Origin of the sequence: Xanthomonas sp. NCPPB 1638, assembly GCF_041475635.2 — a bacterium.
Taxonomy (GTDB): domain Bacteria; phylum Pseudomonadota; class Gammaproteobacteria; order Xanthomonadales; family Xanthomonadaceae; genus Xanthomonas; species Xanthomonas cucurbitae.
Map to the genome: position 1 here is coordinate 2,404,498 of NZ_CM192984.1, position 55,601 is coordinate 2,460,098.

The 55,601-nt window shown below is 66.7% G+C and carries 50 protein-coding genes, 2 tRNA genes and 1 pseudogene (2 of these 53 only partly in view); 27 read left to right on the plus strand and 26 right to left on the minus strand.

The features are described 5' to 3' along the window. From ACCQ13_RS10365 to amaB, 7 genes are all read right to left on the minus strand, one after another. On the minus strand, positions 1–606 hold the 5' end (the start) of the coding sequence (locus ACCQ13_RS10365; protein ID WP_274391934.1) for an MFS transporter. Its footprint begins 693 nt before the window's first position; the window shows 606 of its 1,299 coding nt (coding positions 1–606); its start codon is at positions 604–606; its stop codon lies off the left edge, out of view. Between the two features lie 358 nt (positions 607–964). After that, positions 965–1,876 (minus strand): DMT family transporter, encoded by a 912-nt coding sequence (locus ACCQ13_RS10370; protein ID WP_104603187.1) that lies wholly within the window; start codon positions 1,874–1,876, stop codon positions 965–967. Next, the gene (gene murB, locus ACCQ13_RS10375; RefSeq protein WP_104603188.1) at positions 1,870–2,922 is read right to left on the minus strand and encodes a UDP-N-acetylmuramate dehydrogenase; all 1,053 of its coding nucleotides are present in this window, start codon (positions 2,920–2,922) and stop codon (positions 1,870–1,872) included. Before murB ends, ACCQ13_RS10370 begins: the two co-directional genes overlap by 7 nt. Next, positions 2,919–3,974: a quinone-dependent dihydroorotate dehydrogenase gene (locus ACCQ13_RS10380; protein WP_104603189.1), complete on the minus strand. Its 1,056-nt coding sequence runs from the start codon at positions 3,972–3,974 to the stop codon at positions 2,919–2,921. The genes murB and ACCQ13_RS10380 overlap by 4 nt, the downstream gene beginning before the upstream one ends. A gap of 5 nt (positions 3,975–3,979) precedes the next feature. Further along, complete coding sequence (locus ACCQ13_RS10385; protein WP_104603271.1) at positions 3,980–4,753, minus strand: class I SAM-dependent methyltransferase; 774 nt, start codon at positions 4,751–4,753, stop codon at positions 3,980–3,982. Next, positions 4,750–5,034 (minus strand): DUF4190 domain-containing protein, encoded by a 285-nt coding sequence (locus tag ACCQ13_RS10390; RefSeq protein ID WP_104603190.1) that lies wholly within the window; start codon positions 5,032–5,034, stop codon positions 4,750–4,752. The genes ACCQ13_RS10385 and ACCQ13_RS10390 overlap by 4 nt, the downstream gene beginning before the upstream one ends. 339 nt (positions 5,035–5,373) lie before the next feature. Then, positions 5,374–6,906: an L-piperidine-6-carboxylate dehydrogenase gene (gene amaB, locus ACCQ13_RS10395; protein ID WP_104603191.1), complete on the minus strand. Its 1,533-nt coding sequence runs from the start codon at positions 6,904–6,906 to the stop codon at positions 5,374–5,376. A 139-nt stretch (positions 6,907–7,045) separates the two neighbouring features. On the opposite strand from amaB, the gene ACCQ13_RS10400 reads away from it, so the two are divergent. Continuing rightward, positions 7,046–7,122 (plus strand) — tRNA-Arg (locus tag ACCQ13_RS10400). A 37-nt stretch (positions 7,123–7,159) separates the two neighbouring features. Here the strand turns inward: ACCQ13_RS10400 and ACCQ13_RS10405 are convergent. Beyond that, positions 7,160–7,429 (minus strand): helix-turn-helix domain-containing protein, encoded by a 270-nt coding sequence (locus ACCQ13_RS10405; protein ID WP_104603272.1) that lies wholly within the window; start codon positions 7,427–7,429, stop codon positions 7,160–7,162. Between the two features lie 177 nt (positions 7,430–7,606). Between ACCQ13_RS10405 and ACCQ13_RS10410 the strand changes: the two genes are divergently transcribed. Then, positions 7,607–7,777, plus strand: a complete 171-nt coding sequence (locus ACCQ13_RS10410) for a hypothetical protein (protein ID WP_372372020.1) — start codon at positions 7,607–7,609, stop codon at positions 7,775–7,777. Here ACCQ13_RS10410 and ACCQ13_RS10415 read toward each other — a convergent pair. Beyond that, a pseudogene (locus ACCQ13_RS10415) lies at positions 7,774–8,133 on the minus strand (transposase); the annotation flags it as partial. The gene ACCQ13_RS10410 and the pseudogene ACCQ13_RS10415 sit on opposite strands and share 4 nt — an antisense overlap. Positions 8,134–8,442: 309 nt before the next feature. Between ACCQ13_RS10415 and ACCQ13_RS10420 the strand changes: the two are divergent. Further along, positions 8,443–10,209: a S53 family peptidase gene (locus ACCQ13_RS10420; protein ID WP_274392107.1), complete on the plus strand. Its 1,767-nt coding sequence runs from the start codon at positions 8,443–8,445 to the stop codon at positions 10,207–10,209. Positions 10,210–10,457: 248 nt separating this feature from the next. On the opposite strand, the gene ACCQ13_RS10425 is transcribed toward ACCQ13_RS10420, so the two are convergent. The 3 genes from ACCQ13_RS10425 to rnd form a co-directional block, all read right to left on the minus strand. Next, positions 10,458–10,533 (minus strand) — tRNA-Ala (locus tag ACCQ13_RS10425). An 84-nt stretch (positions 10,534–10,617) separates the two neighbouring features. Continuing rightward, positions 10,618–11,019: an H-NS histone family protein gene (locus tag ACCQ13_RS10430; protein WP_104603195.1), complete on the minus strand. Its 402-nt coding sequence runs from the start codon at positions 11,017–11,019 to the stop codon at positions 10,618–10,620. Positions 11,020–11,331: 312 nt separating this feature from the next. Then, positions 11,332–12,426, minus strand: a complete 1,095-nt coding sequence (gene rnd / locus ACCQ13_RS10435; protein ID WP_274391935.1) for a ribonuclease D — start codon at positions 12,424–12,426, stop codon at positions 11,332–11,334. A 125-nt stretch (positions 12,427–12,551) separates the two neighbouring features. On the opposite strand from rnd, the gene ACCQ13_RS10440 reads away from it, so the two are divergent. Beyond that, positions 12,552–14,393 carry a formylglycine-generating enzyme family protein gene (locus ACCQ13_RS10440; protein WP_104603273.1) on the plus strand — a complete coding sequence of 614 codons (1,842 nt, stop codon included), beginning with the start codon at positions 12,552–12,554 and terminating at the stop codon, positions 14,391–14,393. A gap of 186 nt (positions 14,394–14,579) precedes the next feature. After that, complete coding sequence (locus ACCQ13_RS10445) at positions 14,580–15,827, plus strand: AcvB/VirJ family lysyl-phosphatidylglycerol hydrolase (protein ID WP_104603197.1); 1,248 nt, start codon at positions 14,580–14,582, stop codon at positions 15,825–15,827. 39 nt (positions 15,828–15,866) lie between these two features. Here the strand turns inward: ACCQ13_RS10445 and xseA are convergent, their stop codons facing one another. Both xseA and queG read right to left on the minus strand, forming a co-directional pair. Then, positions 15,867–17,204, minus strand: a complete 1,338-nt coding sequence (xseA, locus tag ACCQ13_RS10450; protein WP_104603198.1) for an exodeoxyribonuclease VII large subunit — start codon at positions 17,202–17,204, stop codon at positions 15,867–15,869. A 135-nt stretch (positions 17,205–17,339) separates the two neighbouring features. Continuing rightward, positions 17,340–18,407, minus strand: a complete 1,068-nt coding sequence (queG, locus tag ACCQ13_RS10455) for a tRNA epoxyqueuosine(34) reductase QueG (RefSeq protein WP_104603199.1) — start codon at positions 18,405–18,407, stop codon at positions 17,340–17,342. Positions 18,408–18,431: 24 nt separating this feature from the next. Between queG and ACCQ13_RS10460 the strand changes: the two genes are divergently transcribed. The 6 genes from ACCQ13_RS10460 to ACCQ13_RS10485 all read left to right on the plus strand — a co-directional run bounded on the left by ACCQ13_RS10460 (position 18,432) and on the right by ACCQ13_RS10485 (position 26,077). After that, complete coding sequence (locus ACCQ13_RS10460) at positions 18,432–19,919, plus strand: NAD(P)H-hydrate dehydratase (protein WP_104603200.1); 1,488 nt, start codon at positions 18,432–18,434, stop codon at positions 19,917–19,919. Beyond that, on the plus strand, positions 19,916–20,416 hold the full coding sequence (tsaE, locus tag ACCQ13_RS10465; protein WP_104603201.1) for a tRNA (adenosine(37)-N6)-threonylcarbamoyltransferase complex ATPase subunit type 1 TsaE: 501 nt from the start codon (positions 19,916–19,918) through the stop codon (positions 20,414–20,416). Before ACCQ13_RS10460 ends, tsaE begins: the two co-directional genes overlap by 4 nt. Before the next feature lie 70 nt (positions 20,417–20,486). Continuing rightward, positions 20,487–22,130 carry an N-acetylmuramoyl-L-alanine amidase gene (locus tag ACCQ13_RS10470; protein WP_211292988.1) on the plus strand — a complete coding sequence of 548 codons (1,644 nt, stop codon included), beginning with the start codon at positions 20,487–20,489 and terminating at the stop codon, positions 22,128–22,130. A 138-nt stretch (positions 22,131–22,268) separates the two neighbouring features. Beyond that, a complete protein-coding gene (mutL, locus tag ACCQ13_RS10475; protein ID WP_104603274.1) occupies positions 22,269–24,146 on the plus strand; it encodes a DNA mismatch repair endonuclease MutL in 1,878 nt (625 codons plus the stop codon). Further along, positions 24,146–25,081 carry a DUF1684 domain-containing protein gene (locus ACCQ13_RS10480; RefSeq protein ID WP_104603203.1) on the plus strand — a complete coding sequence of 312 codons (936 nt, stop codon included), beginning with the start codon at positions 24,146–24,148 and terminating at the stop codon, positions 25,079–25,081. The genes mutL and ACCQ13_RS10480 overlap by 1 nt, the downstream gene beginning before the upstream one ends. A gap of 33 nt (positions 25,082–25,114) precedes the next feature. After that, complete coding sequence (locus tag ACCQ13_RS10485; RefSeq protein ID WP_104603204.1) at positions 25,115–26,077, plus strand: TraB/GumN family protein; 963 nt, start codon at positions 25,115–25,117, stop codon at positions 26,075–26,077. A gap of 43 nt (positions 26,078–26,120) precedes the next feature. Here ACCQ13_RS10485 and phaR read toward each other — a convergent pair whose 3' ends face one another. The 3 genes from phaR to gluQRS all read right to left on the minus strand — a co-directional run bounded on the left by phaR (position 26,121) and on the right by gluQRS (position 28,582). Next, positions 26,121–26,696, minus strand: a complete 576-nt coding sequence (gene phaR, locus ACCQ13_RS10490; protein ID WP_104603205.1) for a polyhydroxyalkanoate synthesis repressor PhaR — start codon at positions 26,694–26,696, stop codon at positions 26,121–26,123. 158 nt (positions 26,697–26,854) lie between these two features. Further along, on the minus strand, positions 26,855–27,595 hold the full coding sequence (locus ACCQ13_RS10495) for a beta-ketoacyl-ACP reductase (RefSeq protein ID WP_104603206.1): 741 nt from the start codon (positions 27,593–27,595) through the stop codon (positions 26,855–26,857). Between the two features lie 87 nt (positions 27,596–27,682). After that, positions 27,683–28,582, minus strand: coding sequence for a tRNA glutamyl-Q(34) synthetase GluQRS (gene gluQRS, locus ACCQ13_RS10500; RefSeq protein ID WP_104603207.1), 900 nt, complete (start codon positions 28,580–28,582; stop codon positions 27,683–27,685). A gap of 97 nt (positions 28,583–28,679) precedes the next feature. On the opposite strand from gluQRS, the gene htpX reads away from it, so the two are divergent. Beyond that, positions 28,680–29,558, plus strand: a complete 879-nt coding sequence (htpX, locus tag ACCQ13_RS10505) for a protease HtpX (protein ID WP_104603275.1) — start codon at positions 28,680–28,682, stop codon at positions 29,556–29,558. Positions 29,559–29,637: 79 nt separating this feature from the next. Here htpX and ACCQ13_RS10510 read toward each other — a convergent pair whose 3' ends face one another. The 3 genes from ACCQ13_RS10510 to ACCQ13_RS10520 all read right to left on the minus strand — a co-directional run bounded on the left by ACCQ13_RS10510 (position 29,638) and on the right by ACCQ13_RS10520 (position 33,651). Beyond that, entirely contained in the window at positions 29,638–31,707 is a 2,070-nt protein-coding gene (locus ACCQ13_RS10510) for a GGDEF/EAL domain-containing response regulator (RefSeq protein WP_274397182.1), read from the minus strand. 217 nt (positions 31,708–31,924) lie between these two features. Beyond that, positions 31,925–33,106, minus strand: a complete 1,182-nt coding sequence (locus ACCQ13_RS10515) for a BaiN/RdsA family NAD(P)/FAD-dependent oxidoreductase (RefSeq protein WP_372372022.1) — start codon at positions 33,104–33,106, stop codon at positions 31,925–31,927. Then, a complete protein-coding gene (locus tag ACCQ13_RS10520) occupies positions 33,103–33,651 on the minus strand; it encodes a YaeQ family protein (RefSeq protein ID WP_372372417.1) in 549 nt (182 codons plus the stop codon). The genes ACCQ13_RS10515 and ACCQ13_RS10520 overlap by 4 nt, the downstream gene beginning before the upstream one ends. 466 nt (positions 33,652–34,117) lie before the next feature. Between ACCQ13_RS10520 and ACCQ13_RS10525 the strand changes: the two genes are divergently transcribed. Together ACCQ13_RS10525 and ACCQ13_RS10530 are read left to right on the plus strand one after the other, a co-directional pair. Further along, positions 34,118–34,327, plus strand: a complete 210-nt coding sequence (locus tag ACCQ13_RS10525) for a cold-shock protein (protein ID WP_006451993.1) — start codon at positions 34,118–34,120, stop codon at positions 34,325–34,327. 184 nt (positions 34,328–34,511) lie between these two features. Then, positions 34,512–35,210, plus strand: coding sequence for a glutathione S-transferase (locus ACCQ13_RS10530; RefSeq protein WP_104603210.1), 699 nt, complete (start codon positions 34,512–34,514; stop codon positions 35,208–35,210). 130 nt (positions 35,211–35,340) lie between these two features. Here the strand turns inward: ACCQ13_RS10530 and ACCQ13_RS10535 are convergent, their stop codons facing one another. After that, positions 35,341–36,216, minus strand: a complete 876-nt coding sequence (locus ACCQ13_RS10535) for an alpha/beta hydrolase (protein ID WP_104603211.1) — start codon at positions 36,214–36,216, stop codon at positions 35,341–35,343. 283 nt (positions 36,217–36,499) lie between these two features. On the opposite strand from ACCQ13_RS10535, the gene ACCQ13_RS10540 reads away from it, so the two are divergent. Both ACCQ13_RS10540 and ACCQ13_RS10545 read left to right on the plus strand, forming a co-directional pair. Beyond that, on the plus strand, positions 36,500–38,056 hold the full coding sequence (locus ACCQ13_RS10540; protein WP_274397180.1) for a protein adenylyltransferase SelO: 1,557 nt from the start codon (positions 36,500–36,502) through the stop codon (positions 38,054–38,056). Positions 38,057–38,150: 94 nt separating this feature from the next. Continuing rightward, positions 38,151–38,705 carry an adenine phosphoribosyltransferase gene (locus ACCQ13_RS10545; protein ID WP_159407156.1) on the plus strand — a complete coding sequence of 185 codons (555 nt, stop codon included), beginning with the start codon at positions 38,151–38,153 and terminating at the stop codon, positions 38,703–38,705. Between the two features lie 89 nt (positions 38,706–38,794). On the opposite strand, the gene dbpA is transcribed toward ACCQ13_RS10545, so the two are convergent. After that, positions 38,795–40,171: an ATP-dependent RNA helicase DbpA gene (gene dbpA / locus ACCQ13_RS10550; RefSeq protein WP_104603214.1), complete on the minus strand. Its 1,377-nt coding sequence runs from the start codon at positions 40,169–40,171 to the stop codon at positions 38,795–38,797. 130 nt (positions 40,172–40,301) lie between these two features. Here dbpA and ACCQ13_RS10555 point away from each other — a divergent pair, with 130 nt between their 5' ends. Beyond that, positions 40,302–42,194, plus strand: coding sequence for an ATP-binding cassette domain-containing protein (locus tag ACCQ13_RS10555; protein WP_159407157.1), 1,893 nt, complete (start codon positions 40,302–40,304; stop codon positions 42,192–42,194). Between the two features lie 139 nt (positions 42,195–42,333). On the opposite strand, the gene ACCQ13_RS10560 is transcribed toward ACCQ13_RS10555, so the two are convergent. Further along, complete coding sequence (locus ACCQ13_RS10560) at positions 42,334–42,759, minus strand: barstar family protein (RefSeq protein WP_104603216.1); 426 nt, start codon at positions 42,757–42,759, stop codon at positions 42,334–42,336. Continuing rightward, positions 42,756–43,196, minus strand: coding sequence for a guanyl-specific ribonuclease (locus tag ACCQ13_RS10565; RefSeq protein ID WP_104603217.1), 441 nt, complete (start codon positions 43,194–43,196; stop codon positions 42,756–42,758). Before ACCQ13_RS10565 ends, ACCQ13_RS10560 begins: the two co-directional genes overlap by 4 nt. A 258-nt stretch (positions 43,197–43,454) precedes the next feature. On the opposite strand from ACCQ13_RS10565, the gene ACCQ13_RS10570 reads away from it, so the two are divergent. Both ACCQ13_RS10570 and ACCQ13_RS10575 read left to right on the plus strand, forming a co-directional pair. Beyond that, positions 43,455–44,066, plus strand: a complete 612-nt coding sequence (locus tag ACCQ13_RS10570) for a superoxide dismutase (protein ID WP_104603218.1) — start codon at positions 43,455–43,457, stop codon at positions 44,064–44,066. A gap of 58 nt (positions 44,067–44,124) precedes the next feature. Further along, positions 44,125–44,766 carry a hypothetical protein gene (locus tag ACCQ13_RS10575; protein WP_159407158.1) on the plus strand — a complete coding sequence of 214 codons (642 nt, stop codon included), beginning with the start codon at positions 44,125–44,127 and terminating at the stop codon, positions 44,764–44,766. On the opposite strand, the gene ACCQ13_RS10580 is transcribed toward ACCQ13_RS10575, so the two are convergent. Further along, positions 44,736–45,569, minus strand: coding sequence for an inositol monophosphatase family protein (locus tag ACCQ13_RS10580; protein ID WP_104603220.1), 834 nt, complete (start codon positions 45,567–45,569; stop codon positions 44,736–44,738). The genes ACCQ13_RS10575 and ACCQ13_RS10580 overlap by 31 nt on opposite strands. A 116-nt stretch (positions 45,570–45,685) precedes the next feature. Between ACCQ13_RS10580 and ACCQ13_RS10585 the strand changes: the two genes are divergently transcribed. Genes ACCQ13_RS10585 through ACCQ13_RS10595 form a run of 3 tightly spaced genes read left to right on the plus strand, consistent with a single transcriptional unit; the run spans position 45,686 to position 49,545 of the window. Continuing rightward, complete coding sequence (locus ACCQ13_RS10585) at positions 45,686–46,450, plus strand: RNA methyltransferase (RefSeq protein WP_159407159.1); 765 nt, start codon at positions 45,686–45,688, stop codon at positions 46,448–46,450. Positions 46,451–46,501: 51 nt separating this feature from the next. Next, positions 46,502–47,431, plus strand: coding sequence for a phosphate/phosphite/phosphonate ABC transporter substrate-binding protein (locus tag ACCQ13_RS10590; RefSeq protein ID WP_167526891.1), 930 nt, complete (start codon positions 46,502–46,504; stop codon positions 47,429–47,431). Continuing rightward, positions 47,428–49,545, plus strand: a complete 2,118-nt coding sequence (locus ACCQ13_RS10595; RefSeq protein WP_104603222.1) for a putative bifunctional diguanylate cyclase/phosphodiesterase — start codon at positions 47,428–47,430, stop codon at positions 49,543–49,545. The genes ACCQ13_RS10590 and ACCQ13_RS10595 overlap by 4 nt, the downstream gene beginning before the upstream one ends. Before the next feature lie 707 nt (positions 49,546–50,252). Here the strand turns inward: ACCQ13_RS10595 and epmB are convergent. Beyond that, a complete protein-coding gene (gene epmB, locus ACCQ13_RS10600; protein WP_104603223.1) occupies positions 50,253–51,281 on the minus strand; it encodes an EF-P beta-lysylation protein EpmB in 1,029 nt (342 codons plus the stop codon). A gap of 101 nt (positions 51,282–51,382) precedes the next feature. Between epmB and efp the strand changes: the two genes are divergently transcribed. The 5 genes from efp to ACCQ13_RS10625 all read left to right on the plus strand — a co-directional run. Next, complete coding sequence (gene efp / locus ACCQ13_RS10605) at positions 51,383–51,949, plus strand: elongation factor P (RefSeq protein WP_104603224.1); 567 nt, start codon at positions 51,383–51,385, stop codon at positions 51,947–51,949. 135 nt (positions 51,950–52,084) lie between these two features. Then, positions 52,085–53,422, plus strand: a complete 1,338-nt coding sequence (locus ACCQ13_RS10610; protein ID WP_167526892.1) for a TRZ/ATZ family hydrolase — start codon at positions 52,085–52,087, stop codon at positions 53,420–53,422. Between the two features lie 29 nt (positions 53,423–53,451). Further along, positions 53,452–54,171 carry a bifunctional 2-polyprenyl-6-hydroxyphenol methylase/3-demethylubiquinol 3-O-methyltransferase UbiG gene (gene ubiG / locus ACCQ13_RS10615; RefSeq protein WP_104603226.1) on the plus strand — a complete coding sequence of 240 codons (720 nt, stop codon included), beginning with the start codon at positions 53,452–53,454 and terminating at the stop codon, positions 54,169–54,171. 112 nt (positions 54,172–54,283) lie between these two features. Next, positions 54,284–54,949: a phosphoglycolate phosphatase gene (locus tag ACCQ13_RS10620; protein ID WP_104603227.1), complete on the plus strand. Its 666-nt coding sequence runs from the start codon at positions 54,284–54,286 to the stop codon at positions 54,947–54,949. Between the two features lie 28 nt (positions 54,950–54,977). After that, a protein-coding gene (locus tag ACCQ13_RS10625; protein WP_104603228.1) for an isoprenoid biosynthesis enzyme family protein crosses the window boundary here: on the plus strand, positions 54,978–55,601 show its 5' portion. 66 nt of this gene lie beyond the right edge of the window; only the first 624 of its 690 coding nucleotides appear in the window; its start codon is at positions 54,978–54,980; the stop codon falls past the right edge of the window.

A 55,601-nucleotide genomic window follows, 5' to 3' on the forward strand; every position in this document is an offset into this window, starting at 1 on the left:
AGCCAGGAACGGCAGGCGCCAGGCATGGTCGGCGATCTCGGCAGGGGTGAAGTGGCGGTTGAGCGCGCCGGCGGCCAGCGAGCCGAGCAGCACGCCACCGGCCAGGCCGGCGGTCAACGTGCCGCAGGCGAGCCCGGTACGGTGCGGCGGCACATGCTCGGTCACGAACACCCAGGCGCTGGGGACTTCGCCGCCGATCGCGGCACCCTGCAACAGGCGTGCGCTCAGCAGCAGCAACGGTGCCGCCATGCCGATCTGCGCGTAGGTCGGCAACAGGCCGATGCACAGCGTGGGCAGCGCCATCAGCAGCAGGCTCAGCGCAAACATGCGCTTGCGGCCGATCAGGTCGCCAAAATGGGCCATCACCATGCCGCCAAGCGGCCGCACCAGGTAGCCGGCGGCAAAGATGCCCAAGGTCTGCAACTGCCGCATCCATTCCGGGATGCCGGGTGGGAAGAACAGATCGCCCAGCACGGCCGCAAAGAAGATGAAGATGATGAAGTCGTAGAGTTCCAGCGCGCCGCCGAGTGCCGACAGTGCCAGGGTCTTGTAATCACCGGCATGCAGTGGCCTGGGGGTGGCGGGCGAGGGCGAGTCAATGGTCACTGGCAGGCATCCTTCTGGGCGTGGGAGGCGTGCAGCGCTTCGGAATGCGCGGCCTCTGCCAGACTAGCGTGCCCAAGCGGGTGGTTGGGCGCCGAACATCACTCGCATGTGCGCGAATGTGTATGCAAAAACGAACTGGCAGGCTTCGCGCCTTGCCGGGGCCGCGGCCAACGCCGCACGGCACCGGTTGCCGGCCATGCGCGTGCGACCACCGTCATGAGCGTGCCAAGCGCCGGCCTGTTGCCGCTCCTGTGAGTCCAGGCTGCACGGCGGCAGCCTGGCCGGATGCGGGGCGCCGCAGTCGCACCGCATCACCGGCCGGATGCGTCGTTTGCTCGCTATGTGTTGCTGACAGGGCTTATTCGCCGGGCTTGGCGCCTTCCACCGGCGCATGCGTGGCGGCGCGCCGGGACAGCACTGCTTCGCGATGGGCGATATAGACGTTGGCGCCGATGATGATGCCCGCGCCGATCAGGGTATGCCGCTCGATCGCCTCGCCGAACAACCACCAGCCCAGCAGTGCGACCAGCGGCAATTGCATGAAGCTGATCGGCTGCAGCGCCGAGACCTCGCCCAGCCGGAGTGCGCGGGTCCAGAACACCTGCCCGGCAGTGCCGAAGATGCCGGTCGCCACCAGCCACAGCCAGTCGATGCCCTGCGGCCAGCTCCACTGGAACAACGCCGGCAGCAGCGACATCGGCACCCAGAACACGTAGGTGTAGAACACCACCGTGTCGGCGTCGTCGCTGCGCGAGAGCTGCTTGATCTGGATTGCCACGATGGCGCTGATGACCGCGGCCAGCAGCGCCACCAGCAGGCCCGGGCTGAAGGTGGACGAGCCCGGCCGCAAAATCACCAGCACGCCGATGAAACCCGCCGCCACCGCCAGCCAGCGCCGCATTCGCACCTGTTCCTGCAGCCACACCACTGCCAGCACGGTGACGAACAAGGGCGTGGAGTAGGACAGCGAAATCGCCTGTGACAACGGCAGGTGCCCGATCGCCCAAAACCCGCACAGCATCGAGGCCAGGCCGATCAAGGTCCGGGCGAAGTACTGCGGCAGCTGGCGCGTGCGCGGCAGCGGCTTGCCCGGGCGCACGATCAATGGCAGCAGCGCCAGCAAGCCGAAGGCGTTGCGGAAGAACGCGATCTCGCTGGTCGGGGTGTGCGCGGACGCCAGCCGGATGCAGATGGCCATCAGGCCAAAGGCCAGCGTGCTGACGAGCATCCACACGGCGGCGCGCATCGGCGCCGGCGATGCCGTCACCAATGCGCTCCGATGATGCGCGGCTCCGGTTCCAGGATCACCGAATAGCGCTCGCGCACCGATTCGGCGATGCGCCGTGCGACGTCGAGCAACTGCGCGCCGCTGGCGCTGCCGTAGTTGACCAGCACCAGCGCATGATCGGGCGACACGCCGGCATCGCCTTCGCGCCGGCCCTTCCAGCCGCATTGCTCGATCAACCACGCTGCCGACAATTTGCCCTGGCCGGCGTGTTCGCCGGGGTAGACCGGCATGTCGGCGAAGGTGGCCTGCAAGGCCGCGATCTGCTCGCTCGGCAGCAACGGGTTCTTGAAGAAGCTGCCCGCATTGCCCAGCACGTCGGGGTCCGGCAGCTTGCGTCGACGAATATTGATGACTGCCTGCGCCACATCGGCTGCACCGGCCAGTTCGGCCCCCATGCTGGCCAGCTCCTCGCGGATGCCCGCGTAGTCCAGCCGCAGTTCGTGCAACAGCGGCAGATGGAACTCCACCGCCACGATCAGGTAACGCTCGGGCTGCTGCTTGAACACGCTGTCGCGGTAGCCGAACGCGCAGGCGTCTGCGCCCATTCGCACGAATTGCTGGCCGTGCTGATCGAAGGCCTCCACCACATGGATGAAGTCGCCCACCTGCGCGCCATACGCGCCGATGTTCTGGATCGGGCTGGCACCCACGGTGCCGGGAATCAGCGCCAGGTTCTCCAGTCCCGACAGGCCCTGCTGCAGCGAATACAGCACCAGCGCATGCCAGTTCGCTCCCGCACCGGCGCGCACGATGGCATGGTCGGCATGGTGGGCAATGATGGCGATGTCGCGGTTTTCGAAACACAGCACGCAGCCCGGCGGATCGCCGGCCAGCAGCACGTTGCTGCCGCTGCCCAGTACCAGCAGCGGTTCGCCGGCAATCTGCGGCGCTGCCAGCGCCTGTGGCAAGGCCTCGGGCGTGTCGATCTGCAGCAGCCAGCGCGCCTTGGCTTCTACATGGAAGGTGTTCAACCCACGCAGCGAGGCGTGTTCGCTCAGGCGCCAGCCCGGTCGCACCGCAGCGCTCATAACGGCGATACCATGCCGCCGCTGGGCGCCTCGCGGCGGCGGCGGATGGCATCGACGCATTCGCCGATCAACGGCGGCCCGCGATACACCAGCCCGCTATAGCACTGCACCAGGCTCGCACCGGCGGCCATCTTGGCGACCGCGTCGGCGCCGGAGCCGATGCCGCCCACGCCGATCAACGGAATCGATTCGGGCAGGCGCGCGCGCAGGCGGCGCAGCACCAGGGTGGATTGCGCCAGCAATGGCGCTCCCGACAGGCCACCGGCTTCGGCGGCCAGCGGATGCGTGGCCACCAGCGTGCGCGTGACCGTGGTGTTGGTGGCGATCACGCCATCCACTGCCAGATCGGCCAGCACGCGTGCGGCCGCATCGATGTCGCGGTCGTTGAGGTCTGGCGCCACCTTCACCAGCATCGGCACGCGCTTTGCGTGTTGCGCGGCCAGCGCTTCCTGGGTGTCGCGCAGGTCGGCGATCAGGCGCCGCAACGCCTGTTCTTCCTGCAGCTCGCGCAGCCCGGCGGTATTGGGCGAGGAAATGTTGACGGTGATGTAGTCGGCCAGCGGGTACACCCGCTCCATGCAATAGCGGTAATCGCTGGTGGCCTCTTCGTTGGGGGTGTCCTTGTTCTTGCCGATGTTGATGCCGAGCAGGCCGCCACGACGGCGCGCGCGCTGCACATTGGCCACCAGCGCATCCACGCCCAGGTTGTTGAAGCCCATGCGGTTGATGACCGCCTGGTAGTCGGGCAGGCGGAACATGCGTGGCTTGGGGTTGCCCGCCTGCGCACGCGGGGTCACCGTGCCGATCTCGACGAAGCCGAATCCCAACGCCAGCAGCGCATCGATGTGTTCGCCGTTCTTGTCCAACCCGGCGCCCAGCCCCACCGGGTTGGGAAACATCAGCCCGAATGCAGGCGTCGGCAGCGGCTGCGGACGCTTGGCCAGCAGCGCGGTGGTGCCGGTGCGGTAGGCGGCATCGATGGAGCGCAATGCCAGCGCGTGGGCGCGTTCGGCATCGAGGGAAAACAGCAAGGGGCGGACAAACGAATACATGCGGGTCAGTTCAAACTTCCGGCGAAAATGCGGGTCTGGTAGTGAAAGTCGATCACCCCGTCGTGCGCGTGCGCATCGAACAGGGTACGTAGCGCGGCCAGCATCGGCGCATGCTGCGCAGCGTGTGCCAGCGGCGCATACGAAGACGACAGCAGCCGGCCACGCAAGGCGTCGAAATCCAGCCGCTGCACATTGGGAAAGCGTGCCATCGCGCGGAAGCCGTCGCCGAACCAGGCCTGCATGGTCGCATCGTCCTGGTAGCGCTCAGCCACAGCCGAATAGTCGGTGCCGTAGTCCAGCAGCAGCTGTTCGTAGCCGCGCAGGAATGCGGTGGAGTCCAGTTCGCGCGAATTCCAGTACACCACCGCCAAGCCGCCGGTCTGCAGGATACGTGTCCATTCGCGGCGCACGGCCTGGGTATCGAACCAGTGGAAGGCCTGTGCTGCTGACACCAGGCTCACGCTGGCATCGGCCAGCCCGGTGGCTTCGGCGGTGCCGTCGATGGCCTGGAAGCTGCCGAATTCCGCCAGCCAGTGTTGCGCGGCTGCGCGCATCGCTGGGTTCGGTTCCACGGCGGTGACCGTGTAGCCGGCTTCCAGAAACAGGCGGCTGGAGATGCCGGTCCCTGCACCGATATCGGCCACCGGCGTGGCGGGGGTGATGCCCAGGGTGTCGTGCAGCCAGCGCAACAGCTGCGGCGGGTAGCCCGGCCGGTAGCGCACGTAGGCAGCCACCCGGTCGTCGAAGCGTTGCGCCGATGCAGGGACGGTGCGGTTCAACTGTTGGCGGCCGCCAGCCACGCCATGCCGCCGAAGAACAGAAGGAAGAACGCAATGCCCACCACCCACAACGCCACGGCCAGCCAGCCCAGGATCAGACCGCCGATCGCCAGCCCGTCGCCATCCAGCCCTTGCGGGTTGCGGCGGATTTCCGCGCGCGCCAGGTGGCCGGTGATGATGGCGCAGATGCTGCCGAGAAACGGAATCAGCGTCCAGCCAAGAATGCCGGCGACCAGGCTGACGATGGCCATGGCGCTGGTCTGTCGAACGACAACGTTCATCATGAACTCCTTTAAAGTGCGGCAGCCGACGGCTGGCGTCGCCTGATTATCCCAGAGCGGCCGGCCAAACGGCGTGTCCATCGAGCAGGGTGTTGGATTGCCTGGTTCAAACGGTGCGGATAGCCGTGGCGGGCCGGGGTGGCGCCTTGGAGGGCGCGTGTTCCCGGATGGCAGACGTGGTGGCCGTGCAGGGGCTGGGCAGCTGTCTGTCACGGCGCGTGTGCGGCTGCCCGGCCAGCCACTCCCGCACCAACTCGGTGCAGCACGGCGTGCGTCAGTGCGTACCCCGCGCAGCCAGACCCACGCGCCGGAACAACACCCGGCGCGTGGGCATCTCCATCACAGGTCGAACTTGATGCCCTGGGCCAGCGGCAACGAATCGGAGTAGTTGATGGTATTGGTCTGGCGGCGCATGTAGACCTTCCATGCATCCGAGCCGGATTCGCGGCCACCGCCGGTTTCCTTCTCCCCGCCGAACGCACCGCCAATCTCTGCACCGGAAGTGCCGATATTGACGTTGGCAATCCCGCAATCGCTGCCCGCAGCCGACAGGAACTTCTCGGCTGCTTTGAGGTTCTGGGTGAAGATCGACGACGACAGACCCTGCGGCACGCCGTTCTGCAGCTCGATCGCTTCGTCCAGCGTGGCGTACTTCATCACGTACAGGATCGGCGCGAAGGTCTCGTGTTGCACGACTTCATCGCTGTTCTGCAGCCCGGTCACGATGGCTGGCAGCACGAAATTGCCAGGGCCCTCGATGGCGGTACCACCGATCTCCAGCGTGCCGCCGGATGCCTTGGCCTTGGCGATCGAGGCCAGGAACTGTTCCACCGCGCCGCGGCTGTTGAGCGGGCCCATCAGGTTGGCCGGATCGGTGGGGTCGCCGATCTTGCCGTCGAGCTGCTTGTAGGCCTTGACCAATGTGGCCAGCACGGTGTCGTAGAGGGAGTCGTGCACGATCAGCCGGCGGGTGGTGGTGCAACGCTGGCCGGCGGTACCCACCGCGCCGAACACGATGCCGGGGATCGCCAGTTTCAGGTCGGCGGTCTCGTCCAGGATGATGGCATTGTTGCCGCCCAGTTCCAGCAGGCAACGGCCCAGGCGGTGAGCCACTTTCTCGGCCACCACGCGGCCGATCTGGGTGGAGCCGGTGAAGCTGATGAGCGGGATGCGCTTGTCTTGGACCAACTTCTCCGACAACGCGGTGCCGGCATCGTTGACCAGGAAGAAGATGTCCGGGAAGCCGGCATCCTTCAATGCCGCATTGCAGATCTTCATCGTCGCGATCGCGGTCAACGGTGTCTTGTTGGACGGCTTCCAGATACAGATATCGCCACAGATCGCCGCCAAAAATGCATTCCACGCCCACACCGCCACCGGGAAGTTGAACGCGCTGATGATGCCCACCAGCCCCAGCGGCTGGTATTGCTCGTACATGCGGTGGCCAGGGCGCTCCGAATGCATGGTGTAGCCATAGAGCATGCGGCTTTGGCCCACGGCGAAATCGGCGATGTCGATCATCTCCTGCACTTCGCCATCGCCTTCGGGCTTGCTCTTGCCCATTTCCAGCGCCACCAGCGAACCGAGCGCATCCTTGTGCGCACGCAGCGCCTCGCCACACAGGCGTACCGCCTCGCCGCGACGCGGCGCCGGCGTGGTGCGCCATACCTTGAAGGCCGCCTGCGCGCGCTGGATGATCAGCTCGTAATCGTCCGGCGTGGTCGCCTGCACATCGGCGATGACGGCGTTGGTGGTCGGATTGAGCGGCTGCAGCACGCCGACACCGGTGGCCTGCGACCAGGTCGCCTTGCCGAGGTAGGTGCCGGAATTGGACGCGGCGAGGTCGAGCGCCTTGAGCAGGTCAGCGGACATGAAATCTCCTGGAAGTCGGAACGGGACGGCCGCAGTGCAGGCAAGACCTGTCGGCAACGGCTAGCCGGCGATTTTAGCAGGCTCCACCCACCGCCCGCCCGCTTGGCAAGCTGGCTGAACATGCGACAATGCGCGCCTTGGCCCCGTAGCTCAGCTGGATAGAGCGTCCCCCTCCTAAGGGGAAGGTCGCCCGTTCGAATCGGGCCGGGGTCACCAGGGATCAACCACTTGCAGACTTCGGTGATTCTGGCGCCTAGGCCACCAGCTGTGATCTCTCAGTAGGTTGTTCATCCGGGGCTGATCTGGAAGATGGGGGTTCTAGCAACGAAGTTGGATGCACGCCCAGCGCCTCAGCAAGGCGGTAGATGTTCAACAGCGCAATGTTGCGCTGCCCGCGCTCGACGCCGCCCAGGTAGCTGCGCGCCAACCCGCTCTCCAAGGCAAGACGTTCCTGGGAGAGTCCCTTGGTCTTGCGGACCTCGGCAAGTCGCAGCCCAAACAGGACACGGGGATCGGTTGGCATCGCTTTCTCTGGCATGTGAGAACGATGCGGTGGCAACCTCTATCGGGCCACGCCCTATGAGGACACCCTCTATGAGTGACATTAATGTCTGGCTCTTCTATCATTCCTTGGTGGAGCGCTCGGACAGCTCTGCGACTGCCCTGTACAACTGAGGTCCGAATGCCAAGGGGGTTCACCATGAAATTGAAGTTTTGCGGTGCGGCGGCCGTCGTGCTGCTTGTCGGCGCATGTGCCACTCACGCCGACTGGCTGCCAACCAAAATGAGCCGCGCAGATGGTGTGATTGCGCTTTCGTATGAGCGCAATGAATTCCAGCGCACTGATCTAAGAGGGTGTTTACATAATTAACCAGTCAGCCGCGCCAGCAGCAATCGCGCTTGAGCCAGCCAAACCCACGCCTCGGCCACCTTGGGCAGCCGATCGTGGTGCATGACGAGTCGGCGTGCACGGTCGTTCCAGGCATGCGTGCGTTCGACCACCCAACGCTTGGCCAGCACCACAAATCCCTGAGCACTGGCTTTCACCGTGAATAGGTCCGGCTGCTCTGGACCCATCCAACGCCCCACGTTCTTGTTGGCCGGATGCCGCACGACCTGTACCCGGATGTTGTGACACTGCGACAGCAGCTGCGCACACTGCCCTGCGTAACCGCTGTCGGTGTACAGCGTCTGGATGCTCGGATATTTTTCCATCGCCCGTTCCACCACCGGATAAGCGCAAGGGCAAAAGGGGTCAGAGTGATTTACAGGCGGACAAATAAAAAGGTCACGTTCTGAGGTATCACCACGTTTTAGGGAGAGGGCTGTGCCAGGTTGGCTTTTCAGCGGTTTTCCCATGCGACGTCATGCTAGGTTGCTGGCACGGATGCTGGTTGACACGCTTGACGTCGGGGGTGTCGCATGTGCGTCGCGCTTTCTCGTTATGCGCTAAACAACTTCGCATTGAGCGGGATCAACGGTTATACCTGCTCGTAACAATTGGCGGACCTTCCACTACTGTGCGGCAGACATTCAATGATGCGAACCCCTTTGAGCATGGCGTTGCTGGCATCGGTTGTAACGGTGTGTAGCACCAGTAGCGTGTGCGCGGCGAACCTGGATCTGCATCCGCTGGATGTGTCTTCCAGAGTGTCTTCCAGTGCGCCAATGGCGCCAGAAAGCAGGTTGCAGGTCACGCTCGTGCTCAAGCCGCGCCTGGATGCAGCAGCGCAACATACGGCGATCGATCAATGGTTGACACATGATTCTGCCGACCCGATGTTGCGTGCCACCCTGGACAGGGGCACCCAGGGGGCTGCCAGCGACATCGCGCAGATCAAGCAATACTTCCTCAAGTATGGCATTACCGACGTGCAGGCCGTCTCCGATGGTCGCCTGTTGCAAGTGGGCAGTACGGTGGCGGCATTGCAGTCTGCATTTGGGGTGACATTGCGTTCGGGTAGCCTCGACGGACGTGCGGTCTACTTCAATCAGAACCCGATTCAGCTGCCTGCAGCATTGCGTGACACCGTCCAGGGCGTGTTGGGGCTGGATAATCTGAGCCTTGCCCGGCCACCACGGCGCGCGGTACCGAGTGCTGATGCGCAGAGTGCTGATGCGATGCTGCGGACCATGGTCGCAGCCGCACCTGCAGCGGCGGCTTCGGAGGTGGTGCGGCACAGTGTGGAAGAACTCAACAGTGCGTATGGCGCCAATGCGCTGGCACCGGCCAGCGACGTGGTGGGTGCGGTGATCGCTGTGGGGAATTTGCAAACAACACTGGTTCGTCTGCAGCATTTCCAGGCGTTGCATGGCCTGCATACACCGGTCACGGTGATTACGGTAGGTGATCCTGCAGCGCAAGGCTATGGCGTGGTCAACGACGAGGTGGAATGGAATATGGATACCCAGTTGCTACTGGGTAGCGCTGGCGGATTGAAGCGCCTGCTTATTTATAATGTGCCGGACTTCACCTTCAAGAGTTTGGTCGATGGCATGACGCGCGCCAGCGACGACAACCTCGCGCGTGTGGTCAGTATGTCCATCGGTGCTGCGGAGACTGATATCAACGAGGCGGTGTTCCAGGCGATGGATGCAAGCCTGTCAAAGGCAGTGCGGCAGGGACAGAATTTCCTGATTTCCAGCGGTGACGATGGCATCTATCAACCGCTGAGTGCACGCGCCAACGCGCCTTACTACGACAGCCTGAAGGGTCGCCCGCAGCAGCGGCAGGTTGCGTTCCCCGCATCGGATCCATATGCCATCGCCGTTGGTGCCACCGAGTTGCAGACCAAGGTCGGCAGCCCAGGAACTTACGTGGCCGAACACGTCTGGAATGCGGGTGTTGGCAGCCAGATCTCACAGGGCGGTGCGAGCAGGCTCGGCGCTGCGCCGCAATGGCAGAAGAGCATGATCGCCGGTCAGGTGAGTTCCGGGCGTCGTGCAGTGCCGGACGTCAGTTTCAACGGCGCGTTCTCGAGCAGCGCGCAGATCCTGAGCAGCGATGCCCAAGGTAACGAAGCACCTTGGTACGTGTGGGGTACAAGCGCATCTGCGCCGACCTTCGCCGGCTATGTCGCGCGTCTGCTGCAATCGCATCCGAACCTGGGTTTTATCGGCCCGCAGATCTATCGCTATGCCGATCAGCGCAGCCAGGCACAACGCGGACACGATGTGCTTGTCGGCACGAATGGCTTGTATGGCGATGGCTACACGGCCGTCAGCGGTTGGGATTTTGCATCGGGTTGGGGAAGCCTGGATATCGGCGATTTCGACCGTTTTCTGGCGCATGCATCGCCTTGATCGACAGCCGGCAGTGTTTGTTTGCTGCCGGTGCTGTAAACGGGGTCAGCTTGGCTTTCAAAGTGAATCTGACCTGGTTTTTTCGACGATGAGCAGGGGAGGGGATACCCCCAGCTACCGCCAAAATTACCGCCAGCTACCGCCGGATTTGCGCGGTCTCGGCTAGACTGCCCTGGAAACAAAAAAGGCCGGAAAGCCTTGTTTTGCATGGCTTTCCGGCCTCGTTTGCACCGTCTAGGACGGCAAGATGGTGGAGCGGAAGGGGATCGAACCCTCGACCTTCGCGATGCGAACGCGACGCTCTCTCAGCTGAGCTACCGCCCCACGTGTCGCGATTCTACCCGCATGCCAGGCGGTTCGCCAAGCCGGTCGCCACCGATCGCGCCGCAGGGCGCGATGGTGCCGGCCTTATTCGCTGACCAGCGGGAACTTGAGGTCCGGGTGCTTGGCCTTCCATTCCTTGTACGCCACCGAGCCTTCCCAGGCAGCGAAGGCCTTGGGGGTGCGGCCACGGCCCGACCAGGTCTCGCCGGTGTGCGGCAGCTGGTACTTCGGCTTCACTTCGCTACGGCCGCTCTTGACCACTTCCCGGCGCGCGGGGGCACTTCCCAGGTAGGCGGCGATATCGTTGCGCTGCTTGGTGTTGAAGTGGCCGGCGAACTGCTCCATCAGGGAAACGATGGTGGCATGCGCAGAGGATGCCTCGCTGGCGCGCTCGGTTTTCTCCTGTTCTTCCAGCTTCTGCAGCTCGTCCAGCAGCTTGGCTTTGGCTTGCGCGATGGAATCCAGTTTCGAAGAAGTATTGCTCACAGAGGTATGGCCTCGGAATAGGGAGTGGAGACGCCGCCGTCGGGCGTGCGTCATTATGACATGCGGTCCGGGCAGGCCAAGGTTCTGACCTGGCTGCGGTGCGTTACAGGCCGTGTTGGATGGCTTTCGTGGTGTCGTTGCGGACCTGTTCGGCCAATACGCAAGACAGGTGAGTCTGGCGCCAAGACGCCGTGTGAGCTGCAGTGCGTGTCTGCTGGCGTCGGAATGGATCGCATCCAGCACACTCTGGCGCGCCGGGCGGTGCAGCGGTGATGCCGCCACACCCGCCTAGGTCGTGGTACGTAGCACCGATCATGCTGCCGGGTTGTCGCCCAGCAATGGCAGCAGCTGGGCTTCCAGCAGCGCGCGACGCCACTGGCCCAGCGCAGTGGGCCAGCTGTGTTGCTCGATCAGGGTTTCCAGGTGGCGGCGCGAAGCCAGCAGGCCGTCTGGCAAGCCGAGCTCGCGGCTGCGTTGCGCCACCGCTGCCTGCAGCCGCTTGAGCACGGCCTTGTTGCCGTCGGTGGCGGCCTGCGCCAGTGGGGCGTGGTCTTCGTCGGACAGCGGCGTGTGGAGCGCGTCCCATACCGCGTTGATCAGCTTGCGCGGCGCCTTGGGGAACTTGTCGAACTGTTGCTGTAGCGCCTCCAGATCGGCCGGCGGAAAGCGGGCCAGCTGGCTGGCCAGCTCGTTGTCCAGTATCCAGCTACGCGGGCGGTCGCTCTGGCGTGCCTGCAGGTCGCGCCAGCGCAGCAACCGCAGCAGCCGGCGTTGCGCGGCAGGTTCCAGGAACTGCGCGGTGCGCAGGCTCACATGCGGCCAGCGCTCGCCGTCATCGTGCTCGACCGTGGCGAGCAGGCGTTCGGCATCTTCGTCCAGCCAGCCCAGGCGGTGCTGTTCGGTGAGACGGCGCGTGAGGTCGTCGTGGATGGCGAACAGATAACGTACATCGTCGGCGGCGTACTCCAGTTGAGAGGGCGATAGCGGCCGACGCATCCAGTCCGAGCGCGTCTCGCCCTTGGTCAGCAGCGTGCCGGTGATTTCCTGCACCAGCTTCTGGTAGCCCATGCCGCCGCCCACCCCGGCCATCGCCGCGGCGATCTGGGTGTCGAACAGCGGTCGCGGCAACACACCGCAGGCGCACTTGAAGGTGACCAGGTCCTCGCTGGCGCTGTGCATCACCTTGACGATGTCGGTGGCGGTCAACCAGGCAGCGAGCGCTTCGTTCATGCCGGGGATCAGTGGGTCGATTAGCAGGATCTCCTCGCCGACGGCCATCTGCACCAGCGCCAGTTGCGGCCAGTAGGTGCGTTCGCGAATGAATTCGGTATCCAGGCCGATACGCGAAGGGCGCGATGCCTGCAGGCGTTCGCTCAACTCGGAGGGGGGGGTGATCCAGTGGGGCACGTGATTTCCGTCGACAGCCAGGGTTTGCGCAGAGCGCGCAGAATAGCCTAACGTCGCGATCGCCTGTCGTGCGGCAGAGTACTGGAAGGGAGCAGGTGGTGGGCAAGTGTGGCAAGCGGATCGCGATGGGGGCACTGGTCGCCCTGGGCCTGTGCGGCTGTTCGCGCGCACCGGCCCCGGCCCCGGTACCAGCCGCAACGCCGCCACCGGCTGCTGCGGCGACCCCGAGCAGGCCGAATGTCTCCATCGGTGGCGAAGAGTCCGCCGAGACCATCGCGCAGTGGCAGCCGCCGGCGGTGGATCTGGGCGATGAGCCGTTGGCGCAAGCGCGCAAGCGCGCCGGACAGGCGCTGCAGGACGGCCGCCTGTATCGCGATGCGGATGACGCGATCCCCTTGTATCTGGCCATCGAACAGCGCGCCGGCGGCAAGGATGCGGCCAGCCGACGCGGTCTGGACCAGGCGCGCGCGCGGTTGATCGAGCGCGGCCAGGCGTTGATTGCGCAGAGCGATCGCCAGCACGATGCGCTGGAGCAGGCGCGCGAGCTGGCTGCGGTGGCGATGGCGCTGGCGCCGCAGGACCCGAAGGTGCGTAGCTTGCAGCGCGAGGTGGAAACCGCCGAGCGCGTGCTCGGTTTCAATCGCGCCGGCGAGGACGACCTGCGCGCGGGTCGGCTGGGCGAAGACGGCAATGGCGCGCTGGCGAATTTCCGTGATGCCGCGCAGCTGGACCCGGACGATCCGCGCACCCGCCAGGGCCTGGCGGCAGTGGAAAGCGCGCTGCTGGAGCGTGCCGAGCGCGCTGCCGCCCTCAGCGATTTCATCGGCGCGCGTTACTGGCTGCAGATGGCCGCGCAGGTGCGCGAGCGTGCGCCCACCATTGCCGATGCACGCGCGCGCATCGAACGCCTGCGGCGCGGGCAGATTGCCGGCCTGCACGATGCCGGCCTGCACGACCTGACCTCGCCGCGTGGGCTCAAGGCGGCCGGCGAAAAACTGGCCGAATTGCTGCGCATTGCCGACCCTGGCGATGCGCTGGCCGGCGACCTGCGCCGCCGGCTGGAACTGGCCACCCACTACGGCAGCTTTCGCCCCGGGCAGGTGTTCACCGACGGGCTCACGCTGGGCGGGCGTGGCCCGCAGATGATCGTGGTGCCGCATGGCGCGTTCCAGATGGGGGCGGGCGACGCCGAGCCCGGCGCGTCCGACAACGAGCGCCCGGCGCACTACGTGCGCTTCGCGCGTGGCTTTGCGCTGTCGATCACCGAGGTGACGGTGGCCGAGTTCGGCCAGTTCGTCGAAGCCACCGGTGCCCGCCCGCGCGCCACCCGGCGCGGGCACTCGGTGGTGTACGACGAGCGCAGCGGCAATTTCATCCGCCGCAGCGGCGTGGACTGGCAGTCCGACTACAACGGCGCGCAGGCCGCGCCCAACAGCCCGGTGATGCATGTCAGCGTCCGTGATGCCGAAGCGTATGCGGCGTGGTTGTCGGAACAGACCGGCCGCCACTACCACGTGCCCAGCGAGGCCGAATTCGAATACACGGTGCGGGCCGGCACCACCGGGCGTTACCCCTGGGGCAACGCCGGCTCGCCACCGCGCGATGCCGGTAACTTCACCGGCGGCAACGATGTCTCGCGCAGTGGCCGGCACTGGAACAACGGATTTATCGGCTACGGCGACGGCTTCTGGGGGCCGGCACCGGCAGGCAGCTTTCGCGCCAATGCCTGGGGCCTGCACGACATGGGGGGCAACCTGAGCGAATGGGTGGCCGATTGCTGGCACGCCAGCTATCGCCGCGCACCGGCCGATGGTGCGGCCTGGTTCAACCCGGGCTGCCGGCAGCGCATGATCCGCGGCGGCAGCTGGTCCAATTCGCCGCATCAGACGCGCGCGGCCTGGCGACAGTCGCAGGACTCGGACACCACCAGCGCACGTATCGGCTTTCGGGTGGCACGCGGGATCTAAGCGGCACCGCCGCTGCAAACCGCATCGGTCATGACGTGTTTCCAGGGCATGAACGCCGCAGGCCAGGTCCGACCAGCGGTCGGCCCTGCGCCCACTGGCTTAACCGCAGTGAACACAGTGTGCAGGCGCCTGAAACCGGCAGGTGCCGATGTGGTGGAATAACGCGTGTTTTGAAGGACAGTCGCGATGGGCATGGGGATCAAACTGTTTCGTTGGGGCACGGCGATCCTGCTGGTCGTCGGCAGCGGCTACGCCGTGGCGCGGCACCTGCAGGCTGGCAATATCGCCGGCCACTACCGTTCGGTGGAAGTGATCCGCCCCGAGGGCACGCCCAAGGCGATGGTGGTGTTGCTGCCCGATAGCGGCCACCCCGAACAGACGCAGCAACTGGCCGAGATGCTGAGCAACGATGGCGCGTTGGTGGCGGTGATCGATACCGCGCGCTATCGCGAACGCTTGCGTGCACGCCAGGCGGCCTGCAGTTCGCTCGCCGACGACGCCGAGCGCCTGGGCAAGAAACTGCTGCGCGCCGAGCATGTGGATGCCTTCCTGCCGCCGGTACTGGTGGGGCAGGGCGATGGTGCGGTGCTGGCGCGGCAGGCGCTGGCATCGGCGGCGCCGGATGTGCTCGGCGGCGCGGTGGTGGCCGATACCGGCAGCACCGATGCCGGGCTGGCCTGCTCGCGTAATGTGCCCAGTGCCAATCAGGGGTTCCTGGACGACCTGGTCGATGATGCCGGCCCGCTGCAGATCGCCGCCGCCACGCGCGGCCATTTCCAGGCCGCGCAGGCGCAAGGCCTGGGCGATCTGCCGTTGGTGGAACTGCATGCGCCCGGCAGCGATCGCCTGGTGGTGATGCTGTCCGGCGACGGCGGCTGGCGCGAACTGGACAAGGGCATTGCCGCGCAGTTGCAGCAGCAGGGCGTCTCGGTGGTGGGCTGGAACAGCCTGCGCTACTTCTGGGCCAGCCGCACGCCACAGCAGATCGGCGCGGATCTGGACCGGGTCATCGCCACCTACCGGCAGCGCTGGCATGTCCGGCAGGTGGCGCTGGTTGGCTATTCGTTCGGTGCCGACGTGCTGCCGTTCGCCTATCCGCAGTTGTCGCCGCAGCAGCGCGCTTCGGTGCAGTTCGTCAGCCTGCTCGGCCTGGGCCACCAGGCCGATTTCAAGGTGCGCGTGGGCGGTTGGCTGGGCTGGCACAACGATGCCGAACGCGATGTGGAGCCGGCATTGCAGGCGCTCGACATGCAGCGCGTGCAATGCATCTATGGCACCGAGGAAAAGGACAGCTTGTGCCCTGAGCTGCGCGCGCATGGGGTGGCGGTGGTGGCGCGACCGGGCGGTCACCACTTCGATCATGATCCGGTGATCCTGGCCCATCTGCTGCTGCAAGGGTGGCAGCATGCGGCGCAGCTGCCTGCGCGGAGCTGAATCAGAACCAGGCATAAGCCGGGCGGCTGCACGCCGCTGTTAGTCCTCGCCGGACTCCACGCGCACCTCGATGTTGCCGTCGGCCAGCTGCGCACGCAGGCGCTCGCCCGGGGCGACCTCGGAAGCGCTGCGGATCACCTGCCCGTCTGCCGGGCGCGTCAGGATGGCATAACCGCGTGCCACGGTGGCCAGCGGGCTCACCGCTTCCAGCGAGCGCACCACGCCGCGCAAGCGCAGTCGATCGTGCTGCAGGCGCCGTTGCATGGCGGCCTGTGGATGCAGGGCGCGCAGGCGCTGCTGCAGGCTGGCCAGATTGCGCTGCGGCGTATGCGCCTGCAGGTGCGTCTGCGCGCGTTGCAGGCGTGCCTGCAGGCGTTCCAGCAGGTGGGTCATGCGCCCGTGCAAGCGGCGTGCGGCGTCTTCCTGGCGGCGATGCAGCAGCTGCAGGCGCGCCTGCGGGCTCTGTGCACGCAGGCGCAAGGCCAGCCGGTCGGCCCGCTGCATCGCGTTGCCCAAGACGTGCTGCTGCAGCTGGGCAAGGCGCGTGCGTGCGCGACGGACCCGCGCCAATAGTTCGCGCTGATCGGGCACCAGCAGTTCGGCCGCCACCGAGGGCGTGGGCGCACGCACGTCGGCGACGAAATCGCTGAGGCTGAAGTCGGTCTCGTGACCCACCGCCGACACGATAGGCGTCTGTGCGGCAGCAATCGCGCGCGCCAGCGCTTCGTCGTTGAAGGCCCACAGGTCTTCCAGCGAGCCACCGCCGCGGGTGATGAGGATGACGTCGTAGCGCCCGGACGCATCGGCGCGCTGCAACAACGCGGTGATCTGCGCGGCGGCGCTCTCGCCCTGCACCAGCGACGGCAGCAGGTCCACCTCCAGCAACGGGAAGCGCCGTGCAAGCACGCTGAGCACATCGCGTACTGCCGCACCACTGGGCGAGGTAATCATCGCCAGCCGGCGCACATGCGCGGGCAGCGGCTGCTTGCGCTCGGCATCGAACAGGCCTTCGGCGGCCAGCCGTGCCCGTAGCGCGTCGAAGGCACGGCGCAGCGCGCCTTCGCCGGCCTCTTCCATGTGGTCAAGGACCAACTGGTAGTCGCCACGCGCCTCGTACAAGGTGAGCCGGCCGCGCGCGAGCACGCGCAGGCCTTCGCGGGGCTGGAATTTCAGCCAGGTGCTCTTGGGTTTGAACATCGCGCAGCGGATCTGCGCGCGCGCATCCTTGAGGGTGAAGTACAGATGCCCCGACGACGGACGGGTGACGCTGCTCAGTTCGGCTTCCACCCAGACCAGCGGGAAGCTGCCTTCGAGCATGTCACGCGCCAGCGTGTTGAGCTGGCTGGGGGTGAGGATCTGTTGGGTGCGTTCGGCCATCGCCGCATTATCCCGCAGCGGCGAAGATCCTGGGTGATCGGCTGCCGGGACGCGAAGGGGCCGCGATGGCCGCGATGGCCCATTGCGCACGGCGCGGTGCCCGCCACTGGCTGTGGCGCAGCCAGTGGCGGTCGGTCAAAGGCCGTGCTGGGCCAGCGCCCAGCCGACGTGTTCGCGCACCAGCTCGGACTCATCGTGCCGGCGCGCTTCCAATGCGGCCAGTACCTCCAGCGTGCCGGGTGCATTGCCCAGGCCCACCGCGATGTTGCGCAGCCAGCGTTCGTGTCCGCTGCGGCGGATCGGGCTGCCCTCGGTGCGCTGCAGGAACTCGTCCTGGTCCCAGGCGAACAACTGTGGCAGCGTGGCCACATCCAGGTCGTTGCGGGCGCGGAAGTCGGCTTCGTCGGTACGCTTGGCGAACTTGTTCCAGGGGCAGATCAGCTGGCAGTCGTCGCAACCGAAGATGCGGTTGCCGATCGGCTTGCGCATGTCTTCGGGAATGGCGCCGTCGTGTTCGATGGTGAGGTAGGCGATGCAGCGGCGTGCATCCAGCCGGTAGGGGGCGATGATGGCCTGGGTGGGGCAGATGTCGATGCAGCGCGTGCAGGTCCCGCAATGCGCGGTGGCCGGGGTGTCGATCGGCAGCGGCAGGTCCAGGTAGATCTCGCCCAGGAAAAACCACGAGCCGCCATTGCGATCGATCAGGCAGGTGTGTTTGCCGATCCAGCCCAGCCCGGCGTTGCGCGCCAGCGCACGTTCCAGTACCGGCGCGGAATCCACGAACACGCGGTAACCAAAGGTGCCGATCTCGCCCTGGATGCGCTCAGCCAGCTTCTGCAGCCGGTTGCGCATCAGCTTGTGGTAGTCGCGTCCCAGGGCGTAGCGCGCCACATAGGCGCGGGTGCCATCGTGCAAGGTGTTCCAGGCCTCGGTGTCGTCCTTGCGGCCGTAATCCATGCCCACCGACAACACCCGCAAGGTGCCCGGCACCAGCTCCTGCGGGCGCGAGCGCTTGTCGCCGTGCTGGGCCATCCAGTGCATCGTGCCGTACAGGCCTTCTGCCAGCCAGCTGCGCAGATGCGCTTCGTCTTCGCCCAGTTCGATGCCGGTGATGCCGCAGCGTTGAAAGCCCGCTTCGCGCGCAAGCACGCGGATGCGCGCAGCAGCATCGGTAGGGTCGGGGCGGGCGAGGACTGCAGACATGGCGACAAGTATAGAATTCCCGGCATGTACGCACCGCTTGCTCTTTACGATACCGCTGCCGCGCGCACGCTCGATGCGCGGGCCACCACGCTGCTCGGTGGCGATGGCTACACGCTGATGCAACGCGCCGGCCAGGCCGCCTGGCAGTGGCTGCTGGAACGCTGGCCGCAGGCGCGCCGCATCGTGGTGGTATGCGGCACCGGCAACAATGGTGGCGATGGCTATGTGCTGGCGCGGCTGGCGCAGCGGGCCGGGCGCCAGGTGCGGGTGGTGCATCTGCCCGGACACGGGCCTGGCTCGGTCCTGGCACAGCGCGCCTGCACCGACTATCTGGCGGTGGGCGGTGCCATCGACCTGTTTCCGTACCCACTGGCGCAGGCCGATGTGATCGTCGATGCGCTGTTCGGGATCGGCCTGAATCGGGCACCGGAGACGCCAACCACCGCGCTGATCGAGGCCATCAATGCGGCCGGTCGCCCGGTCCTGGCGCTGGATGTGCCCAGCGGCATCGATGCCGATCACGGCGTGGCCTTCGGAACCGCCGTGCGTGCGGAGGCCACCCTGCAATTCATCGTGCCGCACGTCGGCCTGTATACCGGCGATGCGCTGGAGTCTTCCGGCGAGCGCGGCATCGCATCGCTGGACCTGCCGCTCGACGCATTCGATGGGCTGGCGCCTGCCGCGCACGGCTGGGAGAGCGGAGCACTGGCTGCGCAATTGCGCCCACGGCGGCGCAACACCCACAAGGGCGAGTCCGGGCGGGTGCTGTGCATTGGCGGCAATCTCGGCAGTGGTGGCGCCATCCTGTTGACCGCCGAGGCGGCGCTGCGTAGCGGTGCCGGGCTGGTGCAGGTGGCCACGCGGGCCGAGCATGTCGCGCCGCTGCTGGCGCGTTGTCCCGAGGCGATGGCACGCGCGGTGCAGGCTGGCGACGAGATCGCCGCCCTCGCCGAGGCCGCCGATGTGATCGCGCTTGGGCCGGGGCTGGGCCAGGACGCCTGGGCACAGGGCTTGTGGCAGGCCGCACTGGCGTCCGACACGCCACTGGTCATCGATGCCGATGCGCTGAATTTGCTGGCCGGCAATCCGTTGCCTGCGCGCGGCCCGCGCGTGCTCACCCCGCATCCTGGCGAGGCCGGGCGCCTGCTCGGGGTGTCGGCCGGGGACATCCAGCGCGACCGCCTGGCTGCGGCCGCCGCGCTGGCACAGCGCTACGAGGCGGTGGTGGTGCTCAAGGGGGCCGGCAGCGTGGTGGCTGCGCCGCATGCCGTGCCGCGCATCATCGACGCCGGCAATCCCGGCATGGCGGTCGGTGGCATGGGCGATCTGTTGACCGGTGTGATTGCCGCCTTGCTGGGGCAGGGGTGGTCGGCCTTCGATGCTGCCAGCCTGGGTGCCTTGCTGCACGGCTGCGCTGGCGATGCGGCCGCCTGCGATGGCGAACGCGGACTGTTGCCGACCGACCTGCTGCTGTCGCTGCGCCGCCTTGCCAACTCCGGAACCCACCCATGACCCAGCTCGATGCCTACCTGATCGACGCCGACGCCAGCGAAACCCTCGGTCGTGCGCTGGCGGCGGTGCGGCCCGCCACGGCGGTGGTGCAGCTGCATGGCGACCTGGGCGCCGGCAAATCCACCCTGGCGCGCGCCTTGCTGCGCGCGCTCGGTGTCACCGGCCCCATCCGCAGCCCCACCTACACGCTGATCGAGCGCTATCCGCTAGCCACCGGCGACGAAGCCTGGCATCTGGATCTGTACCGCATCGGCAACGCGGGCGAACTGGATTTTCTCGGCCTGGACGAGGGCAGCGCCAGCCTGTGGTTGATCGAATGGCCCGAGCGCGGCGCGGGCGCGCTGCCACCAGTGGATCTAGACGTGGAATTGGCGGTGGATGGTGAAGGGCGTCGCGTGCGTCTGCTCGGTCGCAGCGCAACCGGGCACGACTGGTTGCGGGCGCTGGCCGATCACGTCGAGTTGCAGCCCCTTTTTGCCGGCGAACAGGAAGAATGAACGCCAGGTTGCGGATTATTAAGGGAAATCACCTTGCAATTCACAGGCATGGATGATTGAATCCAGCGCCATGACACCGGGGATCCGCCAACTCTGTCGTTCCGCCCTGACCGCCAGCCTCAGCCTGGCGGTTTTTGCTGGTTGGGCTGGCGAAATCAAGACGGTCGGCGTGACCACTGGCGCCACCGGCACGCGGGCCGAGATCCAGCTCGCCGGTAGCGGTGGTTTCAAGACTTTGTCGCTGGCCAACCCGAACCGCCTGGTGGTGGACTTTCCGGATTCGTCGGCGGCGCGTGGCCTCACACTGCCAACTGCCACTGGCCTGGTGACGTCGGTGCGCACGGGTCAGCCAGTGCCGGGGACGTTTCGCGTGGTGTTCGAACTGGCCAGCCCAGTGACCGCGTTGAAGCCGCAGATGCAGACCCTGGGCAGCGCTTCGACATTGGTGATCGAGTGGCCGGGCGATCCGATGCCGGCACCTGCAATGGCCGCCGCCGCGACCGGCACGGCGGGTGCGCTGCCGCCACCGCGCCCGCTCAACGCACAGACCGAAGCGGCGCGCGCCACGGCGGCGTTGGCTGCGTCCGCGCAGCGTGCGTCCTCGGCCGCTTTGCCAGCTCCCGCACCGACCACTGCTCCCACACCTGCTCCCGCTCCGGTCGCAGCGGCGGTTCCCGCATCGGCCATGCCGACCGTCACGCCAGCTGCGGTTCCCACCACGGTGGCGACCGGCGTGCCGACGCCGCGGCCGGGCACGGCGGCGGCGGCGTCTTCCGGTGTGGTCGGCACGGGCGGCGCGACGGCGGCGGCGATTCTCAATGGCGGGAGCGCACCCACCGCGACCGCTGGTGGCCTCGCTTCGGGCGCAGCCGTTGCCAGTACAGACGACGATGCACCTCCGCGTCCGCTGCTGCCCAGCGAAGCGTCGCGGGTCAAGATGGCACCTGGCATGCGGCCGTTGATTGTCGCCATTGACCCCGGTCACGGTGGCCAGGATCCGGGTGCCACCGGGCCGACGGGCAAGCGCGAAAAAGACGTCACCCTGGCCGTCGGCCGTGAGCTGGCGCGCCAGATCAACGCCACGCCCGGCATGAAGGCCTTTTTGACGCGCGATAGCGACGTGTTCATTCCCCTGCCGATGCGCGCGCAGAAGGCGCGTGCCGCCAAGGCCGACATCTTCATCTCGATCCACGCCGACGCAGCGGAAAACCGCAGCGCGACCGGCTCGTCGGTGTATGTACTCTCCACCAAGGGTGCATCCTCGCAACGCGCGCGCTGGCTGGCCGACAAGGAAAATGCCGCCGATCTGGTCGGCGGCGTGCGCCTGCAGCAGACCGAAAGCACCCTGGCCAACGTGTTGCTGGATCTTGCACAGAGCGGCCACATGAAGGCCTCCGAAGACGCGGCCGGGCATGTGTTGGGTGGGCTGAAGCGCATCGGCAACAATCACAAACCGCAGCTGGAGCGCGCCAATTTCGCAGTGCTGCGCACCTCGGACATGCCGGCGATGCTGGTGGAGACGGCCTTCATCTCCAACCCGGACGAAGAGCGCCGCCTGATCGATCCGGCCTACCAGCGCAAGATTGCCGCCGCAGTGCTGGATGGCATCGATACCTTCTTCACCCGCCAGCCGCCACCGGGCACCTTGTTCGCGGCACGCGCGCAGGCCGAGGCTGACACTGCTGCAGGCACCGTGGCCGGCGGCAGCCGCTGACACGCTCGGCTATCATTCGGCACTGATTCCCGAGATGCCGGCGCCTGTGCGCCGCCGGGTTGCCGTGCCGAGGTCTGTCTTGTTCGTGCTACCCCCGAAGTTCCGCATGCCGCGCGTCCCATGCCGGAGTGCGCGCTGATGGCGATCCGTCAGCTGCCGGAGATCCTCATCAACCAGATCGCTGCCGGCGAGGTCGTCGAGCGGCCTGCCTCAGTGGTCAAGGAGCTGGTCGAGAACGCACTCGATGCCGGCGCCACCCGCGTGGACATCGATCTGGAAGAAGGCGGCGTGCGCCTGATCCGTATCCGCGACAACGGCGGCGGCATCACGCCGGACGAGCTTCCGCTGGCGGTGTCGCGGCATGCCACCAGCAAGATCGCCTCGCTGGACGATCTGGAAACCGTCGCCACGCTGGGTTTCCGCGGCGAAGCGTTGCCGTCGATCGCCTCGGTCAGCCGCTTTACCCTGGTCTCGCGCCGCCACGATGCCGAACATGGCTCGGCGCTGCAGATCGAGGGCGGGCGCCTGGGCGAGGTGACGCCGCAGGCGCACGCGCCAGGCACCACGGTGGAAGTGCGCGAGCTGTTCTTCAACGTGCCGGCGCGGCGCAAGTTCCTGCGTGCCGAACGCACCGAGCTTGGGCATATCGAAGAGTGGCTGCGTTCGCTGGCGCTGGCGCGGCCGGACGTGGAATTGCGCGTCTCGCACAACGGCAAGCCTTCGCGCCGTTACAAGCCGGGCGATCTGTATTCGGATGCGCGGCTGGGCGAAACGCTGGGCGAGGATTTCGCGCGCCAGGCGCTGCGGGTGGATCACAGCGGCGCCGGGCTGCGCCTGCACGGCTGGGTGGCGCAGCCGCATTACTCGCGTGCCAGTACCGACCAGCAATATCTCTACGTCAACGGTCGCTCGGTGCGCGACCGCAGCGTGGCGCATGCGGTCAAGATGGCCTATGGCGATGTGCTGTTCCATGGGCGCCAGCCGGCCTACGTGTTGTTCCTGGAACTGGACCCGGCGCGGGTGGACGTCAACGTGCATCCGGCCAAGCACGAGGTGCGCTTCCGCGAGGCGCGGCTGATCCACGATTTCGTCTACCGCACCTTGCAGGACGCGCTGGCGCAGACGCGCGCCGGCACCACGCCCGGCAGCATCGGCAGCGATGCGGCGGGTGACGCCCTGGTTGCGCCGGCTGCGCCGGGCAACGTCGGCGGTGGCGGTGGCGCCAGTTATGGCTCTGCTGCGGGCAGTGGTGGTGGCTCGGCGGGCTATGCCAACTGGCGGCCATCGCAAGCGCCATTGGGCCTGCGCGTGGACGAGGCCCGCGCGGCCTACAGCGCGCTGTATGCGCCGCCCGGCAGCGCCGCGCAGCCGTCGGGCGATGTGCCGGTGGTCTCCGGCACCGGCCTGCCGCCCACCGCCGCAGACAGTGGCGTGCCGCCGCTCGGCTATGCCGTGGCGCAACTGCACGGCATCTACATCCTGGCCGAGAATGCCGAAGGCCTGATCGTGGTGGACATGCATGCCGCGCACGAACGTATCGGCTACGAACGCCTGAAGAACGCCCACGACAGCATCGGCCTGCGGGCGCAGCCGCTGCTGGTGCCGATGACGCTGGCCGTGGGCGAGCGCGAGGCCGATACCGCCGAGCGCGAAGCCGACACCCTGGCCAGCCTGGGCTTCGACATCACCCGTGCCGGCCCGCAATCGCTGCATGTGCGCAGCATTCCCGCGCTGCTGGCCAACGCCGAGCCCGAAGCCTTGCTGCGCGATGTGCTGGGCGACCTGCGTGAGCATGGCCAGAGCCGCCGCATCGCCAGCGCGCGCGACGAGCTGCTCTCGACCATGGCCTGCCACGGCGCGGTGCGCGCCAATCGCCGCCTCACCGTGCCGGAAATGAATGCCTTGCTGCGCGACATGGAAGTCACCGAACGCTCGGGCCAGTGCAACCATGGCCGTCCGACCTGGGCGCGGTTTACGCTGGGCGAAATCGATCGTTGGTTCCTGAGGGGGCGGTAATGGCAGGACACAGGGGAACAGGCTGCTTGGCAGTGGTGTTGGCGGTGGCAACGCTGGTCGGGTGTGGGCGCGATGCGCCGCCGGCGGCCGCGTCGGTCGTGCCGGACAAGGCCTCCCTGGCCGATAGCGCTGCCTGGCGCGAAAGCCGTCTGCAAGCGCTGCGTGCACCCGATGGCTGGACCAGCCTGGTCGGTCTGCACTGGCTGACGCTGAAGGCGCATTACATCGGCCGCAGTGCCGACAGCGGCATCAAGCTGGCGGTCGGGCCGCCGAAGATGGGCATGGTGTCCACCGAAGGCACGACGGTGTGGTTTGTTCCCGAGCGTGGCGCCACGCTCAGTATCGATGGCAAGCCGCTGACCGGCAGGATCCGCTTCCAGTCCGATCGCGATCCCCAGCCCACCTTGATCCGGTTCGACGACGGCAAGGGGGTGCTCAGCCTGATCCATCGCGGCGACCGCTATGCGCTGCGGGTCAAGCACGCCGATGCGCCATCGCGCACCCATTTCGCCGGGCTGGACTACTGGCCGGTGGATCCGTCCTGGCGCATCAGCGCGCGTTACGTGCCCAATGCTGTCGGCAAGACCCTGCCGATCGTGGACATCGTCGGTATCACCAGCGCGCAGGCCAATGCCGGCGCAATCGAGTTCGAGCGCGACGGCAAGACCTATCGTCTGGAGACCATCGGCGAGCCTGGACGGCCGGGCCTGGTGGTGTTCGCCGATCGCACCAGCGGGCACGGCAGCTATCCGGCCGGGCGCTTCCTGGACCTGGATGTGCCCGACGCTTCAGGGCACGTGGTGGTGGATTTCAATCGTGCCTACAACCCGCCATGCGCGTTCACGCCGTTTGCCACCTGCCCATTGCCGCCGCCGGAAAACCGCATCGACCTGGCGGTCACGGCGGGCGAGAAGGCCTACAAGGTGCCGCACTGACGTGGCGAAGGGGGCGCGGTGACAGGAGTTTCGATGACGCTGCGGGGGCGCGCGTGGTTCGTCGGCTGGTGTGGTCAAGCACTGCTGGTGCTGGCGCTATGGAGCGGGGTGGTGGCCCCGGGCCGGGCGCGCGGTACGGCCGATGCGCCTGCCGGTCCGCCGGTGCCATTGCTGTGGAAGGTCGACGGCAAGGGCGGCACGCTCTATTTGCTGGGCTCGTTCCATGTGCTCAAGCCCAGCGATTACCCGCTGTCGCCGGACGTGATGCAGGCCTTCGCCAAGGCCGACCGCCTGCTGTTCGAGCTGCCGCCGGCCGATGCGCAATCGCCGCAGCTGGCCGGGCGCATGCTGCAGGTGGCACGGCGCACGGACGGGCGCACCCTGCAGGACACGCTGGATGCCAGGACCTGGCAGGCACTCAGTGCCTATGCGCGCAAGCACGGCATGTCGATCGAGGCGCTGCAATCGCTCAAGCCGTGGTTCGTGGCGTTGTCGATCAGCCTGGCCGAGATGGCGCGCCAGGGCATGGAACCGAACGCGGGTCTGGACCATTACCTGATGCAGCAGGCGCAGTCGCGCGGCAAGCCGGCCGACGGGTTGGAACGCGCCGAGGAACAGCTCACCCTGCTCGATGGCATGACGCCCGCCGAGCAGCAGCAACTGCTGGAAGAAGCACTGGACGAGGCACAGACCACCGACCAGCTGCGTCGGTTGCATGCGGCCTGGCGCAACGGCGACGTGCACGCGCTGACCACGCAGATGGCCGAGGACATGCGCAGGCAGTATCCGGCGCTGTATCAGGACATCAACGTCGAGCGCAATGCGCGTTGGGTGCCACGGCTGGAAAAGCAATTGGGCAAGGGCAGCGGAACCACGCTGGTCGTGGTCGGTGCCTTGCACCTGCTGGGCAATGATGGCGTGGTGGAGCGGCTGCGGGCGCGCGGCTACCACATCGAGCGGATCTGCTCGGCCTGCGCTGCGCAGGCCGGCCGTTGATGGTGTGCGCGTAGCGCCATCCGGCACCACGCGCGATGTTCGATCAGCCGCGGTTGCGGGCCTTGCCGGTGGTGCCGGTTTGGTTGCCCGAGGTGCCGTGCGTGCCGGTGCCCATCGGGCCACTGCCCATGCTGCCGGCGCCCGGCGGGCTCGGCGGCGTGCCAGGGCCGCCCGGGCGACCGAAACCGGCGCCGAAGTTGCGCTGGAATTCCTGCCACAGCTCCAGGTTGCGCTCGGTCAGCTGGTTCATCATCGCCCATGGGGTCTGCCCGAGCAGGTTGCCCATCTGCTGGCGGAACTGCTGTTGCTGGTCCAGGAAGACCTGCATGCTGCGCTCCAGGTAGTTGCCCATGAAGCCCTGCAGCGAATCGCCGTAGAAGCGGATGATCTGGCTCAGTAACTGGGTGGACAGCATCGGCTCGCCGTCCTGTTCCTGGTCGGCAATGATCTGCAGCAACACGGCGCGGCTCAGATCTTCGCCGCTCTTGGCGTCGCGAACCTCGAACTCTTCGCCGTCGATGATGAGCTGGCGCACATCTTCAATGGTGATGTAACTGGAAATCTCGGTGTCGTAGAGACGGCGATTGGGATACTTCTTGATGATGCGAAGTCCGGCCATGGAGCGTTCACTCACACTGATAGTGCGCGCAGGATGGCGCAGCGCAGCAGCCGTTGCAACAGCCAACGGACCTTATTTGTCGACGCGGACACATAAAAAATGTTGCGCAGCATGGTTTTTGGCCCAAATCCATGCTGCATCGCAAAGTTGCAGCAAATCTACCAGCCCATGTGGTGGCCGCCGTTGATGTCCAGGTTCGAACCCGTGATCCAAGCAGCCTCTTCCGCCACCAGGAACGCCACCGCATAGGCGATCTCTTCCGGTCGGCCAAGCCGGCCCGTGGGGATGTCGGTCACGATCTTGGCGCGCACTTCTTCCGGCACCGCCATGACCATGTCGGTGGCCACGTAGCCAGGCGAAACGGTATTGACGGTGACTCCGAAGGCGGCGTTCTCGCGCGCCAGCGAGATGGTGAAGCCATGCATGCCGGCCTTGGCCGCAGCGTAATTGGCCTGGCCGTACTGGCCCTTGAGCCCGTTGATGGAACTGATCTGGATCACCCGTCCCCAACCGCGCTTGCGCATGCCCTCGATCACCGGGCGGGTGACGTTGAACACCGAATTGAGATTGGTGTTGATGACCTCGTGCCACTGTTCGGCGGTCATGCGGTGGAAGGTGGTGTCGCGGGTGATGCCGGCGTTGTTGACCAGGACCTCGATCGGCCCCAGCGCCGCTTCGACCGCTTCCACCAAGGCGCACGCATGCTCGGACGAGGCCACGTCGCCACCGAACAAGGCGACCTCGTAGCCCTGCGCCTGCATGCGTTGTTGCCAGTCGCGCGCCTTCTCCTCGTTGCGGAAGTTGCTGGCGACCCGATGGCCCTGATCGGCCAGGCGCTTGCAGATGGCGGTACCGATACCGCCGGTGCCGCCGGTGACCAATGCGACGCGAGATGTCATGACGACTCCAATAAGCAGGTAGAGGCAGGGGGCGATCAGGGCCGTGGCGCAGGCGCCGCGGCCGGATGCCGGTGCTGGGCCGCAATTCTAGTCACGCAGCGGGGGCGACGCGCGCATGGACAGGTCAAGCGTGGGCGTTGCCGGCAGCAACTCCGGCGAGAAATGCTGCACCGCCTGCTGCAGCAGTGTGTCCACGCCCCCATGCGGCGGCAGGACGGCAGGCGGCTGGCCCAGCGCCTGCCAGGCGGCGCGCAGGGCGGGCAGCGGGTCGCCATCGTCCAGCGCGGGGGCGGCATGCGATTTGGACAGTTTGCGGCCCTCGGCATCCAGGATCAGCGGCAGGTGCAGATAACGCGGAGTCGGCAGGCCAAGGGCGCGCTGCAGCACCAGCTGGCGCGGGGTGGAATCGAGCAGGTCGGCACCGCGCACCACATCGGTGATCGCCTGCGCCGCATCGTCTACGACGACGGCAAGCTGGTAGGCCCAGTAGCCGTCGGCGCGCCGCAGCACCACATCGCCCACCTCGGCATGCACGTCCTGCAGCACATGCCCCTGCAACCCGTCGTCGAAGCCGACCGGCGGCTGCGGCGGTACCCGCAGGCGGACCGCGCGGCGTGCGCCCAGTGGCGCGACACAGGCATGGTGGATCCCGCCCATGCGCGCCAGGTCGGCGCGGCTGCAGCTGCACTCGAACGCCTGCCCGGTCTCCAGCAGCGTGGTGAGCGCGGCGGTGTAGTGCGCATCGCGATCGGATTGCCGGAGGATCGGCAGGTCTGAGACCAGGCCAAAAGCAGCCAGGGTGCGCAGTTGGCGCTCGGACGCGCCCGCTTCGGCACGCGGCGGGTCGATGTCCTCGAGCCGCACGCACCATTGCCCGCCGGCATGCCGAGCGAGCAGCCAGCTGCCGAAGGCGGCCAGCAGCGAGCCGAAGTGCAGCGGGCCGGTCGGGGAGGGCGCAAAGCGGCCGCGATAGGGAAGTGAGGGCATGGGCGGCTGAATCGTCGGTCAGATGCGCGCTTGATTTCAAGCAGTCATGTCCGCAAATCCACAGCAGTCCATCACGTCCGAGTGGAGCCCGCGCGCCATGTTCAACCGCATCTTCCTGTTCCTGCTGACCAACCTGGCGGTGCTGATGCTCGCCAGCGTCGTCATGTCGGTGTTGGGCGTCAATCCCGCGCAGATGAGTGGCCTGCTGGTGATGGGCGCCATCTTCGGCTTCGGTGGGTCCTTCATCTCGCTGTTGCTGTCCAAGTTCATGGCCAAGCGCAGTACCGGCGCGCAGGTGATCGCCGAACCGCGTACGCCGACCGAGCGTTGGCTGGTCGAGACGGTGCAGCGTCAGGCCCGGGCCGCCGGCATCGGCATGCCGGAAGTGGCGATCTACGAAGGCCCGGAGATCAACGCCTTCGCCACCGGCGCCAACCGCAACAACGCACTGGTGGCGGTCTCCACCGGCCTGTTGCAACACATGAGCCAGGACGAGGCCGAGGCGGTGCTCGGCCACGAGATCGCCCACGTCGCCAACGGCGACATGGTGACCATGGCGTTGTTGCAGGGGGTGCTCAATACCTTCGTGATCGTGCTGGCGCGCGTGGTCGGCGGGGTCATCGACAGCACGCTGTCGGGCAACCGCGAGGGTGGCCGGGGGTTTGCCTACTACATCATCGTGTTCGCGCTGGAGATGGTGCTGGGGATGTTCGCCACCATGATCGCGATGTGGTTCTCGCGTCGCCGCGAATTCCGCGCCGACGCCGGCGGCGCGCAGTTGGCCGGCCGCGGCAAGATGATCGCCGCGCTGGAACGTCTATCGCTGAATCATGGGCAGAGCAGCTTGCCCGCGCAGGTGCAGGCCTTCGGCATTTCCGGCGGCGTGGGTGCCGGTCTGCGCCGGCTGTTCCTGAGCCATCCACCGCTGACCGAGCGTATCGCCGCATTGCGTTCCGCCACCGCCACTGCGGCGTGAGCGGTCTGCGCCCGCCGCGCTAGCGTCGCTGCCACCCGCACGGGCTGTGCGCCTGTGCGGGCTTGCCCGGCCGGACGCCTCAGCCGAATTCGAACTGCATCGTCGGGCTGGTGGACGCGACGAAATCGCCCTGCACGTAGTCCACGCCGGCACTGAAGAAGCTGCTCATCGACTGCGCATCGGCCACGAACTCGGCCATGGTAAGAATGCCGGCCGGCTGCGCGCGCGAGGTGATCTCGCGGATCTTCTCCTGGCTTTCGCGGGCCGAGGCGATCTCGCCGGTGATGCTGCGATCCAGCTTCAGGAAGGCCGGGTGGAAGTGCGCCAGCAGCTGGAACGAATCCAGCCCCGAACCGAACTGCTCCAGCCCCACCTTGCAGCCCATCGCCGATACCGCGGCAAGGAACTGCTGGGCATCGCGCAGGCGGGTGAAGACCTTCGATTCCGGGGTCTGCAGCCACAGCCGTTCGCCGGGCACGCCGTACACCGCCAGTTGCTCGCGGATGGTGTCGATCATCTGCGGATCGGCGAACGAGTTCGGGCCGATGCGCACCAGCAGGTGGGTCCGGCGGCCGGCGCGTTGTTGCTCGCCCAGCTGGCGGATCGCCCGCGCCACGACCCAGCGGTCGATCTCGGTAATCAGATCGTGCTCTTCGGCGATGGCCATGAAGGCGTTGGGCGACATCATCTCGCCGTTGCGTTCCAGCCGCAGAAAAGCCTGGTACAGCTCCAGCGGCTCGCCCTGCAGGCTGAGCACCGGCTGGTAATGCAGCACGAAACCATCGCCGACCAGGGCTTCGCGCAACTGCTCCACCCAGCGTGCGATGCGTTCTTCCTCGGCCCGGTCCGAGGCGGCCGGGTCGTAGATGCTGACCGCATTGCCGCCAAGTTCGGCGGTGGTGCGCACCGCCTCGGTGCCGCGATTGAGCACCTGGCCGATGCTGGCGATCTTCTCGCCGATCTGCACGCCCCCGATGCTCACCGTGACCGTGGTCGAGCGCGCGCCGATGCTGAAGACCTGTTGCGCGAATGCCTGGCGGACGGTTTCGGCCAGGGCGTGCGTGCGTGCATAGTTGCCGCTCATCAACAGCGCAAAACTATGCTCGCCGAAACGCGCGGCGACCACGCTCTGGTCCACCACGCCGGCGACGTGCACGGCCATGGCCGCGATCAGGGTGTCGGCCGCGTCCAGGCCGATCTCGGGGAGGATGCGCGCGTAATTGTCCGGCTCGATCAACAGAAAGCCGGACTGGCCCTCGCTGCGGCCGGCCTGTGCCACCGCCTGTTCCAGCGCCACCATGAAGGTGGGGCGGTTGAGCAGCCCGGTGACCTGGTCGCGCTGACGCAGGTCTTCCACTTCGCGTGCCAGTTCCGGGTCGAACTCCTCGCGGCGGCGGAACACCACCTGGATGCAGGGCTCGCCTTCGTAGGTGGCGGTGGCAAATTCCATCGTTGCCGGGAAGGTGTCGCCTTCCAGCCGGCGGGCGTCGACCTTGTATTGCGCCGGCGGCGGCTCGCCCTTGGCCATGGCCTTCAGCAGCTGCTTGAAATCGTCGACGTACTGCGCGGCGATCATGTCCAGCAGCGAGACGCCTTCGACGTCGTCGAACGAGGCGAAGCCGAACATGTCCAGGTACGCCTCGTTGGCGCGGATGTGCATGCCTTCGTGGACGTAGGCGATCGGGTCGCGCGAGGAAGCGATCAAGGCATCGCAGCGGCGCTCGGTCTCGCGCATCTGCGCCTCGATGCGGCGCAAGCCGCGGCGTGCCTGCAGATCGGCCCATTCCGAGCGCACCAGTGCCAACAGATGCTCGGGGCGGTGGCGCAGCGCGATGGCGCGAATCCCGTGTGCAGCGGCTTCTACCAGCGCGTTCTCTTCGAGCCGCTCGGCCAGCAGGATGATCGGAATGTCCTTGCCGCTGCCGGCGATCTGCGCATGCAGCGCGCTCATCGGCACCTGCTGCGCCTGGCCGTGCAAAGCCAGGTCGATCTGGCCGGACAGCATGCTGGCAAGCTCTTCCGGTGTTTGCGGGCGCGAAGGCCGGACCGCGATGCCGCCGTTGCGCAGCGCGGTCACGATCGCCTCGGCATTCTCCACGCTGTCGTCAACGATCATCAGGCGGAGGGTGAGGTCTTTGCCTTTTTGCATGCGCGGCTCCCTGGGGACGGGCTTTATGACACGAAGGGGGTTGACACGTCCATGTGTGTGGGGCCCTCCACATGCGGGGTGCGACGCAGTGCACGTCGTGGAGTGGTGATGACGTTCAGGCACGTGGCCGCGCGCAGGCACTGCGATGGCTGGCATGCAGCGTCCCCGGTCGGTGGTTCTTTCGCATGGCGGCTGCGCACTGCTTCTGTGAGCGGCTCTACGCCGCGCAGCCGGCGGCGTGGCCGGATGCCCAGGCACACTGGAAGTTGTAGCCGCCTAACCAGCCGGTCACGTCCAGCACCTCGCCGACGAAGTACAGGCCAGCGGTCAGCCGCGACTCCATGGTGGCACCGGAGATCTGGTGGGTGTCGACGCCGCCCAGGGTGACCTCGGCGGTGCGGTAGCCCTCGGTTCCGCTGGCGATCAATGGAAACGCACCGAGTAGATCGGCCGCGCTTTGCAGCTGCGGCGGGTCCAGTTGGCGCACGGGCTTGTCCGGCAGCCACACCTCGCACAGCCGTTGCGCGAAGCGCCGTGGCAGCACATCGCCCAAGACGTTGCGCAGCTCGGTGGCGCCACGGTGCTGCTTTTGCTCGCGCAGCCATGCCGCTGCATCGTGGCCGGGCAGCAGGTCCAGCCGCAGGTCGTCGCCCGGTTGCCAATAAGAAGAGATCTGCAGGATCGCCGGCCCGCTGACACCGCGATGGGTCAGCAGCATGAAGTTGCGAAAGCTGACGCCGTTGCAGTGCGCTTCCACCGGCAAGGCCAGCCCGGACAGGTCCTGCAAACGCTCCTGGTGCTTGCCGCTCAAGGTGAGCGGGACCAGCCCGGCCCGCGTGGGCAGCACCGTGTGGCCGAACTGCTGGGCCAGCGCGTAGCCGAAGCCGCTGGCGCCCATGCTGGGAATCGACAGCCCGCCGGTGGCGACGATCAGTGATTGCGCCTGCACGCGGCCGGCGCTGGTCTGCACGCTGAATCCATCGCTGTCGCGCTGCACCGATTGCACCGCGCACTGGGTGCGCAGTTGCACCCCGGCCGCCTCGCACTCGTCCAGCAGCAGGCGCACGATCTGCTTGGAGGAGATGTCGCAGAACAGTTGCCCCAGCTCCTTCTCGTGGTAGGCGATGCCGTGGCGTTCGACCAGCTGCACGAAATCGCCGGGGCTGTAGCGCGCCAGGGCGGATTTGCAGAAATGCCGGTTGGCGGAGATGAAGTTGCCCGGCGTGGTGCCGGTGTTGGTGAAGTTGCAGCGCCCGCCGCCGGACATCAGGATCTTCTTGCCGACCTTGTTGGCATGGTCGATCACCAGCACCTGGCGGCCGCGGCGACCGGCGGTGAAGGCGCTCATCAGGCCGGCGGCACCGGCGCCGATGACCAGCACGTCGCACCGCATGCTCATTCGGCCGGGGCTTGCCGCACCATCGGGGTCAGGGTGACGCTGCCATGGTCGGCCAGCATCTGCACTTCGCCGTCCTGGATAATCACGTCAAAGCGCATGCCGCGCTGGATCAGCGCACCCAGCGCCTCGGTGGCCTGCGAGTCGAGCTCGATCACGCGCAGGTTGCGGTGCCGGCCCATGGCGTTGGCGTGCTTCTTCCACCAGGTTTCGGTGGCCTGGCCGCCGTAGCCGATCACCACCGCTGCGCGCGAGCGATTGCAGGCCTTGCGCACGCGGCTTTCGTCGGGCTGGCCGAGGTCGATCCACAGCTCCGGGTCGCCGGTGTAGTCGCGCCGCCACAGATCGGGCTCGTCGTCGTTGCTGAGGCCGCGGCCGAATTCCAGACGCTCGTCGGCGAACAGCACAAAGACCAGCAACCGCACCATCAGCCGTTCGTCGGTCTCAGAAGGGTGCTGGGCCAGGGTCAGCGAATGGTTGGCGTAGTACCCGCGGTCCATGTCGCTGATCTGAATGTCCGCTCTGCGGACGGTGGCGGTGAGGGCCATCAGGGTGCCGATTGCAAAGGGCACCCATGATACGCGGCTGTCCCGGCGGGCGGGCGTCTGGGTGGTGAGCGGGGCAGGCGGCAGGCGGTGTGACGGCACGGCGAAGTCGGGTAGCCTGGCGCAGACCGGCTGCCTGCTCCGCTTGGCCGGTGCAGGTGCCCGATGAGCTGTGGATCGATGGCACTCAGAGCGTATTCAGCAAATGCCCCGGAGGCAGGAAGGCCCTGACAAGCCGTCGGATGTGGCCCGACAGAAAAAGATTTGAGGTGGGGTGTCGCTTTTTGCCGAAAACACGAGTACTGTGCACGCACTGTGTTTGCAAGGGTCACCGTGAATCGTGGCCTGGTGCAGCCGGATCGTTACAGATCTCGCTTCATCGTTCCGCTTTACCAACGCCTGCAACTCAGTCTCAGCTCCGGCTTTTCGGACGCTGCGATTTATCCATCCATAGTTCAGGAGTTTGTAAATGTCAGATCGTCAGAGCGGTACCGTGAAGTGGTTCAACGATGCCAAGGGCTTCGGCTTCATCACCCCGGAAAGCGGCCCGGACCTGTTCGTGCACTTCCGTGCCATCCAGGGCACCGGCTTCAAGTCGCTGCAGGAAGGCCAGAAGGTCACCTTCGTCGCCGTGCAGGGCCAGAAGGGCATGCAGGCTGACCAGGTGCAGGCGGTCTAATCCGCCTGCAACCGTAAGGTTGCCAAAAACGCCGGTCGCGCAAGCGATCGGCGTTTTTTTATTGGCCGGCATTTTCGTCTGGAATGGTCAACACGCTATCCAGCGTGGGCGTGCCGATGCGGCGTGTGCGCAACCATGACGCGCGGCTGGGTAGCATGGCGCTTTCCGTGTGCGGCCCGTTGCCATGATTACTGTCCACCATCTCAACAACTCCCGCTCGCAGCGCGTGCTGTGGCTGCTTGAAGAGTTGACGTTGCCGTACCAGATCGTGCGCCATGAGCGCGATCCCAAGACCATGCTGGCACCGGCGGCATTGCGCGCAATCCATCCGTTGGGCAAATCGCCCGTCATCGTCGACGGCGGGCTGACCATCGCCGAGTCCGGTGCGATCCTGGACTACCTGACCGAGCGTTACGACACCGAGTGTGCATTGTCGCCACCCGCTCGGCCGATCGATTCGCCCGAGCGGCAGCAGTTCCGCTACTGGATGCATTACGCCGAAGGATCGGCCATGCCGCCGTTGTTGATGACCTTGATCTTCGGACGTATCCGCAGCGCGCCGATGCCGTTCTTCGCCAAGCCGGTGGCGCGCGCGATCGTGGACAAGGCGATGTCCGCCTTCATCGGTCCACAGGTCAGTCTGCACCTGGACTGGATGGAGCAATCGCTGCAGCAGCATCCCTGGTTTGCCGGCGAGCGTTTCACCGCCGCCGACATCCAGATGAGCTTTCCGGTGCAGGCCGCGATGGCGCGTGCCGGGGGGTTGGAACGCCATCCGCGCTTGCGTGCGTTCGTGGAACGTATTGAAGCGCGGCCGGCCTACCAGGCGGCATTGAAGAAGGGCGGGTCGTACACGCTGATGGGGGGCGCGTCGGCCGATTGAGTTGCATCGCGGTGGGCGGTGCGTCGCCTGGCGGTGCATCGGCTGCCGGAGTACCTGCCCGCACAAGCGGGCCGGCCGCAGCGCGCCGTGGTGGGTTTACACAGCTAGCCCACTGACGCCGTTGTCGCGCTTACGGTGCCCGGCAGGTGCGCAGAAACTGCAGCGTGTCGCGCAGCACTGGAGAGCGCTGCGGCGGTTTGCGCAACGCCAGCACGATGCCTAGATGGCCCATGCCCGGATAGACCTTCAGCTCGGCCGTATCGCCTGCGCGGCGCAGCACCCGTTGCAGCGAACGGCTGTTCTCCAGTTCGACCACGCGGTCGGCATCGCCGTGCAGCAACAGCATCGGCGGTTCGTCGCCGCCGACGTGGTGCACCGGTTGCGACTGCCGTTGCGCGGCTGGCGCGTCGCCGAAGATCTCCACCAGTTCGGGGTCGGTCAGTGGCAGGAAGTCGTAGGGTCCGGCCAGCCCCACCACACCGCACAGCTGTCGTGGCGCGAGGCCTTGCGCGCGCAGCCAGCGTGCGTCGGTGCCTAGCAGTGCCGCGATATGCGCGCCGGCCGAGTGGCCTGCCACCGCCAGCCGCTTGGGATCGCCGCCATAGGCGTGCGCATGCCGGTAGCCCCAGGCGGTGGCGCCGGCGGCATCGTTCATGAAGCCGTCCAGGCCCACCTGCGGAGACTTGCGGTAGTCGGCCACCATCGCCACCACGCCTTGACGGGCCAGGGCGCGCCCCACCCAGCGATAGTTGGCGCGCGTGCCGCGTTTCCAGGTGCCGCCATAAAAGAACACCACCACCGGCGCGCCCACGGCATCGCGCGGCTGGTAGACATCCAGCGCCAGGCCGTGGGCCGGGTCGAACACCTGATCCGGATGTTCGACGATGCCGGCGCGGCTGGAGGCGGCATTGATGCCACCGAAGAAGACGCTGCTGCAGGCCGTCAAGGTCAACGAGCCGAGCAGCAGGAGGGCGGGGCGGAACCAGCGGGTGGCGCGTGAGGGCATGGGCAGGGTCGGCAAGGCAATGGAAAGGAGGTCGGCATGGATGGCGGCGGCGCTGGGTGCGCGTCATCGCCGGCAAGATGCGCAAGGCCGCCGCGATGATGCGCTGCTCCGCACGGTGTATTAGCGGTCAATGGATGTCGCCAGCATGTGCAGGACGAGACTGCTTGCAGCCACTTGGGAATCGGGAATCGGGAATCGGGAAAGCATTGCAGTCCCCGCTGTTTCGATTCCCCATTCCCCATTCCCCATTCCCCATTCCCGGTGATGGTTTAGGCTTGTTGGCATGACTGAGCTGAGTTTTGACAACCGCCTGCGCCGAGACCTGCCTGAAGACCCGGAGCAGGGGGCGCGCCGCCGCGAGGTGCACGCCGCCTGGTCGTCAGTGCAGCCGACCCCGGTCGCCGCACCGCGCGTGATCGCCTATTCGACGGAGATGGCGCAATCGCTCGGACTGGACGCGGCCGACATCGGCAGCCCCCGGTTTGCCGAGGTCTTTGCAGGCAATGCGCTGTATCCGGGCATGCAGCCGTGGGCGGTCAATTACGGCGGGCACCAGTTCGGGCATTGGGCCGGGCAGTTGGGTGATGGCCGGGCGATTTCGCTGGGCGAGGCGATTGGTGTCGATGGCGGGCGCTACGAGCTGCAGCTCAAGGGCGCCGGCCCCACGCCGTATTCGCGCGGTGCCGATGGGCGCGCAGTGTTGCGCTCGTCAATCCGGGAATTCCTGTGCAGCGAAGCGATGCATCATCTGGGCGTGCCGACCACGCGCGCATTGAGCCTGGTCGCCACCGGCGATGCGGTCGTGCGCGACATGTTCTACGACGGCCGCCCGCAGCGCGAGCCGGGTGCGATTGTCTGCCGGGTGGCGCCCTCGTTCATCCGCTTCGGCAACTTCGAGTTGCCGAGCGCGCGCGGGGACGTGGCCCTGCTGCGGCAATGGGTGGAGTTCACCATCGCGCGTGATTTCCCGGCCCTGGCCGGAACCGGCGAGACGCTGTACGCCGATTGGTTTACGCAGGTCTGCGAGCGCACCGCGGTAATGGTGGCGCACTGGATGCGGGTTGGCTTCGTACATGGGGTGATGAATACCGACAACATGTCGATCCTGGGCCTGACCATCGATTACGGCCCCTACGGCTGGATCGACAACTACGACCCCGACTGGACACCCAACACCACCGACGCGCAGGGGCGTCGCTATCGCTTCGGTACCCAGCCGCAGGTGGCGTACTGGAACCTGGGGCGGCTTGCCCAGGCACTGGCGCCGCTGTTTGGCGATGCAACGCCGCTGCAGCAGGGGCTGGACTGCTTCCGCGACACCTATCTGGCCTGCGATCGCCGCGACACCGCCGCCAAGCTGGGGCTGGCCGAATGCCGCGACGAGGATCTGCAGCTGATCGATGCATTGCGCGCGCTGATGCGCGAATCGGAGATGGACATGACGCTGACTTTCCGTGGCCTGATCGACCTGTCGCCCGAACAGCCGGACCCTGCGCCGCTGCGCGATGCGTTCTACGACGAAGACAAACGTGTGGCGGAAGCAGCGCAATTGCAGGACTGGCTGCAGCGCTATGCCGCGCGCCTGCAGCAGGATGCGCTATCGCCGGACCAGCGCCGCGCGCGCATGCGCCAGGCCAACCCGCGCTATGTGCTGCGCAATTACCTGGCGCAGCAGGCCATCGACCGGGCCGAGCAGGGCGATGCGACCGGCGTTCAGGAGCTGCTGGAGGTCATGCGCCGGCCTTACGACGATCAGCCAGGCCGCGAGGCATTCGCGGCGCGGCGTCCGGAATGGGCACGCGATCGCGCCGGATGTTCGATGCTGTCGTGCAGTTCATGACGCGCTTAGATTCACAGAGGCCGCATGGGCGGCGGCAAGGCCGCGCGCAGCCTAGAATAGGTCATCCCCACACGGCCGCGATGCCACTACCACCATGACCGATTGCAGCCGCTGCGCCGGCACTCATCCTTCCGGCCCCAACCACTGGGCGGGCCGGATCCGCGATATCGCCGACTTTCCCAAGCCGGGTATCGTCTTCAAGGACATCACTCCGCTGCTCTCGGACGGGCCGGACTTCGCCTCGGCGCTGGACGAGATGGCGCAACCCTGGCGCACCACGCCGCTGGATGCGGTGCTGGGGATCGAAGCGCGCGGTTTCATTCTTGGCGCGGCGCTGGCGCGTGAACTGCGTACGGGCTTTGTGCCGGTGCGCAAGCCGGGCAAGTTGCCTGGGCGCACGCTGATCCAGGAATACGCACTGGAATACGGCACCGACCGCATCGAAATGCACGAAGACGCGTTGCCACGCGGTGCGCGCGTGCTGATCGTGGACGACGTGCTGGCCACCGGCGGCACCCTGCGCGCTGCGCTGGGCCTGGCCGCACAGCTGGAGGTGGTGGGTGCGGCGGTGCTGGTGGAACTGCAGGCGCTGCAGGGCCGCGCGAAGTGGGCCAACGACGTGCCGCTGCTGGCGACCTTGTGCTATTGAGCCGTTGAAGACTGCGGACTGGGCCCGGCGCCCGGCCCGCGTTGCTGTGCACGGCCAGGCGGCATCGCGCCGGCTGGCCGCGTGGTCGTTCAGAGCTTGCTGACCCGGAACCGTCGGCCCTTGATCTTGCCTGCATGCAGGTGCGCCAGCGCCTTGCTCACCTGCGCGCGTGCGATGGCGACATAGGAGCGGGTGGGGTAGATGGCGATCTTGCCGATCGCCGCGCCTGACAACCCGGCTTCACCAGTGAGCGCGCCCAGGATGTCGCCGGCACGCAGCTTGTCGGTCTTGCCGCCGTCGATGCGCAAGGTGGTCATCGCCGCCTGCGGCAACTGCGCCGGGCGGGCGGTGGCCAGTGGCGCGCGCGACCACTTCAGCGGCTGGCCCTGTTCGGCCTCCAATGCCTGCGCACGCGCGGTTTCACGCGGTGCCACCAGACTCAGCGCCAGGCCATGCTTGCCGGCGCGCGCGGTGCGGCCGATGCGGTGGCGATAGGTCTCGGTGTCGGTGGGCAGCTCGTAATTGACCACGGCCGCAAGGTCCTCCACGTCCAGCCCGCGCGCGGCCACGTCGCTGGCCACCAGCACGTTGCAGCTGCGGTTGACGAAACGCACCAGCACCTCGTCGCGGTCGCGCTGTTCCATGTCGCCGTGCAGGGCCAGCGCGGAGAAGCCGAATTCCTGCAGCGAGCCGGCCACCTCGTCTACTTCCTTGCGGGTATTGCAGAACACCACGCTGGATTCGGGATTGAAGCGCAGCAGCAGGCCGGCCACGGCTTTCTGTCGATAAGTGGGATCGACCTCGAAGAATTGCTGGTCGATTTCCGGTGCGTTGTCGGCGCCTTCGACGGTGATCTCGATCGGGTCCTTGAGGATCTCGCGCGCCAGCATGCGGATGCTGTCGGGGAACGTGGCCGAGAACAGCAGGCTCTGGCGGTGCTTGTCGCAGCGGCTGGCGATCTCGCGGATGGGTTCTTCAAAGCCCATGTCGAGCATGCGGTCGGCCTCGTCCAGCACCAGCGTGCGCACGCCGCCCAGGTGCAGGGCGCGCTTGCGGGCCAGCTCCTGGATGCGGCCGGGCGTGCCTACCACTACCTGCGGGTCGTGCGCTTCCAGCGAGGCAAGCTGTGGACCGAGCGGCATGCCGCCGGTCAGCACCACCAGCTTCATGTTGGGAATGCCGGTGGCCAGCTTGCGCAACTGCTTGCCGACCTGGTCGGCCAGTTCGCGGGTAGGGCACAGCACCAGCGCCTGCGCGCGGGTCAGCGCCGGGTCGAGCTTCTGCAGCAGGCCCAGTCCGAAGGCGGCGGTCTTGCCGCTGCCGGTGGGCGCCTGGGCGATGACATCCAGCCCCTGCAGGATCGGCGGCAGGCTCTGCGCCTGGATGGGAGTGAGGACGGTGTAGCCAAGGGCGTCGATGCCGGGGGCCAGGGCCGGCGACAGCGGCAGCGCGGAGAATTCGTTCATGGCGCATTTTAGCGGGAATCGGGAGTAGGGAATCGGGAATCGGGAATCGGGAATCGCAACGGCGCGGGCGTTTTCCATTCCCGATTCACCATTCCCGATTCCCGATTCCCGATTCCCGTACAATTGCGCCATGCCTTTAATCACTCTGCAAAGCGTCGACTACAGCGTCGGCGGCCCGTTGTTGCTGGAAAAAACCGACCTCACGATCGAGCCGGGCGAGCGTATCGCCCTGATTGGCCGTAACGGTGCCGGCAAATCGACCTTGATGAAATTGATCGCCGGCGAGCTCAGGCCCGATGACGGCGAGGTGCGCGTGCAGCAGGGTGTGCGTATCGCGCGGCTGGAGCAGGAGGTGCCGCAGGGCACCGGCGGCAGCGTGTTCGACGTGGTGGCCGATGGCCTGGGCGAGTTGGGCCACTGGTTGGCCGAGTTCCACCAGCTCAGCCATGCCGAGGTGTTCGACGCCGAGGCGTTCGGTAAGGTGCAGGCCAAGATCGACGCGGCCGAAGGCTGGGCGCTGGACCAGCGCGTCAGCGAGACGCTGACCAAGCTGGAACTGGACGGCGATGCCCAGTTCGCGCGGCTGTCCGGCGGCATGAAGCGGCGCGTGCTGCTGGCGCGCTCGCTGGTGTCCTCACCGGACGTGCTGCTGCTGGACGAGCCGACCAACCACCTGGACATCGAAGCCATCGACTGGCTGGAGACCTTCCTGAAGGGCTGGAACGGCAGCGTGCTGTTCGTCACCCATGACCGCCGCTTCCTGCGTGCGCTGGCCACCCGCATCGTCGAGATCGATCGTGGCCAGGTCACCAGCTGGCCGGGCGACTGGGCCAATTACGAGCGCCGCCGCGAAGAGCGGCTCAATGCGCAGGCGCAGGAGAATGCGCGCTTCGACAAATTGCTGGCGCAGGAAGAAGTCTGGATCCGTCAGGGCATCAAGGCGCGGCGCACCCGCGACGAAGGCCGCGTGCGGCGCCTGGAATCGATGCGCAACGAGCGCGTGCAGCGGCGCGAGCTCACCGGCAATGTGCGCATGGAAGTCTCGCAGGGCGAGTCGTCCGGCAAGAAGGTGATCGAGGCCAAGGAGGTCGGCTTCGCGTTCGGTGCGCGCACGATGGTCAAGGATTTTTCCACCATCATCCAGCGCGGCGACCGCATCGGCCTGATCGGCCCGAACGGCAGCGGCAAGACCACCTTGCTCAAGCTGTTGCTGGGCGACTTGCAGCCGCAGCAGGGCGAGATCCGCATCGGCACCAATCTGCAGATTGCCTACTTCGATCAATACCGCTCGACCCTGCGTGAAGACTGGAGCGCGATCGAGAACGTGGCCGAGGGCCGCGATTTCCTGGAGATCAATGGCAAGCGCAAACATGTGCATGCGTATCTGCAGGATTTTTTGTTCACCCCCGAGCGTGCCCGCGCGCCAATCACCCGGCTGTCCGGCGGCGAACGCAACCGGCTGCTGCTGGCACGGCTGTTCGCGCAGCCGTCCAATCTCCTGGTGATGGACGAACCGACCAACGATCTGGACGTGGAAACCCTGGAATTGCTGGAAGAATTGCTGGGGGAATACAGCGGCACGCTGCTGCTGGTCAGCCATGACCGCGACTTCCTCGACAACGTGGTGACTTCCACGCTGGTGATGGAAGGCGATGGCCTGATCGGCGATTACGTTGGCGGCTACAGCGATTCGCTGCGCCAGCGGCGCAGCCCGGCGACCAGCGCGATGGCGGTGGCCAAGGCCTCGGCCACTGCGGTGGCGACTGCGCCGGCGGCCACTGCGGCGCCAGTGGAGGCTGCGCCCAAGCGCAAGTTGAGCTACAAGGATGCGCGCGAGCTGGAGCAGTTGCCTGGCCTGATCGAGACGCTGGAGCAGCAGGTGGCTGCACTGACCGAGGCGATGAACGACCCGGGCTTCTACCAGCGCGACACTGCGGCCATGGCCGCGCACACTGCTGCACTGGGCGATGCGCAGGCGCAGCTGGATGCGGCCTACGCGCGCTGGAGCGAGCTGGATCGTTGATGCGCAGGCCGGCGTGCCACGGTGCATTGGCCGTCCCTGTTCAACCCGCCGCCGCAGCTGCGCATGCGGTGCGCGGCGGGCGGGTGCGGCTCCGCATTGCGTACTTGCACGTCGGTATGACGGTTTCGATCCGTTCCGATCAACTGCAGGCGCCCGCGGGTGCCACGAACGCTGCAAATGTTCGCCCACGCGCGGCCCAGCTGGTGGCAGCCTCGTCGAGGATGTCCAGCAAGGTATCGCGATCGCCAGGCACGGCCTTCGCCAGTGCATCGGCACCATCGATCAACAGCGCATAGCCGCGCGGGGCGGCTAGCCAGCTCAGGTCGCGCAGGCCATCGCTGAGGGCGTCCCAGTTGCGGCCGAATCCGGCCGGAAAATCCAGTTGGGTGGCCAGCCGCATCAGCAGCATGCGTTTGTCGTTGCAGGTGGCCAGGTCCACGCGCAGGATGCGCAGGCCGGCATCGCGGGCCAGCGCTGCCATGGTGTCCAGGTCGTCGGTGTCGGCCTGGTAGACGCCCGACTGCTGCGGATCGGATAGGTCCAGGGCAAAGTCGCCCGCGCTCATGGCGCCTGCTCCGGGGTTGGCCCGGGGAACGGCCTGAAGCTTTGGTAATGGTCGTCGCTGTAGTACCAGGTCTGCGGTGGGGTGCCGCCGGTGACGATGCGGCGCGCGCCGCGATCTGCGCTGCCCGGCGTGTCCACCGTGTATTCGCGGTAGTGGCCACGCGGGCGCTCGGGCAGGCGATGTTCGCGATTGCCGAACACGCTGCCGTCCTGCGGATACGGGAACGGCCCGCCGCGCTGGATCAGCACGATGGTGGCCATCGCTTCGATCGGCAGAAAGGCAGGCAGGCGCGGCACCTGCCGTGCGGCCACTGGCGCGGCGATCGGTGCATTGAGTGAGGGCGCAAACTGCGGCTTGGGTGCCTGCAGCGCACGCATGCCCCACAGGCCGGCCACGAGCACCACAATGGCGACGATCAGTAAAGCGGGCTTGCGCATGAAGACGCTCCATAGGCGAAGTGTGTGCGACCCCTTCAGTATGACGTCGCGCGACTGTGCCCACTTTGAATGCACCACCGCGCCGGTCCGGTTCACGCGCAAGTAACCGGGGCATGGTGCAAGGTGTGCAGCCAAGACGGCGCGGCAGGCGATGGGATGCAGTTTCCTTGCCTGTACCCTTGGTAAGCGCCGCTGCCGTCCTTACCATCTACCCCGCAACGCCCGGTCTTCGCCGGGCGGCAAGTCTAGGAGACCCTCATGGCTTACACCCTTCCGCAATTGCCTTACGCGTACGACGCGCTGGAACCGAACATCGATGCGCAGACGATGGAAATCCATCACAGCAAGCATCACCAGACCTATATCAACAACGTCAACGCGGCGCTGGAAGGGACCGAGTACGCGGACCTGCCGATCGACGAGCTGGTGTCCAAGCTGAAGAGCCTGCCGGACAACCTGCAAGGCCCGGTGCGCAACAACGGTGGTGGCCACGCCAACCATTCGCTGTTCTGGACCGTGCTGGCGCCCAACGGCGGCGGCGAGCCCAAGGGCGAGGTCGCCAAGGCGATCGACAAGGACCTGGGCGGTTTCGAGAAGTTCAAGGAAGCCTTCACCAAGGCTGCCGTCAGCCGCTTCGGCTCCGGCTGGGCGTGGCTGAGCGTGACTCCTGACAAAAAGCTGGTGGTGGAAAGCACTGCCAACCAAGACAGCCCTTTGTTCGAAGGCAATACCCCGATCCTGGGTCTGGACGTCTGGGAACACGCTTACTACCTGAAGTATCAGAACCGCCGCCCGGAATACATCGGCGCGTTCTACAACGCGGTCAACTGGGACGAAGTCGAGCGCCGCTACCACGCTGCCATCGGCTGACGTCTACGCTGATGCGGTAACGCGCAAGGCCGGGAGCGATCCCGGCCTTGCGCGTTTGATGCGAGCGATCGTGCAGGAGCGGACCTGGCCGCGAGGGCTTTCCCGGGAGAGCTTCGTCGCGCTCGGGCGCGCTCCTACCAATACCTGCGGCGCCGATCAGAACTTGGTCGACGTCTACGCTGATGCGGTAACGCACAAGGCCGGGAGCGATCTCGGCCTTGTGCGTTTGATGGGAGCGATCGTGCAGGAGCGGACCTGGCCGCGAGGGCTTTCCCGGGAGAGTTCCGTCGCGCTCGGGGGCGCTCCTACCAATACCTGCGGCGCCGATCAGAACTTGGTTGACGTCTACGCTGATGCGGTAACGCACAAGGCCGGGAGCGATCCCGGCCTTGTGCGTTTGATGGGAGCGATCGTGCAGGAGCGGACCTGGCCGCGAGGGCTTTCCCGGGAGAGCTTCGTCGCGCTCGGGCGCGCTTCTACCGATTCCTGCGGCGCCGATCAGAACTTGGTTGACGTCTACGCTGATGCGGTAACGCACAAGGCCGGGAGCGATCCCGGCCTTGCGCGTTTGATGCGAGCGATCGTGCAGGAGCGGACCTGGCCGCGAGGGCTTTCCCGGGAGAGCTTCGTCGCGCTCGGGCGCGCTCCTACCAATTCCTGCGGCGCCGATCAGAACTTGACGTCGAATTCGCGGGCATAGCCCGTATTGACGATCACCTTCTGCAGCGCATCGCTGATCTTGATGTTGCCGGCCACGATCTGCTGGGTTTCCGGGCCCATGTTGTCCATGCGCGGCGGGGTGGCGCCCTTGTAGTCGCAGACGCGGCCGCCGGCCTCGCGCACCAGCAGCACACCGGCCGCGATGTCCCAGGCTTTGACGCCGGCTTCGAAGTAGGCATCGGCACGGCCGCAGGCCACGTAGGCCAGGTCCAATGCCGCCGAGCCGGTACGGCGGACGTCTTCGGCCTGCACCAGCAGCGCGTCCACGCACTTGAGCTGGGCGCTGGCGCGCGCGCGTTCGCGCGGCGGGAAGCCGGTATGGACCATCGCGCCTTCCAGGTCCTTGCGCTCGGCAATGCGGATGCGGCGGTCGTTGAGTACCGCGCCGGCGCCACGGCTGGCGGTGAACAGCTCGTTGCGCAGCGGGTCGAAGATCACCGCATCGGTGGGTTCGCCGTTTTCCACCAGCGCGATCGACACGCAGTAGTGCGGGAAGCCACGCAGATAGTTGCTGGTACCGTCGAGCGGGTCGATGACCCAGGTGTAGCGGCCACTCTTGCCGCCCTGCACGCCGCCTTCTTCGCCGAATACCGCGTATTCGGGATAGCCGCGCTTGAGTTCCTTGATGATGACCTTTTCGGCATCGGCATCGACTTCGCTGGCGTAGTCCATGCGGCCCTTCTGCACCACGTTGAGTGCATCGAGCTTGTTGATACCACGCAACAGCACATTGCCGGCGAGGCGGGCGGCTTTGACCATGACGGTGACGGCGGGTTTCTGCATGGCTAAAGCTCCCGTGAAGGCAGAAAGGACAATGACGAAGGTAAAAGAGCACTCCGGCGCGAAAGCCGGCCGCGCAGTTTACCATCTACGGCCGAATCGCTCCCCAATCACTGTTCATGTCTGTCACCCAGCGCATCCGTTTCGTCCTTGTCGGTACCCAGCATCCAGGCAACATCGGCGCCGCCGCACGGGCGATGAAGACCATGGGCATCTCGCGGCTGGTGCTGGTGGCGCCGGAGCGTGCGCTCGACGAGGACGCCTACCGGCGCTCGGCCGGCGCCGAAGACGTCCTGGGCGATGCGCCGGTGTTCGACACCCTGGGTGAGGCGGTGGCCGATTGCACGCTGGTGATCGGCTGCACGGCGCGGGCGCGCCGGGTGGCACTGGAAGAACTGCTGCCGGACCAGGGCGCGCAGCGCGCGCTGGCCAAGGCCAGCGAGCCGGCCGAGGTGGCGTTCGTGTTCGGTCGCGAGCGTACCGGCCTGACCAACGACGAGCTGCAGCTCTGTCACGCGGCGGTACACATTCCCTCCGACCCGCAATTCAGCTCGCTCAACCTGGCGGCGGCGGTGCAGGTGCTGGCCTACGAAGTACGGCGGGCGCAGCTGGCGGCAGGCGCGGTCGAGCCGGCGCCGGAGGCTGCCACCGCGCCGCGCGAAGGGCCGGCCAGTCATGCGCAGTTGGAGGGCATGTTCGGCCAGTTGGGCGAAACGCTGGACGAGATCGATTTCCACAAGGGCCGCGCCCCGGAATCGGCGATGCGCAAGCTGCGCCGGCTGCTGCTGCGTGCGCAGATGACCGAGCAGGAGGTGCGGCTGATCCGCGGCATCCTGTCCGATGCGCAGCGCATGGCCATGCTGGCCAGGCGGGCCGGAAATTGACGGCTGTCACAGCTGGAGAGATTCGGCTAGGCTGTGCGCGGCTCTAGGGGAGTGTCCGTCTTGCGCGGTCTACGATGCTGTCTGATTACCTGCTGGCTGCTTGCCGGGATGGGCTTGGCGATGACGGCGGCGGCGGCGCCGTCATCGGTCCTGGTGCTGGGGCGGATCAGCGACGATCCGGCCACGCAATACCATCAGCTCAAGCCACTGCTCGATTACGTGGTGCCGCGCATGCGCGAGGTGGGTATCCGCCGTGGCGAGATCCTGATGGCGCCCGATGCGCGGCAGATGGCCAGCTATCTACGTCGCGGCCGGGTCGATTGGGCCAGCGAGACCGCTGGTGCGGCGATGCTGCTGGAGCAGTACGGCAGTGCACACCCCCTGCTGATGACCGAGCGCGACGGCGTGCGCGAGTTCCACTCGGTGTTCTTCGTGCGCCGCGATAGTCCGATCCGTTCGCTGGCGCAGTTGCGCGGGCACAGCCTGGCGCTGCAGACCGCCAGTTCCACCAGCGGCTACCTGCTGCCGATGCTGGAGTTGGTCCGCAATCACATGGCCTGCGACGTGCTGCTGTCGCCGTATGACGTCCAGGCCCCGGGTTCGGTGGGGTACCTGCTGGTCGGCTCGAAACTGAACGTCGCCGCGTTGGTGCACCGGCGGCTGATCGACGTGGGCGCACTCAGTGACCTGGATTGGAACGACGAGCGTCATCTGCCGCCGGTCTTCAAGCGGGATTTCCGCATCGTTCACCGCACTGCGCCGGTGCCGCGCGCGGTGGAAATGGTGCGTACCGGGCTGGATCCGGCGGTGGAGCGCCGCTTGCGTGCGGTGTTGCTGCAGGCGGCCTCCGATCCGAAGGCCGGCCCGGCATTGAAGCGGTTCTTCGACACCACCGCCTTCCATCCATTGGATGAGTCCAGCCGCAGACGCCTGGACGAGCTGAGTGCCGGGCTGCGGCGCGTGCGGGATCGAGTGGAATGACGCGGGTGCGCTTCGGGCTGCAGGCTCGCTTCCTGTTGGTGATGGCGCTGACCCTGCTGTTGGTCGGTGCGATCCTGGCCTCGCTATTGCAGCGGCAGAGTGCCATGCAGCGCGAAGTGCGTGGCTTGAGCGCGCAGATCCTGCATGAGCTGTTCGACCGCAGCCTGCGTACCCGTGGCGAAAGCCTGGCCACCGAACTGGCATCGGGCCTGGCCAATCCGCTGTATTACGCCGACCTGCCCGCCGTGGGAGCGCTGGTGCGCAATGTCTCGCGGCAGCAGGTGGTGAGCTACGTGCTGGTGTTCGACACGCGTGGTCGCCTGGTGCATGACGGCATGCCCAACCTGCACCGCTATGGCCAACGCATGGACGACCCGCTGGCGGCCAGGGCGGTGGCGGCGCAGGCGCTGCTGCTGCAGTCCTCGCCGGAGGTGCTGGATGTGACGGTGCCGATCATGATTGGCGACCAGCGCATTGGTGGCGTGCGCGTGGGCTTGTCGCGCGAGCGCGTGCGCAAGATGGAGTCCAACGCCAACCTGACCCTGGTCGAGAACCTCAATGCGATCGGCAAGCGTGATCTGGGCTGGCTGCTGGTATTGCTGGCCGCGCTGGTCGGGCTAGGCGTGCTGCTGGTCATCTACGTGCAGCGTACGCTGGTGGCGCCAGTGCGCCTGCTGGCCGCGGCCGCGCGGCAGATCGAGCGTGGCGACTATGCCGTGCAGTTGCCGCCGCACCCGCGCAATGACGAGATCGGCGAACTGATCTCCGCGTTCGGACGCATGAGCGAGAGTATTGCCCGCCACGACCGCGAGGTGCGCCACATGGCCTACACCGACGCGTTGACCGGGCTGACCAACCGGCTGGGATTCCGCGAGGGCCTGGATCATCTGCTCGACACCGCGCGCACTACCGGCAACAAGTTGGCGCTGCTGTTCGCCGATATCGATGATTTCAAGCGCGTCAACGACACCCTCGGCCACGAGGCCGGCGACGAGGCCTTGCTGCAATTTGCCAGCCGCATCGGCCGCGCGGTGTCTGCGTTCGGGGGCGACGATGCGATCCTGGCGCGTTTTGGCGGCGACGAGTTCGTGATTCTGTTGCAGAGCGGCGATGTCGGCTTTCTGGCCGCGCAATTGGCCGATCGCCTGGTGCACGAACTGAGCCGGCCGTTGAACGTGCAGGGGCGCGAAGTGTTTCTGGGCACCTCGATCGGCATCACCCTGTTCCCCGACGACGCCAACGACGCCACTGCGTTGCTGAAGAACGGCGACATCGCGATGTACCAGGCCAAGGTGGCCGGCAAGAACTGCCATCGTGTCTACAGCCGCGCTGCCGACCATGCGGTGGAGCGTCGCGTGCACATGGAACACGAGCTGCGCGGCGCCTGGGAGCGCGACGAGCTGCGGCTGGTATACCAGCCGATCTACCGCACCTGCGACCGCTTGCTGGTGGGGGTGGAGGTGCTGTTGCGCTGGCAGCATCCGGCGCTGGGTACGATTGCGCCATCCACCTTCATCGACATCGCCGAGCAGAGCGGGCTGATCGAGGTGATTGGCCCCAAGGTGCTGCGGGCGGCCTGTCTGGAAGCGGCGCAGTGGCCGGTGGTGGGCGAGGAGCTGTTCATTTCGGTCAACGTGTCGCCGCGCCAGTTACGCAGCGGCGCCTTGATCGACACCGTGGCCGAATGTCTGGCCGAATCCGGGTTGCCGGCGGCGCGCCTGCATCTGGAGCTGACCGAGACGGCGGTGATTGGCGATGAAATGATGGCCGCCAGCCTGCTCGACCAACTGCACCGCACCGGCGTGAAGGTATGGCTGGACGACTTCGGCACCGGCTTCTCGGGCCTGAGCCATCTGCGTCAGGTGCCGGTGGACGGCGTCAAGATCGACAAGAGCTTCATTGCCGATCTGCAGCGCGACCCCGACGACCTGGCGCTGACCACCGCCATCATCAACATGGCCCATTCGCTGGGCATCACGGTGGTGGCCGAGGGCATCGAGCAGGAGGCGCAGTTCAACCTGCTGCGCGAGCGCGGCTGCGACCTGGGGCAGGGCTATTGGTTCAGCCGGCCAATGACGCCGGCCGACCTGGTCAAGCTGATCGCGGCCGGCTGAGCAGCGGCTTAGGCTGCTGCAGCGCTACACGTAGGAGCGCCCCCGGGCGCGATGGGGCTTTCCCGGTAAGGCTCCTTCGCGCCCAGGTGCGCTCCTACGGTGGAATGCGATGGAATTGGGTCGTTATAACCGCTGTTTGCTATATCGCCAGGAAGTCCAACAGCAGGCAGTGCCTTGTAGGAGCGCCCCCGGGCGCGATGAGGCTTTCCCGGTAAGGCTCCATCGCGCCCGGGTGCGCTCCTACGGTGGAATGCGATGGAATTGGGTCGTTATAACCGCTGTTTGCTATATCGCCAGGAAGTCCAGCAGCAGGCAGTGCCTTGTAGGGGCGCCCCCGGGCGCGATGGGGCTTTCCCGGTAAGGCTCCTTCGCGCCCGGGTGCGCTCCTACGGTGGAATGCGATGGAATTGGGTCGTTATAACCGCTGTTTGCTATATCGCCAGGAAGTCCAACAGCAGGCAGTGCCTTGTAGGAGCGCCGCAGGGCGCGATGAGGCTTTCCCGGTAATGCTCCATCGCGCCCGGGTGCGCTCCTACGGTGGAATGCGATGGAATTGGGTCGTTATAACCGCTGTTTGCTATATCGCCAGGAAGTCCAACAGCAGGCAGTGCCTTGTAGGAGCGCCGCAGGGCGCGATGAGGCTTTCCCGGTAATGCTCCATCGCGCCCGGGTGCGCTCCTACGGTGGAATGCGTTGGAATTGGGTCGTTACAACGGTCGTTTGCCGGTGTCGCCGGGAATCTCGCGCACCAGCCGGGGCACTAGGTAGCCGGACAGGCGTGTGGCCAGTTCCGCATGCAGGGCGCGGGCGCGGGCATCGTCCACTTCGAAATGCGCCACGCCGGCCACGCGATCGAGCTGGTGCAGGTAATACGGCAGCACGCCGGCGGCGAAGCTGCGTTCGCTCAGCGCGGCCAGCGCTGCCACGCTGTCGTTGACGCCGCGCAGCAGCACGGCCTGGTTGAGCAGCTGCGCGCCAGCGCCACGCAGCGCCTGCATCGCCGTGTCCACCTCGGCATCGAATTCATTGGCATGGTTGGCATGGATCACGAACGCCACCGGCCATGGCAGGCCGCGCAGCCAGGCCAGCAGCGGTGCATCCACGCGCGCCGGCACCACCACCGGCAGGCGGCTGTGGATACGCAGCCGCTTGAGATGCGGGATGGCGGCCAGCGCGTCGGTGAGCTCGACCAGCTTGGGCGTGGCCAGCGACAGCGGGTCACCGCCGGAGAGCAGCACTTCGTCGATGCCGGGGTCGGCTGCGATCGCGGCCACGGCCTCGCGCCAGCCGTCGCGCGCGGCGGTTTCTTCGGCGTAGGGAAAGTGACGGCGGAAGCAGTAACGGCAGTGCACCGCGCAACTGCCGGTGGCGATCAGCAGGGCACGGCCGCGGTATTTCTGGATCACCCCGGATGCGGTCCTGGCCGCAGCATCGCCCACCGCGTCCAGGCCGAAGCCGGGTACCGGCTGCATTTCCGCATCCAGCGGCAGCACCTGGCGCAGCAGGGGATCGTCGAGCTCGCCATGCCGCATCCGTGCCACGAAGGCGTGCGGCACCCGCAGGGGGAACTGCGCGGCGGCCGCGTCGCTGATGCCGGCCGCCTGCACATCCAGCCCCAGCAGCGCTAGCAGCGCGCGCGGGTCGCGCACGGCATCGCGCCATTGCTGCTGCCACCGCGTTGGCGGCAGTGCGGTGGCGGGAGATGGCTGTAAGGCGAGGGGGGCTGCGGTTATCATATGCGGTCACAAAACCAATGCCCGCCGGTTGCGGCGGGCGCCCCATTCTAATCCGACCCGCCATCCCGTGGCGGGTCGTGGTCTATCGAGGAGCTGCACCCATGGCCACTGTTGGCATGAACGACGTCAAGAACGGCATGAAGATCCTGGTCAACAACGAGCCGGCGGTCATCACCGAGACCGAATACGTCAAGCCGGGCAAGGGCCAGGCCTTCACCCGCATGAAGTACCGCTTCATCAAGTCCGGCCGCGTGGTGGAAATGACCATGAAGGCGACCGACGACGTGGAAGTGGCCGACGTGGTCGACACCGACATGCGCTACCTGTACAGCGATGGCGAGTACTGGCACTTCATGGACCCGGAATCCTTCGAGCAGGTGCAGGCCGACAAGGCCGGCATGGGCGGCGCCGAAAAGTGGCTCAAGGGCGAGGAAGACTGCATCGTGACGCTGTGGAACGGCGCGCCGATCTGGGTGCAGCCGCCGAACTTCGTCGAGCTGAAGATCACCGAGACCGACCCGGGCGTGCGCGGCGATACCTCCGGCGGTGGCGGCAAGCCGGCCACATTGGAAACCGGCGCGGTGGTGCGCGTGCCGCTGTTCGTCAACCAGGAAGAAGTCATCAAGGTGGACACCCGCTCGGGCGAATACTCCGCGCGCGTCAAGTAAGATCGTGCGCACGGGACACCGGCGGGCGCGACGCGGTGTCAGGCTTCCGTTGCTGCTGGGCGGCGTGTTGTGGTCGCGTGTGCCGACGCCCCCGGCAGCTGGCCGTCCGGCACTTCACCTTCCATGGATTCGCTCATGACCAATGCTTCCCCAGAACGCTGCGACCTGCTGATCGAAGCCGGCTACGTGGTGCCGATCGAGCCACACGCGGTGGTGCTCGAAGACCATGCGGTGGCGGTGCACCACGGCGTCATCGTGGCGATCCTGCCGACTGCACAAGCACGCGCGCGGTTTGCGCCGACCACGACAGTGTCGCGCCCGGACGCGGCGCTGATGCCGGGGCTGGTCAATGCACATACGCACAACCCGATGACGTTGTTGCGCGGCGTGGCCGATGACCTGCCGTTGATGGTGTGGCTGCAGCAGCACATCTGGCCGGTGGAAGCGGCGGTGATCGGGCCGGAGTTCGTGGCCGACGGCACCACGCTGGCGATTGCCGAAATGCTGCGCGGCGGCACCACCTGCGTCAACGAGAACTATTTCTTTGCCGATGTACAGGCCGCCGTGTACAAAAAACACGGCTTCCGCGCGCTGGTGGGTGCGGTCATCATCGATTTCCCCACGGCCTGGGCGTCCTCGGACGACGAGTATTTCGCACGGGCCGGCGAGCTGCACGATCAGTGGCGCGACGATCCGTTGATCGGTACCGCGTTTGCGCCGCATGCGCCGTATACGGTGAACGACGCCAACTTCGAACGCGTGCGCATGCTGGCCGACCAGCTGGATCTGCCGGTGCATCTGCACACCCATGAAACCGCGCAGGAAGTGGCCGACTCGGTCAAGCAATACGGCCAGCGCCCGCTGGCGCGGCTGGACCGCCTGGGCTTGGTCAACGACCGCCTGATCGCGGTGCACATGACCCAGCTCACCGATGCGGAAATCCATCTGTGCGCCGAGCGCGGCGTGAGCGTGGTGCATTGCCCCGAATCCAACCTCAAGCTGGCATCCGGGTTCTGCCCGGCCTGCGCGTTGCAACGTGCAGGCGTGAACCTGGCCATCGGCACCGACGGCTGCGCCAGCAACAACGACCTGGACATGTTCAGCGAAAACCGCACCGCCGCCATCCTGGCCAAGGCCGTGGCCAACGATGCGACCGCGCTGGATGCGGCCACCACCTTGCGTGCGGCCACCCTGGGCGGCGCGCATGCGCTGGGCTTCGGCGACAGGATCGGCTCGATCGAGGTCGGCAAGCAGGCCGACCTGGTCTGCGTGGATCTGTCGGCCTTGGAAACCCAACCCTTGCATCATGTGCTGTCGCAGCTGATCTACGCCGCCGGCCGTCACCAGGTCACCGATGTGTGGATCGCCGGCAAGCCCAAGCTGGTGCAGCGCGAGCTCATCGACATGGATACCGCGGCGCTGCTCGTCAACGCGCGCCAGTGGCGCGACCGTATCCGCACCGTCCGCGCCTGAGTGCGCGGCATCGACTCACGGAGTTCCGCATGAATCCCGATACTTCCACCGCCCCCGGTAACTTCCGTCAGGCCGAACTGGACAAGTTCGCCGCGTTGGCCAATCGCTGGTGGGACGCCGATGGCCCGCAGAAGCCGCTGCATGCGCTCAATCCGGTGCGCCTGCAGTACGTGTCCGCTCGCCAGGAGCTGGCCGGCGCGCGTGTGCTGGATGTCGGCTGCGGTGGCGGCCTGCTCAGCGAATCGATGGCCCGCCTGGGCGCGCAGGTGACCGCGATCGATCTGGCCCCGGAGCTGGTCAAGGTGGCTCGCCTGCACAGCCTGGAATCGGGCGTGCAGGTGGAGTATCGCGTGCAGTCGGTCGAAGACCTGGCGGCCGAACAGCCGGGCAGTTTCGATGCGGTGACCTGCATGGAGATGCTCGAACACGTGCCGGACCCCACGGCGATCATTCGTGCCTGTGCCAACCTGCTCAAGCCGGGCGGCAGGCTATTCCTGTCCACGCTCAATCGCACGCCGGCCGCATTTGCGCTGGCGGTGGTCGGTGCCGAGTACATTGCGCGCTTGCTGCCCAAGGGGACGCATCACTACAAGGACTTCATCAAGCCATCCGAGCTGGCGGCGTGGTTGCGTGCAGCCGAGCTGCAGCTGGAAGACGTCAGCGGCATGCTGTACGAGCCGTGGCGCAATCGTGCGCGGCTGTCTTCGCGGACCGAGGTCAATTACCTGGCGTCTGCGGTGAGGCCGTGACGGGCGGGGAATCGGGAATCGGGAATCGGGAATCGCAACGGCGGTCTACCGGGGTTTTGATGGATCCCGACGCTGGTCCGGTTGCAGGTCGCCTAGTGATGGCGGTGGTTTTGTGAGGTTTCCGCGGGCGGTGTTGTTTGATCTGGATGGCACCTTGCTGGACAGTGCGCCGGACATGCTGGCGACCGTCAACGCGATGCTGGCGGCGCGGGAGCGTGCGCCGGTGGCGTTGGAACAGCTGCGGCCGGTGGTGTCCAAGGGCGCGCGCGCGATGCTGGGCGTGGCCTTCGCCGAGCTGGATGAGCCGGCGCGCAACGCGCTGGTGCCGGAATTCCTGAGCCGCTACGAAGCCCTGATCGGCACGCAGTCGCAGCTGTTCGACGGTGTCGAAGACCTGCTGGCGCAACTGGAAAGCGCCGGTTGCGTCTGGGGCATCGTCACCAACAAACCCGAATACCTGGCCCGCTTGATCCTGCCGCAACTGGGCTGGCAGCAACGCTGCGCCGTGTTGATCGGCGGCGATACGCTGGCCGAGCGCAAGCCGCACCCGTTGCCGCTGCTGACCGCAGCCCAGCACATCGGCATTGCGCCGGCGCAGTGCGTCTATGTGGGCGACGACGAGCGCGACATTGTCGCTGCGCGTGCAGCGGGCATGCCGTCGGTTGCGGTGTTGTGGGGCTACCGCCTGCACGACGATGTACCGGCGCGCTGGCAGGCCGATGTGCTGGTCGATACGCCGCAGTTGCTGTGGAACCCGGCAGCGTGGCCGCAGACCTGATCCTTTTTTGTTTTTGTCCGGACCCGCCATGAGCCAATCCAGCGCCCTCGACAGTTTTCTCGACAAGTGGGCAAGCCGCTGGCCGGAGTGGTCGGTCGCCGAACCCTTCATTCCCGAACCGCAGCGGCGTGTGACTGCCGCCTGGTTCGCCTTGTTGCAGGAATGGGAAGACATCATGAACATCGCCGGCGACCCATTGCCGGCCGATGCCAAGTTGGCGTGGTGGCAGCAGGAGCTGCGCGACTGGTCCGAGCAGCGCTCGCGGCATCCGCTGGGGCGCGTGTTGGAGCCGGTGCGCGCGCCATGGGCGCAGTTGGCCGATACCTTGCCGGCGATGCAGGCCGCACGCGTGCAGCCCGCCTCGCTTGTGCAGGCGCTGGCGCAATTGCGTGGCTTCGCCGAGGCCGTGGTGGCCGCCGAAGCAGTGCTGTTTGCGCGGACGCAACCCGGCGATGCCGCTGCGGTGGCAGTGCAATGGCTGGATGCACGCCAGCGCGTGGCTGGCGACAGCGCGGCACCTGGCGGTGTCAGTGCCGTGGCCTGGCGCACGCAGTTGTTGCGTGCCTGGCCGCGCAAGCCGGCACTGGCCCGCCCGCACCGCGTCTGGTCGCGGCTGGCGCGGTTGCGCCTGCAACGCGAACTGGCCGGCAAG

Bases quoted from the DNA above. Each gene is read 5' to 3' on its own strand.
- murB (WP_104603188.1), bottom strand. From the start codon at position 2,922: ATGAGCGCTGCGGTGCGACCGGGCTGGCGCCTGAGCGAACACGCCTCG.
- ACCQ13_RS10380 (WP_104603189.1), bottom strand. From the start codon at position 3,974: ATGTATTCGTTTGTCCGCCCCTTGCTGTTTTCCCTCGATGCCGAACGC.
- ACCQ13_RS10390 (WP_104603190.1), bottom strand. From the start codon at position 5,034: ATGAACGTTGTCGTTCGACAGACCAGCGCCATGGCCATCGTCAGCCTG.
- amaB (WP_104603191.1), bottom strand. From the start codon at position 6,906: ATGTCCGCTGACCTGCTCAAGGCGCTCGACCTCGCCGCGTCCAATTCC.
- ACCQ13_RS10405 (WP_104603272.1), bottom strand. From the start codon at position 7,429: ATGCCAACCGATCCCCGTGTCCTGTTTGGGCTGCGACTTGCCGAGGTC.
- ACCQ13_RS10410 (WP_372372020.1), top strand. From the start codon at position 7,607: ATGAAATTGAAGTTTTGCGGTGCGGCGGCCGTCGTGCTGCTTGTCGGC.
- ACCQ13_RS10420 (WP_274392107.1), top strand. From the start codon at position 8,443: ATGATGCGAACCCCTTTGAGCATGGCGTTGCTGGCATCGGTTGTAACG.
- ACCQ13_RS10440 (WP_104603273.1), top strand. From the start codon at position 12,552: ATGGGGGCACTGGTCGCCCTGGGCCTGTGCGGCTGTTCGCGCGCACCG.
- ACCQ13_RS10445 (WP_104603197.1), top strand. From the start codon at position 14,580: ATGGGCATGGGGATCAAACTGTTTCGTTGGGGCACGGCGATCCTGCTG.
- xseA (WP_104603198.1), bottom strand. From the start codon at position 17,204: ATGGCCGAACGCACCCAACAGATCCTCACCCCCAGCCAGCTCAACACG.
- queG (WP_104603199.1), bottom strand. From the start codon at position 18,407: ATGTCTGCAGTCCTCGCCCGCCCCGACCCTACCGATGCTGCTGCGCGC.
- ACCQ13_RS10460 (WP_104603200.1), top strand. From the start codon at position 18,432: ATGTACGCACCGCTTGCTCTTTACGATACCGCTGCCGCGCGCACGCTC.
- tsaE (WP_104603201.1), top strand. From the start codon at position 19,916: ATGACCCAGCTCGATGCCTACCTGATCGACGCCGACGCCAGCGAAACC.
- ACCQ13_RS10470 (WP_211292988.1), top strand. From the start codon at position 20,487: ATGACACCGGGGATCCGCCAACTCTGTCGTTCCGCCCTGACCGCCAGC.
- mutL (WP_104603274.1), top strand. From the start codon at position 22,269: ATGGCGATCCGTCAGCTGCCGGAGATCCTCATCAACCAGATCGCTGCC.
- ACCQ13_RS10480 (WP_104603203.1), top strand. From the start codon at position 24,146: ATGGCAGGACACAGGGGAACAGGCTGCTTGGCAGTGGTGTTGGCGGTG.
- ACCQ13_RS10485 (WP_104603204.1), top strand. From the start codon at position 25,115: ATGACGCTGCGGGGGCGCGCGTGGTTCGTCGGCTGGTGTGGTCAAGCA.
- phaR (WP_104603205.1), bottom strand. From the start codon at position 26,696: ATGGCCGGACTTCGCATCATCAAGAAGTATCCCAATCGCCGTCTCTAC.
- ACCQ13_RS10495 (WP_104603206.1), bottom strand. From the start codon at position 27,595: ATGACATCTCGCGTCGCATTGGTCACCGGCGGCACCGGCGGTATCGGT.
- gluQRS (WP_104603207.1), bottom strand. From the start codon at position 28,582: ATGCCCTCACTTCCCTATCGCGGCCGCTTTGCGCCCTCCCCGACCGGC.
- htpX (WP_104603275.1), top strand. From the start codon at position 28,680: ATGTTCAACCGCATCTTCCTGTTCCTGCTGACCAACCTGGCGGTGCTG.
- ACCQ13_RS10510 (WP_274397182.1), bottom strand. From the start codon at position 31,707: ATGCAAAAAGGCAAAGACCTCACCCTCCGCCTGATGATCGTTGACGAC.
- ACCQ13_RS10515 (WP_372372022.1), bottom strand. From the start codon at position 33,106: ATGAGCATGCGGTGCGACGTGCTGGTCATCGGCGCCGGTGCCGCCGGC.
- ACCQ13_RS10520 (WP_372372417.1), bottom strand. From the start codon at position 33,651: ATGGCCCTCACCGCCACCGTCCGCAGAGCGGACATTCAGATCAGCGAC.
- ACCQ13_RS10525 (WP_006451993.1), top strand. From the start codon at position 34,118: ATGTCAGATCGTCAGAGCGGTACCGTGAAGTGGTTCAACGATGCCAAG.
- ACCQ13_RS10530 (WP_104603210.1), top strand. From the start codon at position 34,512: ATGATTACTGTCCACCATCTCAACAACTCCCGCTCGCAGCGCGTGCTG.
- ACCQ13_RS10535 (WP_104603211.1), bottom strand. From the start codon at position 36,216: ATGCCCTCACGCGCCACCCGCTGGTTCCGCCCCGCCCTCCTGCTGCTC.
- ACCQ13_RS10540 (WP_274397180.1), top strand. From the start codon at position 36,500: ATGACTGAGCTGAGTTTTGACAACCGCCTGCGCCGAGACCTGCCTGAA.
- ACCQ13_RS10545 (WP_159407156.1), top strand. From the start codon at position 38,151: ATGACCGATTGCAGCCGCTGCGCCGGCACTCATCCTTCCGGCCCCAAC.
- dbpA (WP_104603214.1), bottom strand. From the start codon at position 40,171: ATGAACGAATTCTCCGCGCTGCCGCTGTCGCCGGCCCTGGCCCCCGGC.
- ACCQ13_RS10555 (WP_159407157.1), top strand. From the start codon at position 40,302: ATGCCTTTAATCACTCTGCAAAGCGTCGACTACAGCGTCGGCGGCCCG.
- ACCQ13_RS10560 (WP_104603216.1), bottom strand. From the start codon at position 42,759: ATGAGCGCGGGCGACTTTGCCCTGGACCTATCCGATCCGCAGCAGTCG.
- ACCQ13_RS10565 (WP_104603217.1), bottom strand. From the start codon at position 43,196: ATGCGCAAGCCCGCTTTACTGATCGTCGCCATTGTGGTGCTCGTGGCC.
- ACCQ13_RS10570 (WP_104603218.1), top strand. From the start codon at position 43,455: ATGGCTTACACCCTTCCGCAATTGCCTTACGCGTACGACGCGCTGGAA.
- ACCQ13_RS10575 (WP_159407158.1), top strand. From the start codon at position 44,125: ATGCGAGCGATCGTGCAGGAGCGGACCTGGCCGCGAGGGCTTTCCCGG.
- ACCQ13_RS10580 (WP_104603220.1), bottom strand. From the start codon at position 45,569: ATGCAGAAACCCGCCGTCACCGTCATGGTCAAAGCCGCCCGCCTCGCC.
- ACCQ13_RS10585 (WP_159407159.1), top strand. From the start codon at position 45,686: ATGTCTGTCACCCAGCGCATCCGTTTCGTCCTTGTCGGTACCCAGCAT.
- ACCQ13_RS10595 (WP_104603222.1), top strand. From the start codon at position 47,428: ATGACGCGGGTGCGCTTCGGGCTGCAGGCTCGCTTCCTGTTGGTGATG.
- epmB (WP_104603223.1), bottom strand. From the start codon at position 51,281: ATGATAACCGCAGCCCCCCTCGCCTTACAGCCATCTCCCGCCACCGCA.
- efp (WP_104603224.1), top strand. From the start codon at position 51,383: ATGGCCACTGTTGGCATGAACGACGTCAAGAACGGCATGAAGATCCTG.
- ACCQ13_RS10610 (WP_167526892.1), top strand. From the start codon at position 52,085: ATGACCAATGCTTCCCCAGAACGCTGCGACCTGCTGATCGAAGCCGGC.
- ubiG (WP_104603226.1), top strand. From the start codon at position 53,452: ATGAATCCCGATACTTCCACCGCCCCCGGTAACTTCCGTCAGGCCGAA.